Genomic DNA, 55,749 nt, shown 5'->3' on the forward strand with positions numbered 1-55,749 from the left:
AGGCGCGGACCAGGGCGGCGCAGCTCGCTGGCGTGTCCTCGGGACCCTTCAGGATCACCGTGCAGCCGGTGCAGAGCGCCGCCGAGATCTTGCGCACCGCCTGGTTGATCGGGAAGTTCCAGGGGGTGAAGCAGGCCACCGGTCCGACCGGCTCGCGCACCGCCACCTGCAGCACGCCGTCGGCGCGGGCCGGGATGACGCGGCCGTAGGCGCGCTTACCCTCCTCGGCGAACCAATCGATGATGTCGGCCGCCGCCAGGGTCTCGACCCGCGACTCGGCCAGCGGCTTGCCCTGCTCCAGGGTCATGGTCCGGGCGATCTCGTCGACCCGCGCGCGCAGGAGGTCGGCGGCTTTCCGCATCACCTTGGCGCGCTCGAAGGGCGCGACGCTGCGCCAGGCCGGGAAAGCGCGGGACGCGGCCGCCAGGGCCTCGTCGAGATCCGCCGTGGTGGCGACGGCGCATCGGCCGATCGTCTCACCCGAAGCCGGGTTCAGGACTCCCAGGGTCTCCCGTTCGGCACCCGCGCGCCAGCGCCCGGCGATGTGAAGCTCGGTATCCGGATACATCGGTCGATTCCCGCTCGGCCGCACCATCGGCCGCAGGCGGACTGTGCCGATGTGGCGCGCCTGGGCAATCCCCGCGGCGGCATAGCTGGAACCGTCTGTATTCAGGCGGCGGCGCGGGCGGGCTCCGGTGCCTGGACAAGGGTCGCGGTCCCGTGGCGGGCGCGGAGGGTCGCGCCTTTCGGGACCACCTGCCATCCCTCGCGACAGCCATCGATCGGCTCCGACACCACCACGATGCCCCCCGGCCCCTCGCGGAAATACAGGCTCGGCGGCCGGCCATCGCAGGCCCAGCGGTAGGCGGTGAGCGTCTCGCCATCCGTAAGCAGCGCGGTGAAGCGCAGCGGCTCGCTGACGCTGGCGGCTTCCATCAGCTCGCGCACGGTCTTGAGCGTCCGCGCCATCGCGCCGACGGGATCCTCCTCGAGGCCGTTGGCGAGTGCCAGCAGGAAAATCGCCTCCGAATCCGTGCTGCCCCGACGGTGGTCGTAATAGGTATCCGGGATCAGCGCTTCGAGCCGCCGCTTGATCCGGTGGTAGCCGCCGATCTGACCGTTATGCATGAACAGGTGCCGGCCGTAGACGAACGGGTGGCAGTTCGCCCGGGCCGTGGCGGTCCCGGTCGACGCACGCACATGCGCGAAGAAGGTGCGCGCCCGCACCTGCCCACACAGGTTCACCAGATTTTCGTCCGACCAGGCCGGGGAAATGTCGCGATAGACCCCCGGCTCGGGCCGCTCGGCGTACCAGCCGATGCCGAAGCCGTCGCCGTTGGTTTCGGTCTTCCCCTCGTCGGCGTGCAGGGACTGATGCACCAGCGAGTGGGTCGGCGCGCAGACGAGGTCGGAGAGGAAAACCGGCTCACCGCTATAGGCGAGGAAACGGCACATGACGGACGATGATCCTTCAGCTCAGGTCCACGTACGATCCCGCGCAACGCCCCTCGGAGGGTGGAGACGTTCCGCCGCAGGACGTTAACAGTCGGTCCACTCCGGTGAACAGTTTCTTAACCGGTCGGAAACTGCGCCATTTTCGTGCGTTCCGCATGAAATCGGTGCCGCTTGATCGCAGGGCAGGCATTCGCCGGCGCGGCGACGCGACTCTTGTGAGCCGTCTCATGAAGGGTCAGCATGGCCAAATCGGGGAATCAGAACGCCGCCCAGGAGGCGGTCGCCCGAAGCGGGGCAAGGCACCAACAGCAGGAGACTTTTATGGATTGCGCAGTGCCCGACGGATCCGCCCCCGTGGCTCTCGTCGTGGAGGACGATGCGGCCGTGCGCGATCTCGCCACCGCGGTGCTTGAAGAAACCGACCTCGGAGTCATTGCCTGCGAAAGCGCGGAGGCGGCCCTGTCCGTGCTGGAGCGCCCCGACGTGACGGTGGCGTTGCTCTTCGCCGACGTGCGGTTGCCCGGTGCGATGGACGGGGTGACCCTGGCCCAAGCCGTCAAGCGGCGCTGGCCGGACGTGCGCGTGGTCGTGACCTCCGGCGCGGGCCGGGATGCGCGGCTCCCCGACCAGGCGGTCTACATGCAGAAGCCGTGGCGGGCCCTCGACGTGCTGGTCCAGGCCGAGCACGCGACCATGGCCGCCAAGGCTGCCTGAGCCCGGCGCGCCGACGCGATCCCTTCACGTCTTCGCGCGTTCAGCGACGCGACCCGGGGCTGCGTGACGTCTCCTGACGTGGCGCAGCCCCGGTTCTCGTGGCGCACGCAAGGACGGCGGCATCGCCGGAACGTGCCCGTCCGACGTTTTCGCTGGCCCGCTGTCTCGCCCGGCCGCTGCGCGCCGCAAAGAAAGAGCCCGGCCGCTCGCGCGGGCCGGGCTCTTTCACAACCGATGTGACGTCGCTCAGGCGGCGGGAGCCGGGCTGACCGGGGTCTGACCCGAGGCGTTGCCGCCCTGAGCCGGCGCAGCGGACGGCGACGGGAAGCCGGGACGACGGCTGCCGGCGGGGAAACGGGGCTTCGGCTTCGGCGCGGCGATCAGGCCCTCGCGGATAGCGGTCTTGCGAGCCTGCTTGCGGGCGCGGCGCACGGCCTCCGCCTTCTCGCGGGCCTTGCGCACGGACGGCTTCTCATAAGCCTTGCGCTGCTTCATCTCGCGGAAGATGCCCTCGCGCTGCATCTTCTTCTTGAGGACGCGGAGCGCTTGATCGACGTTGTTGTCGCGAACGAGTACCTGCAACGGACTTGATCCTCTGGACCTGAAGTTCTGGGTTCACGCGGCCCGCCGCCGATCTGGAAACCGGCAACGTCCCTCGCCCGGGATGAACCCGAGGGGGACGGGAACGTCGGTTTCCGAATCGGCGTGGAGCTCACGCCTTGACGGGGCTATTACACCAAGCGCGCACCAGTTCCAACCTGCCCGCGCGATCCATCTGCGTCTGCGTCGTGCTAGGTTGCGCGGATGAGACACGACGACTCGCAGCAATTCGCCAGCGACAACTATTCCGGCATCTGCCCGGAAGCCTGGGGAGCCATGGAGGCGGCCAATCGCGGCCACGCCCCGGCCTATGGCGAGGATGCCTGGACGGCCAGGGCGGCGGACGCGTTCCGGGACCTGTTCGAGACCGAATGCGAGGTGTTCTTCGCCTTCAACGGCACCGCCGCCAACGCCTTGGCCCTGGCCGCGCTGTGCCAATCCTACCACAGCGTGATCTGCGCCGATTCGGCCCATGTGGAGACCGACGAGTGCGGCGCGCCGGAATTCTTCTCCAACGGCTCCAAACTGCTCACCGTCCGAACCGAGGGCGGCAAGCTCACGCCGGAGGCGATCCGCGGGCTCGCCCAGAACCGCAGCGACATCCACTTTCCGCGGCCACGGGTGGTGACGATCACGCAGCCCACCGAGACGGGACAGGTCTACAGCCTCGCCGAGCTGCGGGCGCTGTCGGCGACCTGCCGCGAGCTGGGGCTCGCCCTGCACATGGATGGGTCTCGCTTCGCCAATGCCTGCGCGAGTCTGGGCTGCAGCCCGGCCGACATGACGTGGCGGTCGGGTGTCGATGTCCTGTGCTTCGGCGGGACCAAGAACGGCATGCATGCCGGCGAGGCGGTGGTGTTCTTCGACCGCAAGCTCGCCGAGGATTTCGGCTACCGGTGCAAGCAGGCCGGCCAGCTCGCGTCGAAGATGCGCTTCCTCGCCGCCCCCTGGGTCGGCATGCTGGAGAGCGGCGCGTGGCTGAGGAATGCGGCCCACGGCAATGCCTGCGCCCGGCACTTCGCCGACTCCGTCGCCGGGCTGCCGGGGGTGCGGGCGCTGTTTCCCGTGGAGGCGAACGCCGTCTTCCTGACGATGCCGGCCGCCACCATGGAGGGCCTGCGCGCCCGGGGCTGGCGGTTCTACACCTTCATCGGCGGCGGGGCGCGCTTCATGTTCGCCTGGGATGCCCGCCCCGAGCGGGTGGACGAGCTGGTCCGGGACCTGCGCACGCTGGCCGCCGCGGCGGCCTGACGGGGTGGACATGGGAGTGCGGAGCCGCCCCACCGACGGTGTTTCGCACGCTGGTGTCGGGTTTTCCTGAGGAGCATCAAGACGCTGGCGCGGCCCGCGCACGGTCGTCCTCGCGAGCGCAGCGAAGCAACCCCGTCTCGCGCGACGCCTGCCGATGTCGTGCAGCCCTGGGTCGCTTCGCTGCGCTCGCGATGACGGCGGCCCCGAATACCCAGTCTCAAGTGGGCCGGGTGCGACGCCTCAGTCTTCTGCTTGCCCCCTACAGCAGCGCGAGATCCGCCGGCTCCGCGCTCGGGAAGATCCGGCGCAGACTCGCCTGATCGAGCCCGTAGAGGCGCTGGAACAGCCCGCCGAGCAGCCCCCGATAATCGGTGAGCACCGGATAGTCCCGGTTCTGGAACAGGTGCGCCTCGTCGGCCCGCACCTGCGGTCCGGCGATTCGCCCACCCCGGACGCCGCCGCCCAGGATCCAGTAGACGCTGCCATGGCCATGGTCGGTGCCGCGGCTGCCGTTCTCCCGGAAGGTGCGCCCGAACTCCGACAGCACGACCACCACCGTGTCGGACCAACCGGGCCCGATCTCCTCGACGAAGCCGGACAGGCCCCGCCCCAGCTCGCCGAGCCGGTCGGCGAGGTAGCCGGTGCCGGCACCCTGGTTCACGTGCGTGTCCCAGCCGCCGACATCCACGAAGCCGAGATTGAAGTTCTCGCGCATCAGGCGGCCGATCCGCCGCGCCGACAGCTCGAAGCCCTTGGGCGAGACCGCTCCGCGGTCGGCCTGACCGGCATGGTCGGAAATCGTCTGGTAGACCGCGTCGCGCACCCGGAACCCCTCGGTCACGGCGGCGGCCAGCTTGGTGTCGCTGTACATGGCGGCGATGAGGCGCGCCTGCCGGTCGTCGATGCCGGGCTTGCCGACGCCGTTGATGGCGATGTTGGGCACCGTCTCGCCGCCCCGGAAGATCAGCGGCATCTGATCCGTGAAAGCGATCGGCCGGACCCGGGTCAGCTCCGCGGCCAGCCGGGCCATGAAGCCGGAATTGTAGTCGCGGCCGGACCCGACCGTCTGGCCCATCTCGATCGTGTCCTGGGTCTCGAAATGGCTCCGGGTCAGGTCGTCGGTGCCGGCGAAGGGCACGAAGGCGGCCTGACCCTTGGCGTAGAGCGGCAGGAGCGTCTCGCGCAACGCCGGGTGCAGGCTCCAGTCGGCGTCGAGCGCCAGGGCGGCCTTCGGGTCGGCGGCGTCCGGCTTGGCGATCGCGAGGTTCGGCCGCGACCGGTAGTAGAAATCGCTGCCGGTGGGGATCACCACGTTGGCGGCATCGTAGGCGCCGCGCAGGAACACCACGAGGAGGCGCGCATCGGTCTTGGGGGCCGCCCAGACGCGGCCGGCCACCGTGGACAGGCCGAAAGCCGCGGCGGCGCGGATCAGGTCGCGACGGTTCATCGCATGAACTCCGGCGAGGCGAGGTAGAGGGTGTTCCAGTCCTGCGGCGACACCGCCTGGGCGAGCGCCGCCCGCGTCGCCGCCGACAGGGTGCCGGACAGCGTCGAGAAGTAGAGTCCGTTGGCGAGCACCGGGAAGGCCGGCTCCTCGGCCTGATCGGGCAGCGTCGGCTTGAACAGGCCGGCCGAGCCCGACCCGATCTGCCGGGCGATCTCGAACCGCGTCGCGAGCTGCCCGGGGCCGCTCCAGGCGGCGGCATCGAGGGGGTAGCCGTCCGGCGTCGACCGGTTGAACAGGCCCTCGCCGAGGCGGTTCAGCCAGCCGAGCACCGGGCCGGCGTTGCGGATCACCCTTGTGTCGTAGGCCATGCGCAGGGCGGAGAAGACGTAGCGCACCGGGTCCTTGAAGGCGCCGCCGCGCTCGGCCGTGAAGGCCGGCTCGCGCACCAGCGCCTCCATCACCGCGGCGATGTCGCCGTCGCTGCGAGTGAAGACGGCGGCGAGCCGCGCCACCAGGGCGTCGTCGGGCGGCTGACCCAGGAAGTAGGTGGCGAGCGCCCGGGAGACGTTGGTGGCGGTGGCGGGATGGCGGGCGATCAGATCCACCGCCTCCTCGATCTCCGGCCAGCCGCGGCCCTGGATGCGGGTCCCGAGGAAGACCTTGTCGCCGTAATCGTGCCGGTTCGGGTTGAACGCGAACAGGCCGTCCCGGCGGAAATCGGCGGCATGCTCGGGGCGCAGCTTCGGGGTCTCGGCCTTCATGTCGATGCCGACACCACTCAGGATCCGGGCCAGCGCCTCGACATCGCCCTGCGTGTAGCCGGAGCCGACACCCATCGTGTGCAGCTCCATGATCTCGCGGGCGTAGTTCTCGTTCGGCCGGCCGGCCGCGTTGGCGTCGTTGTCGAGGTAGCGCAGCATCGCCGGGTGGCGCAGGCTCGCCATCAGCAGGTCGCGGAAGCGCCCGAGCACGTGCGGACGGATCGCGGTGTCGAGGTAGTCGCCCACCGCGGCGCGCAGGGTGGACTTGCCCTGATGCACGTTGAACCGGTTAAACCAGAACCACGTCAGCCGCTCGCGCAGCTGATCGGGGCTGTAGAGCGCCCGCAGGACCCAGACGGAGGCGGCGTTCCGCGCGGCCATGTTCAGCGCGGCCTGGAAGGCCTGCTGGGCGGCCTTCTTGGCGTCGGGGTCCTGGATGTCCTTGAACGCCTTGGCCTGCGCATCCAGCGCCTGGGCCCGTTCGAACAGGCTGCCCGGCGGGGTCAGCGCGTCGACCTGCGCCTGGGCGGCGGGCGGCAGGCGCGATTCGGCCGGCGGATGGAGCTGGGCCTGCAGCCACCGTGCCCGCCCCTCCGCGGTGAGCTGCGCGAAGGCAGACGGGGTGGCGCCCCAGGTCAGGGCATCCAGGAAGGCGGCATCGGCCGCGGCGGCCTGCGGCAACGCGTCGGCCGCACGGGGCCCCGGGCCCGCCCAGGCCACCAACAGACCAGCAACCAGACAACAGCGTGTTGCGGCGCGCGACATCGCAGCCTCGCGGTGCGTGGATCGGTCGGGGCAGCGTGGTGTCGTGTCCCTGTACCGTGCCTGAAAGGCAGCCCCATCATGCCGGCGTCTTTGCCAATATCGGGGCTTGCCGCTACACGATCCCGAGACCGCGCGAATGCCGCGCCGCGCACCACCACGTTCCGCCGATCCAGAGCGTTCGCTCCATGCTGATGCAGACCAAGACCGAGGCGAGGCCGGCCGATCCGGTGTCGCGGCGGCGCACCTTCGCGATCATCTCCCACCCGGACGCGGGCAAGACCACGCTCACCGAGAAGCTGCTCCTGTTCGGGGGCGCGATCCAGCTCGCCGGCGAGGTGAAGGCCAAGCGCAACCGGGTCTCGACCCGGTCCGACTGGATGGGGATCGAGAAGGAGCGCGGCATCTCGGTGGTCACCTCGGTGATGACCTTCGAGTACGGCGATTGCGTCTTCAACCTCCTCGATACGCCCGGCCACGAGGACTTCTCGGAGGACACCTACCGGACGCTCACGGCGGTCGATTCGGCCGTCATGGTGATCGATGCGGCGAAGGGGATCGAGGCGCGCACCCGCAAGCTGTTCGAGGTCTGCCGCCTCCGCGACATCCCGATCGTCACCTTCATCAACAAGCTCGACCGCGAGGCCCGGGACCCGTTCGAGCTGCTCGACGAGATCGAGAAGACGCTGGCGCTGGACGTCGCCCCGGTGACGTGGCCGATCGGCACCGGCCGCAACTTCTCGGGAACTTACGAACTCGGCGGCAACCGCGTGCGCCGGCTCGACGCCGCCGAGGATGCCGGGATGGTGGCGGTGTCCGGCCCGGACGACCCGCTGTTCGACGAGCTGCTCACTGAGGACGGAGCGGCGGACGCGTGGCGCGAGGAGGTGGAGCTGGCCGAGGGCGGCCTGAAGCCCTTCGACCTCGACGCGTTCCGCGAGGGACACCTGACGCCGGTGTTCTTCGGCTCGGCGCTGCGCAATTTCGGCGTGCGCGACCTCATCGACGGTCTCGCCAAGGTGGCCCCGCCGCCCCGCGGCCAGGATGCCGACAAGCGCCTCGTCGAGCCCACGGAGCCGCGCATGACCGGCTTCGTGTTCAAGATCCAGGCGAACATGGACCCGAACCACCGGGACCGGATCGCCTTCATGCGGGTCTGCTCGGGCAAGCTCAACCGGGGCATGAAGGCCCGGCTGGTGCGCACCGGCAAGCCGATCTCGCTCTCGGCGCCGCAATTCTTCTTCGCCCAGGACCGAGCCATCGCCGACGAGGCCTATGCCGGCGACGTGGTCGGCATCCCGAACCACGGCACGCTGCGGATCGGCGACACGCTCACCGAGGGCGAGGACCTCGTGTTCCGCGGCGTGCCGAGCTTCGCCCCCGAGATCCTGCGCCGGATCAAGCTCACCGACGCCATGAAGGCCAAGAAGCTCCGCGAGGCGCTGCAGCAGATGGGCGAGGAAGGCGTCGTTCAGGTCTTCGTGCCGCAGGACGGCAGCCAGGCGATCGTCGGCGTGGTCGGGGCGCTCCAGCTCGACGTGCTCAAGGAACGGCTCCAGGCCGAGTACGGCCTGCCGGTGGATTACGAGACCTCGCGGTTCTCGGTCTGCCGCTGGGTGTCGTCCGACTCGGAGGCGGAACTCGACAAGTTCGTCGATTCGCACGGCTCGGCCATGGCCAAGGACCTCGACGGGGCCCCGGTCTTCATGGCGACCACGGCGTTCTCGCTCCGCTACGAAGAGGAGCGCTACCCGGCGGTGCGCTTCACCGATGTGAAGGACTATCAGAAGCGGGCGGTGTGAGCCGGTCCGGAGCCCCGCTCCGACGGCGGGCGCCGCGCGTCGTCGCGCGCGGCGTGACAATCCGGCGGCGCCACGCTCATCGCGGCGGCGCTGCCCGGACCGCTGTGCCGCCCCCGCGACGCCAGGGCCGCGTCAGAACTTGCCGAGCATCGGGAATTCGACGCTCAGACTCGACTCCGAGGCGATCGGCATTTCGCGTTTGCGCGGCTTGCGGTTGAGCACCTGCTTCAGCTTCGACTTCAACACCGCCATGTCGAAGGGCTTGAGGATGAAGGCGTCCGCGCCCGCCTGGTGGGCGAGGTTGATGTCCTCGAAGTCGAAGGACGATTCGGTGAGCATGAAGGGCGTGTTCATCAGCGCGTCGTCGGCCCGGATCTCGCGCAGCAGGCTGAGCCCGTCCATCGGCTCCATATCGAGGTCGGAGATCACCAGAGCGTAGCGGCGCTGCCGCATCCGCTCCAGGGCCTCCGTCGCGCTGGTGACGCCCTCGACATCCGGGAAGCCGATGCGTGTCATCAGCATCACGATCAGCCGGAGAAGCTTCTCCTGATCGTCGACGATGAGGATCGGGGGCGTATCGCTCTCGGACATCGGCGCGGCTCAGATGAAAAGATGGTCGATGCCCTGCCGGGACATCGCGTCGGATTGGAGCGACAGGCAAAGCCCGTGGATCGCGGATGCCTTCGGCGTGCCGCGCTGGAGCATCGGCAGAAGGTTGGCCTTCGCAAACAGCGTGTCGTTGCCGGCGGTACGCTGCGCGCTCTTGAACGAGTGGACGAACTCGCGCTTGGCGATTTCGCGCCACTCGCTGATCTGGACATCCCGGTGGCGGCTGTCCGCGCTCACCCGGTCGAAGGTCTCGTGCACCGACGAGCGCTCGCCTTCGATCACCTGGCAGGCGAAATTTCCCTCGATGACCAGGAAGCTTGTGATCACCGCAAACTCGTTCTTCTTCTGGGCGGTCCGGCCGATTTCATTGATCTGCTCGGACCTCTTCGCCGGTTCGGACGACAGGTTCAGGCGTGAGAAGTAGATGATGTGGACGAGGCTCGTCCGTTTCGCCCGCATGATCCCGAGATCCGAAATCCGTATCCGTTCAGTGCTTCCGGTCAGGACGCACCGCGCGTGGCCCTGGCCCGGCCGTATCTTCGCGCGTGTGGAATAACACCGCGTAAACGCGACCCGATCGCGTCTGACCGGGCGTGGATCCCACCCGGCAGGATCTGCCGGGACCGCCGCCGCGCCCGGCGAACCCTGCCGGGTTCGGAACGCCGCGGCTCCGAAATATCAAAGACTTAGCCCTGGCATGCCGGTTGCGGCGCATCGAGCCTGCGGGCCAGAGCGGCGCGTATTGGGATCGTTCGCCATGGATCTTTTTTCCGCCCTGCAGACCTCGGTCTCCGGTCTCCAGGCGCAGTCCTATGCCATCAGCAACATCTCCGGGAACATCGCGAACTCGCAGACGACCGGCTACAAGCGCATCGACACCAGCTTCGTCGATCTGATGGCCGAGACGACGCCGAAACGCGAGGTCGCCGGATCCGTCCTGGCCCAGTCGCAGCTGACGAACACGATTGCCGGCAACGTGGTCTCGTCCAGCGTACCGACCAACATGTCGATCAGCGGCACCGGTTTCTTCACCGTGGTGCAGAAGACCGGTGACGCGAACAATTCGCCAACCTTCAGCGGCGCGAATGTCTACACGCGTCGCGGCGACTTCTCGCAGGACAAGGACGGTTATCTGGTCAACGGCGCGGGTGGGTACCTGACCGGGACCAACCTCGATCCCACGACCGGTCAGGTCACCAGCACGGGCCCCGTCAACATCGGCAACCTGACTCTTCCGGCGCAAGAGACGAAGACGATCACGTATTCGGCCAACCTGCCGGCCACGCCCACGGTGAGCGCCTCGGCTCAGCCACCCAACAGCATCGCCGGTCCCTCGATCACGGGCTACACCACGACCGGGGCACCGGTGACGATCAGCATGCGCTGGGTTCAGACGACGACGGCCGGCACCTCGCCCTCGTCGTGGGACTTGTACTACAACAGCAGCACCACCGACACGCCGTCTTGGACGCAGACCGGGCCGGCCTTCACGTTCGACTCAACCGGTAAGCTCACGAGCCCGGCCTCCACCACGCCGGTACCGCTGACCGGCGTGCAGATCGGCGACTATACCTTCTCGTCGCTCAGCCTGGATATCAGCGGCGGCCTGACCCAATACGCGGATGCCAGCGGTGCCGTGACCACCAAGGCGCTAAGCCAGAGCGGCAACAGTGCCGGCACCCTGATGAGCGTCGCCGTGGGTGAGGACGGCAAGATCAACGGCACATTCTCGAACGGTTCGGTGATTCCCGTCGCGACCGTGGGCATCTCGCAATTCGCCGATCCCGACGGGCTGAAGGCCGACGGGAAGGGGAATTATCTGCAGACGGCCGATTCCGGGCCGCCGCTCACCGGTCTCAACGGCAGCACGATCAATGGTGCCAGCATCGAGCAATCCAATACCGACATTGCCAGCGAATTTTCTAAGATGATCGTAACCCAGCAGGCGTACTCTGCGAACACGCGGGTCATGTCGACGGCGCAGACGATGATGTCTGACCTGCTGAACGTGATTCGCTGATTGAGGCCGGGGCTCGCGACGCGGAGGCCGTGATATGTCGCTGAACGCGATTTCGACCGCGACCGCGGGTTTGGCCGCCACGCAGGCGGCCATCAACATCGTCTCGCAGAACGTCGCCAATGCGGGGACTGCGGGCTACGTCAAGCGGACGGTCTCGACGGTCGCCACCGGCACCAACAATTCGGGTGTCGCCGTCGGGACGATCACCCGCAGCTTCGACGCTGCGGCCCTGAACCAGCTGCGGCTGGAGACATCGGGGGCTGCCTACACCAGCACCAAGGCCGGCATCGCCACCAAGCTCGATGCCCTCTACGGGACGCCGGGCAGTTCGACCTCCCTCGACGGCACGCTGAACACCTTCACGCAGTCGCTTCAGGAACTCGCGGCGAATCCGACCTCGGCGGCCGCCCGCACGACGGTGCTGGGCAACGCCTCCGCGCTCGCGAGCCTGATCAATAGTTCCGCCGGCACGGTTCAGAACCTGCGTACCGGCATCGAATCGCAACTGGGCAGCGATACGAGCGCCGCCAGCACGCTGCTCGCCAACATCGCGACCCTGAACGGCAAGATCCAGAACAACACCGACAGCACCACGCTGACCGCCCTTCAGGACCAGCGCGACCAAGCGATCAACAGCCTGTCCAGTTACATGGATGTCCAGACGTCCGATCAGAGGGACGGAACGGTCTCGGTGATGACCCGGTCGGGGGTCACACTGGTGGATCACGGAAACGCGGCGACGCTCAGCTTCGACGGACGCGGGATCCTCGACGCCAATTCCGCCTATTCCACCGATCCGACGCAGCGCACGGTCGGCACCATCACGGCCACGCTGCCGGGCGGCGGCAAGATCGATCTCGGCGCCCCCGGCGTGCTGCGCTCCGGGAGCTTGGCCGCCGGGATCGAACTGCGCGACCAGACCCTGCCGCAGGCGCAACGTCAGCTTGACGACCTCGCGGCCGGCCTGGCCAGCGCGCTCAGCGACAAGACCGTCACCGGCACGTCCAACGGCACGCAGACGTCCATCGACCTGACCGGCATCCAGCCGGGCAACACCCTGACCTTCCCGGTGACGGTGAACGGCACGGTGCGCAACGTCATCCTGGTCGCGTCCAACGATGACGCCACGTCAGTCCCCGCGAGCCAGACCAAGGATTCCACGGCCCTCGTCCAGACGTTCAAGATTCCGAGCAGCGGATCGGACTACGCCGGCGCGATCAACACGGCCCTCGGGAATCTCGGTCTCTCCGCTAAAGTTGCGGCTTCGGGCACCGGCGCCGCTCTGGTGATCGGGCCGGCGGCCGGGAGTTCCGACACGGTGACGTCGGCGACGGCCAACATCACCCCGATGTCGTCGGTCAGTGACCTGACCTCGGGCAACCCGTCGCTCGCCCTGTTCGTCGACGGTACGCCCAACAAGCTCTACACCGGCTCGCTCGACAATGGCTCGCAGCTCACCGGATTCGCCCAGCGCATCACGGTCAATGCCGCCCTGTCCGGAAACACGGCGGCGCTCACCCAGACGAGCGCCACCGATCCCAGCGCCTCCGGGTCACGCGCCCAGAAGCTGTTCTCGGCGCTGACCTCCACCCAGCAGACCTTCTCGTCGTCCAGTGGCATCGGCGGTGTCTCGGCGCCCTACAATGCCACCGTGATCGGCTTCGCGCAGGACATCGTCTCGACCCAGGGGGCGGCCTCCGCGAACGCGTCGGCGATCGACGACACCCAGCAGACGGCGCTCTCCACCGCCCAAAGCCGGTTCTCCGCCGGGGCGGGCGTCAATATCGACCAGGAGATGTCGAATCTGATCGCTTTGCAGACCGCCTACGGCGCCAACGCCCGGGTGCTGACGGCGGCCCGCGACATGCTCAACCAGCTGCTGCAGATCTGATCATGACGACGATCACCCCCTTCGCGGCCGGCTCGTACATCACGAATCGCAACGCCTCGCAGCTCCTGACGCTGAAGAACCAGCTCAACGACCTGTCGAACCAGCTCTCCAGCGGTCAGGTCTCGCAGACCTATGGCGGGCTCGGCTCCGGTCGCTCCACAGCGCTGGCGGCTCAGGCCACCTTGAGCGCCCTCAACGGCTATGCCAGCGGCATCACCGCGGCCCAGACCCGGACCAACCTGGCGGTGACGAGCCTGACACAGGTGGCGAGTATCGGGACGAGCACCGCGTCGACCTTGCAGAACGGCCTGCAGAGCGTGGCGGCGAACTCCGTGTCCGGCCGCGCGACGGCGCTGGCCAACCTCCAGACGGTGCTCGACACGCTCAATCAGTCGGCGGCGGGCAATTACCTGTTCGGCGGGACCAACACCGAGACCCAGCCGGTGCTCGATGCGAACACGATCCTCAACGGATCGACCGACTCGACCGGCCAAACGCTCGACGGCCTCACGGATGTCATCAACGAGCGGGTCAGCGCACAGCTGGGCACCCAGGGGAACGGCCGGCTGACGCAGAGCGCGTCGACGGCGATCCCGATCCAGGTCACGGAGGAATCGAACCCCGGGACGCGCGGCAATTTCGGCTTCACCCTCGGCAGCACCGCGACGGCCACGGGGGCTCTGACCGCCTCCGTCTCGAGCACGGTCCCGGCGACCCTGACCGTCAATCTGACGAGCGCGAGCGCTCAGCCGGCCCCCGGCGACAGCATCAGCTTCTCGCTGGTGACACCCGAGGGGACGTCCACGACCATCACGCTGACCGCAGCGACCAGCGTGGTTGCGGGCTCGAACTCCACCTTCGCGATCGGCGCCAACTCCGCCGAAACGATGAAGAACCTCTCCGATACCCTCACGAAGGCGCTGACGGGCGCGGCGAGCAGCACGCTCGCGGTGAAGGCCACAGCCGACGCGGCGACGCAGTTCTTCAGCGGGTCCGTGAACGGGGGGCCGGGCGGAAACGGCGTGATCCCCCAGCGGGTCGTCTATTCCGGAACCAACCCGGTCGGATATGCAAGCCCCGACCCGAACACGACGGTGCTCTGGTACCAGGGCGAGAACACCTACGACACGTCCAAGACGCCGCCGGAGCCGACCTCTGCGATCGATACCCAGTCGGTCCAGGTCAGCGCGACCGGCACCGTCGGCACGGGAGCGCGGGCCAACACGCCCGAGATCCAGAACGTGCTGGCGGGCTTGGCGACCATGGCCTACGCCCTGCCGACCACGAACGATGCCAGCACCTACAACACCTATCAGGCCGTCGCGACCAAGGCCGGCGGGCTGCTGGCTTCCGCCAGCCAGACCCCCAGCGTCCAGGACACGGTCACGCAACTGACCATCGCGTCGGCGCGCCTCTCGAACGCCAGTACGACCAACAAGGCCACCCAGAACACCGTCCAGAACACCCTGGACGGAATCGAGCAGGCCTCCCCCGAGGAGGTGATCACCAAGCTGCTCGACGTGCAGAACCGGCTCCAGGCCAGCTATCAGGTCACCTCGACGCTCTCCAAGCTGTCACTGGTGAACTACATCAGCTGATCGTTCACGGAGATTGGTCCCCGACCGAGCGCGGCCGGTATCCGAAAGATCCGTCTCGGCCCGAGCGACCATAGTCCTGCCGTTTTCCGGGATTGAACCGCGGCGTGCGGACGCGCCCACGCGCCGTGATTCGATCGAGGAGAGGTCGGCATGTCGCTGCCCGGACCCATCGAACTCGTCCTTCGCCTCGGGATCGCGCCGCGGATCGGCGCGATCGGGATGGTGGAACAGGCCGTCGAGGCGTATCTTGCGGGCTATGCCCATCCCGGCGAGCGCGCCATCGCCCTCGACATCCTGTTGCGCGACCTCGCCCGTCTGCGCATCCACGAGCCGGATCTCGATCCGTTCATCGGCGAGGTCGAGCAGTACATCGACCAGCTTCACCGGAATCTCGCGCGCCAGGCCGCCTGAGATGCGCGGCCGGCTCCGCATGCTGGCGGTTATGGCGGCTCTCATCGCGGCGGGCCTGTCCGGCGCCGGGACGGCCGCCGCCCTCGATCTCCGGGACCTGCCCAAGACGCCCGGACCTGAGCCGTGCCCCTCCAAGGGGCCGGGCTTCGTGCGCCTGCCGGGGAGCGGCGGCTGCATCCGCATCTCGGGCCGCGTCACGGCGGGAGCGGATCTGGGCGCGGGGCATGGCGTGGCGGCGGCGCCGGCCGTCGCCGGCCGCCTCGCGATCGACAACCGCGCGGACACGGATCTCGGCGAGGTGCGGACCTACCTTCGGATCGGCACCGGCCGCCGTTGAGGCGCGGCTCAGAGGTTGCGCGAGAGGACCAGCGGTCCGCTGCGCACACCGCGGCCGTACGGGGAGGGGGCCGGAATCTGCCGGCCGTAGCCGGACGGCAGCTGAGCCCGGCCGATCTCCTCCGCCAGGGTCTTGATCAGCCCTTCCGATACGGTCTTGGCGCTGGCGAGCACCGTCTGGTTGGCCTCCACGGCCGCGGTGAAACGGCGATGGGCCGTGCGCAGGGCCTCGACCCCGTCGGGATGGAAGCGCTTCAGCGCGACGGCGTTCGCCTTCGCGACCTCGAGGCCCTGCATGTAGGCGGCGGCCAGCGCGGCCTTCGGCTCGGCCGCGGCGACGCCCTCCTGCAGGCGGCCCTCCCGGACGAAGGCAGCCTCCTCGGCGAGCACGGCCTCCAGGGCGGCCATGTTGCCGAGCACGCCGGCCACCAGGGCCTCGGCGGTGACCCGGTCCGCGACGCGCAGCGGTTCAGCCCTTTGCATTGGTCGCTCCCTCGCTCGCCGCACCCTGCATCTTCATGATCTCACGGAAAATCGAATCGGCGATGCCGACGCCGCCGCTCTTCACGATCTGGGTCGCGTATTCCTTGGTCAGCATCGAGCGGTAGACACCGCCGCCGGTGCCGTTCTCGCCCAACGGTCCCTCGGTCCCGTCCGATTGGGTCAGCCGATCCAGGCTGTTCTCCAAAAACATCGATTCGAACTCGGTGGCGGTCTTCCAAGCCTTGGCCTTGCTGGCCGACTTGATGACCCCATCGACGGCGCTCCCGGCGACCGAGGTCCCGATGCCGGCGGCATTGGCCGCGAGACTGGCGAGTTGCAGCATGGTTCGACCCTCCAGGTCCGGTTGATCACATCAGCTCGATGTCGGCCTGAAGCGCGCCGGCGGCCTTGATCGCCTGCAGGATCGAGATCAGATCCCGCGGGCCGACACCCAGCGCGTTGAGGCCATCGACCAGCTCGCGCAGGCTGACACCCTCCTTGACCAGGGCGAGCTTGTTGCCGTCGCCGGTATCGACCTTCACGCCGGTGCGCGGCACCACCACGGTGCGGCCGTTGGACAGCGGCGCCGGCTGGCTCACCTGCGGCTGTTCCGTGATGGTCACGGTGAGGTTGCCCTGCGCGATCGCCACCGTGGAGACGCGCACGTCCCGGCCCATGACGATGATGCCGGAGCGCTCGTCGACGACGACCCGGGCGGTCTGGTCCGGCTCGACCTTCAGCTGCTCCACCTCGGTGATCAGCCGGATCATGTTGCCGTTGTAGCGGGTCGGGATCTGGATCGTGACGGTTGCCGGGTCGGTGGGCTCGGCGGTGTCGGCGCCCATGAAATCGTTGATCGCGGCGGCGATCCGCTTCGAGGTCGTGAAGTCGGGATTGCGCAGGGAGAGCCGCAGCGCGCGTGCGTCGTTCAGCTTGAAGGCGATCTCGCGCTCGATATTGGCGCCGTTGGAGATCCTGCCATTCGTCGGCACCCCCCGGGTGATCTTGGCGGCATCGCCCTCGGCCGAGAATCCCGCGATCGCCACCGATCCCTGCGCCAGGGCGTAGACCTCGCCGTCGGCGCCGAGGAGCGGCGTCACCAGCAGGGTGCCGCCCTGGAGGGACTTGGCGTCGCCCAGAGACGAGACCGTCACGTCGATCCGCGTGCCCTGCGCGGCGAAGGGCGGCAGGCTCGCCGTCACCATCACGGCGGCGAGGTTCTGCGTCCGCATCGTGGCGCCGCGGGTGTTGACGCCGAGGCGCTCCAGCATCGCCTGCAGCGACTGCTTGGTGAACGGGATGTTGTTGAGCGTGTCGCCGGTGCCGTTGAGGCCGACCACGATCCCGTAGCCGACGAGCTGGTTCTGGCGGACGCCCTCGATGGAGGCGAGGTCCTTGACGCGCGACAGGGCCAGCGCCGGCCCGGGCAGGGCGGCGAGCAGCAGGGCGCCCGCGACGACACCGAGCAGAAACCGGAGGGGACAGAACGCGTGACGCGGGCGCATGCCGGATTTTCGACCAAGAACGGACCTGCCGCCATCCTGCCAGGGCCGTGCCAGTCGAGGCGGTGCGGCAAGGCTTTGAAGGAATGGTATTTTTCGCTCCGGGTCCCCGGCGGCGCGTTCCGGCGCACCGGGACCGAACCTGCCGACCCGGCAGCTTCTGCCGCCTCGTTTACCCGCGCTTAACCCTAGGGGCCGAGTTTCGGGTCCTGCGCGGGGGCGCTTGGAGCAACGCGAACCGGATCATGCGTGTCGAGACTCGCCAGCCGATCCAGAGTGCCGGCGGCGTCGCGGCTCCCCGGAAGCCCGAGGGGGGCGCCGGCTTCAGCCTCGGTGCGGCCCCGGCTCCCGGGACGGGGGCCGGTGCGCCGGCAGCCGCCGCGACGCTGGCCGGGCTGGACGCGGTCCTGCTTCTCCAGTCCGAGGCCGATACACCCCAGGAGCGGCGGCGGCGCTCGGCCCAGCGCGGCCACGACCTTCTCGATGGTCTCGACCGACTGAAGGCGGCGCTTCTCGGTGGCCGCGTCGCACCGCAGGAGCTGCGCGCCATCGCCGGCCGGCTGAACGAGCGTGCGGGCCTGTCGGGAGATCCGCGGCTGGACGGCCTGATGGCCGAGATCGAGCTGCGGGCCGCGGTGGAACTCGCCAAGCTGGAGATGGCCCGGGGCGTCTGACCGGGCGTCCGCGACGGTCGGCGCGAGCAGAGGCACACCGTCCGGCGGCACCGCGCGCCGTTTCGCCCCGTCGCGGCGCGCGCGATAGCTTTTGCGTCGGACGCGAGCCCGGCCCGGCTAAACCACCCGCCGCTTCGGTCCCGCCGGCAGCATCTGCGGCTCGCCCGGTCCGGTCTCGACGCCGAGATCCGGCACCGCGATGATCGGCGCACCGCGCAGGTCCTTGCGGGTGACGATGGCGCCGCGCTCCTCGAGATAGGCCAGCATCCGCCGCGCCCGGCCGCCCGAACTGGTGCCGTAGGCCTCGGCCAGCATGGTGTCGGTCGGGCAGGGGGCACCCTCGATGGCGGCCCGGGCGACCACCAGGAACAGGCCGGCGAGATCGTCCGGCAGGCTCGCCGCGATCGCCTGGGCCTGCTCCCAGCCGGAATTGTCCGCCACCGCGCCCCCGGCCTCGGCCCGCGCCACGGCGAGTCGCCGCTTGAACTCGGGCAGGCCCATCGTGTCGCCCCGCAGTCGGCGGATGCGGCAGCGGACGGTGAAGTCCTGATAGAGCGTCGCGGGCGTGCAGGCGGCGGCGTCGGCATCCGCCAGCACGGAGGCCAGAACCTCGGCGAGGGCCGCCTCGCGAGCCTCCGGGTCCATGGGCTCCTCTTCCGGCTCCTCGGCGGGCACCGGCGGCCGGTAATTGGCGAGCTGGACGAGCACGTCCGGCGCCGGGGTGGGGCGCGGCTTCGGGCGCGGGGCCAACGGCGCCACGATCTCCTCCGGGCTTGCCGTGAGGATCAGCGCGCGGGCGTCTTCCAGGGCGTCGGGCAGGGGGACGAGGACCGGCGAGGAGCTCCGGCTCACGGTCTGGGTCGGTCCGACCGCGATGGTCAGCGGGCGCCGCGACAGGGCCGGGCCGAGGGCCACGAAATGCCCGCGCGGTAGATCGCGGAACGTCTCGGCCTGCCGGCGCTCCAGGCCGAGCAGGTCGGCGGCGCGGGCCATGTCGATGTCGAGGAAGGTCCGGCCCATCAGGAAGTTCGAGGCCTCGGCCGCCACGTTCTTGGCGAGCTTGGCGAGGCGCTGCGTCGCGATGATGCCGGCGAGGCCGCGCTTGCGGCCGCGGCACATGAGGTTGGTCATCGCGCCGAGCGAGAGGCGCCGGGCCTCGTCCGAGACCTCGCCGGCCGCCGCTGGGGCGAAGAGCTGCGCCTCGTCGACGGCCACCAGCATCGGGTACCAATGGTCGCGGTCGGCATCGAACAGGCCGCCCAGGAAGGCCGCAGCGGCCCGCATCTGCCCGTCGGCGTCGAGATTTTCCAACGACAGCACCACCGAGACCCGGTGGGTCCGCACCCGGGCAGCGATGCGCTGCAGGGCGACGTCGTCGCCGTCCGCCTCGACCACCACGTGACCGTAGCGGTCGGCGAGGCTGGCGAAATCGCCTTCGGGGTCGATGATCGCCTGCTGCACGAGGCCGGCGCTCTGCTCCAGCAGCCGCCGCAGCAAATGCGATTTGCCGGACCCCGAATTGCCCTGGACCAGAAGCCGCGTGGCGAGCAGTTCGGTGAGGTCGAGGAGCGCGGGGCGCTCGCCGGTCAGGCCGAGATCGATGTCGGAACGCATAAGGCCTCATAGCACGGCCCGACGGATCCGGGTGCGCCGCCGTCGCGCTGTCCACGCTTCCCGCCATACCAGCCGTGCCGCGCCCGGCCTGGACCCGGACGCCGCGGCCCTGTACGGCCACCGGCCTCCCAGAACGAACCCGGATCTACGACACGATGGCGGCCTGCGGCCTCGACTTCGGCACGTCGAACACCACCCTCGGGCATAACGGCCCGGACGGACCGACGCTGCTGCCCCTGGAAGGCGCGCACCGGACGATCCCCAGCGCGATCTTCTTCGAACTCGGCCGGGAGCCCATCATCGGCCGGGCCGCGACGGCGGCCTATGTCGAGGGCCGGTCCGGCCGGATGATGCGCGGCCTGAAATCCGTCCTCGGCACCCCGCTCATGGATGAGGCCACACCGGTCGGCCGCCAGCGGCTGCGCCTGCGCGACGTCATCGCCCGCTATCTCACGGCCGTGAAGGAGCGCGCCGAGGCCGCCTGCGGCCAGAGCCTCGACAGCGTGGTCCATGGCCGCCCGGTCCACTTCGTCGATGGCGATCCGGAGGCGGACCGCCGGGCCGAAGACACGCTGCGGGACATTGCCCGCGACGTCGGCTTCCGGGAGGTCTCGTTCCAGTACGAGCCGATCGCGGCCGCCCTCGACTACGAGCGGCAGGTCCGGTCCGAGGAGATCGCGCTGGTCGCCGATATCGGCGGCGGCACCTCGGATTTCTCCATCGTGCGCCTCGCGCCGGAGCGTCGGGGCCGGCCGGACCGGGCCGGCGACATCCTGGCCAATGACGGCGTGCGGATCGGCGGCACCGATTTCGACCGTCAGCTCAGCCTCGGCACGGTGATGCCGCTCCTTGGCCTCGGAAGCCCGATGCGCCGGGGCGATCTCGCGGTGCCGAACGCCTATTACCACGACCTCGCCACGTGGTCGGCGATCAACCGTCTCTACAATCAGAAGACCCTGCGGGAGATCGACGAGGTGATCCGCGACGGCGCCCGGCCCGACCTGCTCGCGCGGCTGCGCGAGGCGGTGGAGGGGGAGCGCGGACACGCCCTGGCCGGGGCGGTGGAAGGCGCCAAGATCGCGGCCTCCGAGCAGGATGCGACGGTGCTCGATCTCGGCCTTCTGGAGCGCGGCCTCTCCGTGCCGGTGGATCGCGCGACCCTGTCGGCCCAGACCGGTGACCTCGCGCGGGCCGTGGCGGCCCGGATCGCGCGCTGCCTCGCGCAGGCGGAATTGCCGGCCGACCGGGTCGACGCCCTGTTCCTGACCGGCGGGTCCACCGGCCTGCCGCATCTGCGCGCCGCGCTCACGGCCGCGCTGCCCGCCGCCCGGGTGGTGGAGGGGGACACGTTCGGTTCGGTGGGGCTGGGCCTGACCATCGAGGCGGCCCGTCGCGGAGCGTGAAGCCGCACCCGGGTGACGTCGCCCGGCCCTCAGGCACTCGGCGTCGCCCGGATGACCTAGAGGGCTGCATCAACCGGGACGCTTGTACCTGAGACGGGGTCGCTGCGGCGCCGCGCTGCTGAATGGCCGCGATCGCGCGGCTGCGATTGACGGGCCGGCCCCGATCCCCGACAAGGCAGTCCCTTCCGCTCGGAGACAACGGCGGCCCATCCGGGCTCCTCCGCGCCGCCTCGCCCGATGCTGTTCAACTCCTTCGTCTTCCTCCTCGCCTTCCTGCCGGCCGCGCTGATCCTGCACGGGCTGGTGGCGCGCGCCGCGCCCGGGTGGCGGCTGCCGCTCCTCGTCGGCCTGTCCTTCGTGTTCTACGGCTGGTGGGATGTCCGGTTCGTGCCGCTGCTCGCCGGCTCGATCCTGGCGAACTGGTGCGTGGCCCGTCTCTATCGGCACAGGCCCGGCCGATGGCTGATCCCGGTCGCCATCGCCGCCAACCTCGCCCTCCTGGGGGTGTTCAAGTACCTCGATTTCGCGGCCGATCTCGCCAACCTGATCCCCGGCCTGGAGGCGCAGCGGCTCGGCCTCGCCCTGCCGCTCGGCATCTCGTTCTTCACCTTCCACCACATCATGTATCTCGCCGACCTGCGGGCCGGCCGGGCGCCGAGCTTCGGGCTCGTGAAATACGCCCTCTACATCGCCTTCTTCCCGCAGGTTCTCGCCGGCCCGCTCGTGCGCTGGAGCGAGATCATGCACCAGTTCGACGAGGCGCCCTACGCGCGGCCCGACGCCGCCGAGCGCTTCGCCCGCGGGCTGATGCTGCTCACGGTGGGGCTGGCCAAGAAGGTGTTCCTCGGCGATCCGCTCGCGGAATACGTGAATCCGGTCTTTCAGGCCGCCGCCGCCGGCAAGGCCGTCACGGTGGTGGAGGCGTGGCAGGCGACGCTGGGCTTCACCTTCCAGATCTATTTCGACTTCTCCGGCTACACCGACATGGCGCTGGGCATCGCGCTGCTGTTCGGCCTCGTCCTGCCCCAGAATTTCGACGCGCCCTACCGCGCCACCTCCCTGCGCGACTTCTGGCGGCGTTGGCACATGACCCTGTCGCGCTTCCTGCGCGACTACCTCTACGTGCCGATGGGCGGGAACCGCCGCGGGCTGCCGCGGCAGGTCGGGGCGCTCGCCGCCACCATGACGCTGGGCGGCCTCTGGCACGGGGCGGGCCTGACCTTCCTCGCCTGGGGGGCGCTCCACGGGATCGGCCTCGGGGCCGGGGTGCTGGCGCGCCGCGCCCGGATCGCGATCCCCGCGCCCCTCGGCTGGGCGCTCACCAGCCTGTTCGTCGTGCTCACCTGGGTGCTGTTCCGGGCGACGAGCTTTGAGGCGGCCCTCGTGATCTTCAAGGGCCTGTTCGGGCTGGCGCCCAGAGGCTCGGGCTTCAAGTGGCGCACCATCGCCATCGCCGCCCTGGTGGCCACGGTCGGGCCCACCGCCTGGACTGCGGTGCACCGCCTGCCGCCGCGGCGGCTCCTCGCCTGCGGCTTCGCGCTGCTGTTCGTGCTCGTCCTGCTGAAGATCGGCGACGATGCGAACTACGAGTTCATCTACTTCCAGTTTTGAGGATGGCGCCCGCTCCCCCCACCACCGACCGGGACTGGCGTGCCTTCGCCCGCACCCTGGCCCTGTCGATGGTCGGCCTGTTCGCAGGCTATCTGGCCCTCGCGATCCTGGTCGACCCCTACGATACCGGACGCTCGACGCTGCTGTCCCGGGGCGCCGTGCGGCCGCAGGGACCCCGCACCGCCTCGGCCATGCGCGGGCGCGATCCGGCCTATTCAGGCGTGGTGATCGGCAATTCGCATATCCAGCTGATCGAGCCGGCAGCCCTGACGCGGCTCACCGGCATTCCGTTCCTGCAGCTCTCGGTGCCGGCCACCGGTCCCTCCGAGCAGTTCGCCCTGCTCGGCTGGTATCTGAAGCACCATGCGAGGCCCGACGCGATCGTGCTCTCGGCCGACGCATTCTGGTGCGCGGACGACCCCGCCTTTCCGAGCGAGCATGGATTCCCCTACTGGCTCGTGGGCGACTGGCCCGCCTATCTGAGGGGGCTCATCCGCTTCTCGGCCGCGCAGGAGACGGTCAACCGCCTCGGCTGGCTCCTGAATCCGCGCCACAAGACCGCCGCGGCCGACGGCTGGTGGGATTACGAGCGCAACTACCTGAGCCAGGGCTTCGGCGTCGATCCGGCCAAGAAGGCGGCCCTGGAAAAGCCGGTCGGACCCGAGCCGGAACCGCATCATGGCGGCCCGTTCCCGATCGCAGCGCGGCTGCGCACCGAGCTGGCCCGTATCCCGGCGGCGACGCCGGTCGTGGTGGTCTTTCCCCCGGTCTACGCGCGGGCCGAGCCGCCGCCCGGCAGCCCTCGGGCGCGGGCCGAGGCCGCCTGCCGGGCCGAAGTGCGCGCGGTGCTCGCGCAGCACGCCATGAGCACGGTGGTCGACTGGCGCGACGGCCGGTCCGCGGCGGCGGATCCGGACCAGTTCTTCGATCAGACCCATTACAGGCTGCCGCTCGCCCGAAGCCTCACCGCTGAAATCGCCGCCGCGATCGTACGGCTGCGGACCCGATGACAGCGTAAAAGATCTGTACCGTGGCCTGTTTGCCGCACGCGGCGATGCAGTGACAGCCGGTTACAACCCCTGCATCTGTGTGCGTTGTAGCGCTGAGGCACCTCGACTATACGGCACCTCACGTTATCGCCGCACACCGGCCATCCCCTGGTGGGCGGTTTACCATCCAGCGAGGGTGACGCATGGCGAAGGTGCAGCTGGAGGACGGCTACGTCCCGTCCGACGACGAGCCCTTCATGAATGACCGGCAGCGCGAATACTTTCGGCGCAAGCTGCTGAGCTGGAAGAACGACATCCTGCGCGAGGCGCAGGATACGCTGGTGGCGCTCCAGAGCGAGAACGAGAATCATCCCGACCTCGCCGACCGCGCCTCGTCCGAGACGGACCGGGCGATCGAGCTCCGGGCGCGGGACCGGCAGCGGAAGCTCACCGGCAAGATCGACGCGGCTCTCGCCCGGATCGAGGACGGGTCCTACGGCTTCTGCGAGGAGACCGGCGAGCCGATCTCCCTGCGCCGGCTCGACGCGCGGCCGATCGCCACCCTGTCGCTCGAGGCCCAGGAGCGTCACGAGCGCCGCGAGCGGGTCTACCGCGACGACTGAGCGCGGTCCGGCTCAACGCCGGGGCGCCGCTTTCTCCGATCGCGTGGTCTACTGCGTCAGGCGCAGCGCGCCGATGCTCGCCTGGATCGTCTGGAAGGCCTTGATCAGGTCGTCCGACGTGTTGGCGAGGAAGTATTGGTCGGCCGACGAGGCGCAGTTCTTCAGCAGGGTCTGACCCGCTGCGTCGATCGGGTCGGACGGAATGCTGAATCCGATCGTGTAGATCGAGATGTTCACCGCCTTGGCGTTGCTGCACGCCTCCGCCGTCAGGGCGTCGAGGGCGGAGCGGGCCGTGTTCGCATCCGCGATGTTCTGGTATTTCGGCGGCATGCGCGGATTGGGTGTCGTGCCGTTGGCGTTCTTGAAGTAGGCGGCCGCAAAATAGAGCGATCCGGTGGGCGCGTACGGATTGGCGCTCCAGCTGTTGGTGCCGTCCGTCATCAGGATGATGACCTTGTTGATCGTCGACGCGTTCGAGCTGTTCGCGCTCGACGCGTAGGGCTGTCCGTCGGCGAAGACGCTGTTGGGCGAGAGCGTGCGCCAGCCCCACATGAACCCTTCATGGATATTGGTCGATCCCAGCGGCGCCATGTTGTTGATGAGGGTCTTCAGGGTCGATGTGTTGTTGGTCAGCCGTTGAAGCGGCTGAGTCGTGCAGCCGAAATTCGGGCCGTTCGGGATGCCGAGGGGAGAGGCGGACATGGCGTCCGTCGGGTTGACGTACTTGCACGCCTGTCCGAGCGCCGTCGTGTAGGAATTGCTGTTCTGGCAGCTGCCGCCGGTGCGGTCGTCGAGGTAGCTGTTGTAGCTGTAGGCCGTCGGATTCTGGCTGCCGACGGGGAAGGGAGCGACCTGCGCACTGGCATCCCCCGGCTCGTCCGGTGCCAGGAGGGGCACGTAGTAGGAATCCTTGTTCGAGGCGGTTGGCGCGCCGTCCTGCACGTTAAGCGGGTACGACAGCGTTTCGAGGCACCCGGCCCAGCCCCAGGCGCGGTTGACGGCCTGCAGTTTGGCGAAGACGTCGAAGCGGCTCTTGAACGGCGCGGGGGGTGACTGGACAATATTGGTCCAGTGGTAGCTCGATATGCCGTTCAGATCGATCCAGGAGGCGTAGCGGTAGGCCGTCGGATCGACCGCCACGGCGCCGGCGAAGGGCACGATCGCGATCTTGGTCGCGCTGGAGAAGGCCGCGCTGGTGTAGACGTAGTCCACGAAGTTCGCCGCAGCCGACTGCACGGCCTTGAGCTTCGACTGGCCGCCGCTCGATTCCGCCATCGAACCGGTATTGTCCAGCACCAGGGCGATCTCGAAGGTCTTCGGAAGCGGGGTGGCGCATTGCGCCACGGCGCCCGGATTGATCCGCTTGGTGCCGGTGAGCGCGCCGAAGAAGGTTGTCGACAGCTTGTGCGTGGTCAGGGTGATCTTGCGGGGGTTGTTGGTGATGGCCAGAGGATCGACCACGAGGTTCGCGGTCCCCATGGCGCCGGTCATGGTCGTCACGGCGAGGGTGTTGAGGTCGGCCTGCGGCGTGGCGAGCGGCGTCTGGCAGAGGAGCAGGGCGGTGGCATCGGTCGCGGCCTGCAGCTTCGTCTCCAGCCGTGTGGCGAACCCGTAATCGATCGCCGCGCCGCCGAGCATCAGCATCGGCACGCTGAGGAACGCGAACAGCAGCGCGACGTTGCCGCCGCGATCGTGGAAGAACCGGGGTCGCCGCGGCTTGGGGGCGCTGTCAGGACGCACGATTGACCACTGTGCCATCGCAATTCGCGTGTTTGGTGTCCGGAAGGACGACCTCGGTGTACGTGTTGGCGCCGTAGGCCTTTCCGCCGCGGGTCGGCCAAGGCGCACTGCTCTTGAATGTGATCGTGCCGCTGACGCCCTTGGCGAGCTTGACCAGGGTGCTGCCGATCATCGGCGCGTAGCTGATGGTGACTTCCGCCTGGACGTAGCGCATCCCCGGCGTCAGGTAGCCGTCCGGGACGGTGAGGTCGGCCGCGGATCCGGGGCTGCGCGCGGTGGCGTTGGCGTTGGCGACGCTGGAGCAGACCAGCGGAACCGGGCTCGGATTCTTCAGGTCGACGCCCATGGCGCTGACCACAATCGCGACCTTCGACGTATCGAACGGGCGCATCACCGCCGTGGCGGAGGCGATGATGTCGTTCATCAAGGTGGGGCTGATCGGGTTCTGCGTGTCGCCCTGCGCCGTCAGATCCGCCACGGTGCGGGCGAGCTGCGTGAGCTTGCGCCACTCGTCGATGGCGTGCGCCACCTCGGTCATGCCGGCCCAGATCGCGAGCAGGAGCGGCAGGATGACGGCGAATTCGACCATCGCGCCGCCACGCCCGTCGCGCCGCAGCCGCGCTGCCTTGCGGGCTAGGACGGAGACGACGGGCATGGGCTCCCTCCGACGATCTGGTAGGGCTCGGTCCGGAACACCGCGGTAGAGGTCAGAAGGCTCGATCCCGCTGCGGAGCCGCTGGTGAATTGCCGCGTGTTCAGACCCATCAGGTTGAAGAAGGTCGGGAACGGCACCGCCGCGGTGACGATCACGATCGTCCCCGGCGAAGCGCATTTGTAGTTGCTGCCGAAGCTGGTGTTCCACGTACCCGTCGCGGTATCGATCGGCTTGGCAGCGGTGGCGTTCGCGAAGCTGCTCGCCGTCGCGACGTCGATCTTGACGTTCTGGCAATTGAAGACCGTGGCGACGGGCGTGCTGGCCGGACCGCACATCCGGGTCTTCAGGGCCGCGAGCAGGATCGCCGGATCGGTCTGACCCGCCGTGTCGAGCTGGAACTGGCCGGTGAAGATCGTCCGGACCGCGTTCTGCAGGGCGCGATCGAAGTTCTGCGTCGCCCAGATCTGGAAGGCGATCTGGATGACCGCGCCGCACAGCGCGAGAAAGGGCAGCGCCACGAGGGCGAATTCCACCGCGGCCGCGCCGCTGGCGTCACGCCCCAGGCTCTTCAGCAGACAACCTGACGTCGCTTTGCTCCGCGCGCTGAAGTGTCTTCGGGCGTTCATGAGCAAGCAGATCAGTCAGACATGGCCATACAAGTCGATGTGAGGCCAAGATTTTGCAAAACTCTTAATTCGATCGGCGAGAGCTGGTTTATCCAGGGACTACTACTTTTGGTTGTATCGATGCGGGCGATCGATGAGGCGCCGTTGACCCGATTGGGTTGCGCACCAAGTTCCCTCTGCGCAAGCCCCACCGGAGACCCGCATGAGAGGCCCACCGATCGCGCTCCTGCTCGGCGCGATGGCGCTCGCGCTCGGCGCCTGTGACGCGCCGAAGCCGGGGCCGGCAGGACCTCCCGGTGCGACGGGTGACCGGGGGCCTCCGGGGCCAGCGGGGCCTGCGGGCCTGAACGGAGCGACCGGGGCACGCGGTCCCACGGGCGAGACGGGTCCGGCCGGGCCGCCCGGTCCGCCGGGGCCGTCGATGAGCAGCCAAGTGCGCCTGGATGTGGCCTGTCGTCGTGACGAGGAATTGATCGGTGCCTATTGCCGGGGCATGGCGGTTTTGCCGTCCGTGACACAGACGGACGGTATATCCACCGTCGGCTGCCTCGACATGACCGCCAAGGCGGCCAAGGATGCCGAGCCCGTCGCGGTCTGCATGAAGAAGCCATGAGATTCGTCGTTCCCGCTCTCCTGGCCGCGCTGGTGTCCGGTACCGCCTGTGCACAGCCCTTCGTCCCGACGGAGCGCGCGGCGATCGACCTCGTGCGTGACCGGCGCACCGCCGGCTTCACCACGGTGGCGCGGACGCTGGCCTATGCCGAGCGCGTGACCGGAGGTGCCTTCCGGTTCGGCGGGTACCGGGTCGATTATCGCCCTGACGTGCCCTTCGCCCGGGTGCGGATCTGCTATCGGCTCGGGATCGACCCGCCGAATTGCGGCCTCGCGTACCGCGTCGCGGTGAATCCCCCCCATGTCGAGCCCGCCGACCGCTACAACGGCTTGGCGCGGGATCTGGAGCATGGCCCGCAGGCGTTCCTCCGGGCTTTGGCCCGGGAGGCCGATCTCCAGCGGCAGCCGGACGTCCTGCGGAAGGTTCAGGCTGCGCTCGAGCCCTACAACCCCTACGACTGGCGCTGAGAGCGGGAGCGCCGTCAGAGCAGGCGCGGCCAGCGCAGAAGCCGCTCCGGCGCGAAGGCAGCCACCGGCACCGCGGGCGTGCGGCCGGTGGCGAGATCGGCGACGATCTCGCCGGTGATCGGCCCGGTGGACAGCCCGATATGGCCGTGGCCGAAGGCGAAGAGCAGGCCGGTGTGACGCGGGGCCCGGCCGATGACCGGCATCCCGTCGGGCGTCGATGGGCGGGAGCCGAGCCACGGCGCGTTGTCCAGGGGCCCGCCGAGCCGGAGCGTTCCGGCCGCTTCCCGGGATGCCGCCTCGATCTGGGTGTGATCGGGTGCGGCGCGGCGGGCGTTGAGTTCTACGCCGGACAGGACCCGCACCCGGTGGTCGCCCATCGGCGACAGGATGGAGCCGGCCCCCGTGTCGAGGACTGGCCGGGTCAGCGGCGGGCTGTCCGGATGCAGGGCGTAGTGACGATGGTAGCCGCGCTCGGCCGCCACCGCGAAGCGATAGCCGAGGGATCGGGCGATCGCCCCCGAGGCGGCGCCGGCCGCCAGGACGACCTGGCGGGCCTGCACCGTGCCGCTGTCGTGATCGATGCGCCACTCGCCCGCCTCAGGCGCCAAGCGGGCGACGTGGCTGCGCAGGCGGCGACCGCCGAGAGCGTCGAACAGGGCTTCGCAGGCCTCGATGAGACGGCCGGGCTCGCGCACCGAGCCGGTCTCGGTCAGCAGCATCCCCCGCGCGTAGGGCCGCACCAGGGCCGGCTCGAGGGCGCGCAGGGCCGCCGTATCGAGGATCTCGAAGGCGACGCCGTGGCTCGCCAGGATCTCCCGCTCCAAGGCCGCGGCCGCGAAGGCCGCTTCCGTGCGATAGGCCTTGATCCAGCCGGTCCGCTGGAGCCGGTCGCCGGTCCCCGCCCGGGCGGCCAGCCGCTCATGGGCCGGATAGGCGGCGGTCGTCAGGGGGAGCAGCGCCGCTGCCGCGCGGCGCCACCGGGATGCGCGGGCGGCCGCCAGGAAATGCGCCGTGTAGGGGATGATCCGCGGGAGATGCGCGTAGTGCAGGCGCAGGCCGCAATCGGCGTTGCGCAGGTAGGCCGGAAGCTTGCCCCAAAGGGCGGGGCTCGACATCGGCAGGATCGAGCCGCGGCTGACCACGCCGGCATTGCCGTAGGAGGTCCGGGCTCGGGCCTCGCCGGGATCGCACAGGACCACGTCGAGGCCGCGATCCTTCAGCGCGATGGCGCTGGCGAGGCCGACCATCCCGCCGCCGACCACCACGATGTCGGCCGTCCCGTCCGTCGCCATGCCGCTCATATCCCGCACCGCACCACGCGCGCCCTTCTGACGGGTTTTCCGCCTCCTGGGTAGCGGGACTCCGCAGAGCGGTGCATCGGTCCGGGGCCGTCATGAAGTCCCGCGCACATTCCCGCAGAGATCGGCTACAGAGCGGTCCATGACTCTCGTCCGCTTCGCACCGTCACCGACCGGCTACCTCCATATCGGCAACGCCCGGCCGGCCCTGCTCAACGCCCTGTACGCCCGCCGGACCGGGGGGCGCTTCCTGCTGCGGCTCGACGACACCGACGCGGAGCGCTCCACGGAAGCCTTCGCCGCGGCGATCGCCGAGGATCTCGCGTGGCTCGGCATCGTGCCCGATCTGTTCGCGAAGCAGAGCGCCCGCAAGGCGCAGCATGACGCCGCCGCCGACCGCCTCCGCGCAGCGGGCCGGCTCTATCCCTGCTACGAGACGCCGGAGGAGCTGGAGCGCCGCCGCAAACGCCAGCTCGGACGCGGCCAGCCGCCGATCTACGACCGGGCGGCTCTGCGGCTCACCGCCGAGGAGCGCGCGGCGTTCGAGGCCGAGGGCCGCCGCCCGCATTGGCGCTTCCTCCTGGAGGCGCGGACCGTCACCTGGGACGATCTCGTCCGCGGTCCGGCCCATGTCGACTGCGCGTCCCTGTCGGACCCGGTCCTGATCCGCGCCGATGGCAGCTATCTCTACACGCTGCCGTCGGTGGTGGACGACGCCGATCTGGGCGTCACCCACGTCATCCGCGGCGAGGATCACGTCACCAACACCGGCGTGCAGGTGCAGATCTTCGAGGCCCTGGGCGCTACCGTCCCGGTCTTCGGCCACCACAACCTGCTGACGACCGCCGACGGGGAGGGGCTGTCGAAGCGCCTCGGCCACCTGTCGCTGCGGGGCCTGCGCGAGGCCGGCTACGAGCCCGCGGCGGTCCGCTCGCTGGCCGTGCTCACCGGCTCGGCCGAATCCGTGCGGGCTGTCCCGGATCTCGACACCCTCGCGCGCCTCGTCGACCTCGGCGAGATCTCGCGGGCGCCCGCCCGGTTCGATCCGGCGGAACTCGACGGCCTCAACGCCCGACTGATCCATGCCATGCCGTACGCGGAGGCGGCCGCGCGCCTCGCCGATCTCGGGATTCCGGCGGATCGGGCCGAAGCCTTCTGGCTGGCGGTCCGGGCCAATCTCGGCCGTGTCCCCGAGGCGGCCGATTGGTGGCGCGTCGTCGCCGGCCCGGTCGAGCCTGTCCTCACCGAGCCGGCCGTGATCTCGGCCGCTCGCGAGACCCTGCCCCCGGAGCCATACGGCCCGGAGACCTGGAAAGCGTGGACGACGGAGATCCGCAGCCGGACCGGCGCGAAGGGGAGGGGCCTGTTCATGCCGCTCCGCCTCGCGCTGACCGGGCTGGAGCACGGCCCGGACCTCGCGGGTCTGCTGCCGCTGATCGGACGGGCACGCGCGGCGCGGCGTCTGTCCGGCGAGACCGCTTGAGCTACGACGCCTCGGTTTCGGCGAGACGGCTCGCGAGCAACTTGTCGACGCGCCGGCCGTCGAGATCCACGACCTCGAACCGCCAGCCGGCGATGTCGCAGGTCTCGCCCGTCTCCGGTAGGTGCTGGAGCACCGCGATGACCAGGCCGGCGACCGTCGCATAGTCGCGCGAGGGCGGGAGACGCAGGCCCAGCCGGTCGGTCAGTTCATCGACCGGCATCGAACCCGCGATCAGCCAGGATCCGTCCGGGCGGGGTACCGCGTCCGGCTCCGTATCCTCCGACAGGAACGCCCCGGCGATGGCATCGAGGATGTCGGCCGGGGTCACGAGCCCGTCGAAATGCCCATACTCGTCGTGCACCAGGGCCATGGGCACCGAGGCCCGGCGCAGCGTATCCAGGGCGTCGAGGGCATCGAGCGTGTCCGGAAGCACCGGCGCCGCGCGGACCTGCGCGCGCAGGTCGAGGGGCTCCCCCCGCGACAAGGGGCCGATCAGGTCGCGCAGCTGAAGCACGCCGATCATCGCGTCGGGGCCGCCATCGGCGACGGGCAGACGGGCATAGGGGCTGGCGAAAATGCGTGCCCGGACGGTCTCCGGATCATCGGTGAGATCGATCCAGGTCACGTCGGTGCGCGGAGTCATGACGCCGCGCACCAGACGGTCGCCGAGGCGCAGGACCCCGGAGATCATCGCCCGCTCGTCGCCCTCGATGACGCCCGCGGTCTCGGCCTCGGCCACGAGACTACGGATCTCCTCCTCGGTCACCGCGCTGGCGCTTTCTGTCTCCTGGCCGATCAGCCGGAACACCGCCCGCGTCGAAGCGTCGAGGAGCCACACGGCCGGCAGAGCCGCGCGCGAGACCACCCGCATGCCGGGCGCCACCATGCAGGCGATCCGTTCGGGGTTGCGCAAGGCGAGGTGCTTGGGGACCAGTTCGCCGATGATCACCGACAGGTAGGTGATCACGCCGATCACCAGGGTGTAGCCCAATGTGTCGGCCCAGCCCTTGCCCAAGCCCAGATCGATCAGAATCAGGGCGAGGCGGTCGCCCAGAGCCGCGCCCGAGACCACGCCGGAGAGGATGCCGATCAGCGTGATGCCGATCTGAACGGTGGACAGGAACCGCCCCGGCTCCTCGGCCAGCGCGAGGGCGGCCTTCGCGCCGGCACGGCGCTCCTCGGCCAAGGCGCGCAGCCGGCTCTTGCGAGCCGAGACCAGGGCCAGCTCCGACAGCGAGAAGACGCCGTTGAGCGCGATCAGCAGGACGACGACGAGGAGCTCGATCAGACCGGATCATTGAGCCGGGAACCCGCTGGGCGGGGACGGCTTCCTCTGGTGGCGCGGTCCTGCAACATGGGGATGTGTCCGCGACCGTTCAACGGCCAAGCCTCGGGGTCGCCTCGATCAGTGCGGCGTCGAGCAGGAAACTGCCATCGGCCTCGATGCCGAAATGGGCGGTGACTTCGGCGGGCGCCGCAGCCTGGAGGGCGCGGATCGCCGCGACATGGATCTCCGGCGTGCGCATCCGGGCGATCCAGCTGGCGAAGTCCATGCGCGGCCGGCTCGCCATCACGGCGCCGGGCTCGAACCCGGCCGCTTCCAAAAGGGCGCGCCATTCCGAAACCCGGTAGTCGCGCACGTGCGAGGGGTCGCGCAGCAGCTCCACGGCCTGCAGGTGCGTGTCGAGCAGCGGATCCTCCGGAGCGACGATATCGCTGACGACGAGCAGTCCGTCCGGCCGCAGCACCCGCCGCGCCTCGGCCAGCGCCGCCGGGACGTCGCGCCAGTGGTGGGCGCTGTAGCGGGTCAGCACCGCGTCGAAGATCGCGTCCGGGAAGGGCAGGGTCTCGGCGCCGCCCTGCCGGGTTTCGATCCGGTCGAGACCCCGCCGGGACGCCTCGGCGGAGACCGCTGCCAGCATCTCGGCCGAAAGATCGTAGGCCGTGACGGCGGCGCCGGCGGCGGCGGCCGTGAAGGCGACATGGCCGCCGCCGCAGCCGAGGTCGAGGACCTGGGCACCCGGCCGCGCGCGCAGCAGAACGCCGATCCGGTCGAGGTCGGCGCCCGCCGCGTGGACGGCGCTGGTCACGTAGGCGGAGGCCTGCGCGCCGAACTGGTCGACGACATGTCGGGCGTGGCTGCGCGCGCTCATGGGCGGATCTCCTGGTTCGGATCGCGCGCGGCGGGCGGTGGCACAGCCGCAAGGCGACGATCAGAGGCGACCGTACAGGCTGCCCAGGATCAGCACCACGCCGTTCCGTCCGACCGGGTCGCCTCCCGTCCACCTCTGCCACCTGCCCCGAGGCAGGGCAGCGCCCCGGACCGTAAAGCGCCGCGCAGGGCAAATCTGCGCGGCGACCGATTCAGCGCGGCGGCTGCGCCGGCGGAGGCGGAGGCGCTGCCTGTCCCTGATCCGGACCCTGCTGCAGCAGCGGCGTGATCCGCTGGACCACGACCCGGCGGTTCTCCCGCGATGGGCCCTGCGTGTTCACCTTGAGATACTGCTCGCCGTAGCCCTGGGTGGTGAGATTGCCCGGCGGCACCCGGAATTGCTCCGTGAGCACGCTCGCCACCGATTGGGCACGCCGATCCGACAGCGAGAGATTGTCGATGTCGGAGCCGACCGCGTCGGTGAAGCCCTCGATCAGGAAGACCTCCCGGGGATTGGCCTGGATCGCGCGGTTCATGGCTGCGGCGATCACCGACAGCTTGGCTGCCTGATCCGGCGTCACGGTGAACGAGCCGGTATCGAAGGTGATCGTGTTGATGTCGACCGAGCGCAGACGGGCGCGGAGGTCCGGGCTGTAGCGGATCTGATCGAGGGTGTAGCGGCGTTCGACAGGGACAACCGGCGGTGCCGTCAGCGCCTCGTAGACCTCCGCCTCGTCGGCCTGGGCGTAGTCCACGATGTAGCGGTCCCGCGGGATTCGGATGTCGGGCGGCGGCAGCGCCACCACGTCCTCGTAGATCGGGCGCAGCGGGCCGGAATAGCTGTTGTCGATCAGGACGACCTCCCGGCCGTCGGGGTAGCGGCTGTAGCGGCGCAGCAGCCGGCCGTCATCGTCGGTGACGGTGACGATCTGCCCGCCGCCGGACCACGCGACGTAGCTGTAGAATTCGGCGCCCCGACGCTCGAACCGGTAGCCGCGTGGGTCGAGGTCGCGGAAGCGCTCGTTCTCGTCGTGGCGGATCAGGTAGCTGTCGCGATCCCGCACGATGATGCGGCCCGGCTCCCGGTAGTAGGTCCGGCCATCCTCGACGAATTCGCGGCGGTCGCTGCGGACCTGCTCGAAGTCGCGCACCGTATCGTTCTGCCGGAAGCCGCCGGGGACGTAGCCCGGCTGGCCCGGCCGGTTGAAGGCACCGGGGCCGGGATCGGCCGGCCGGCCGGGGCCACCCACCGGCGGCTGTCCCGGCGGCACGCCTCCGGGAAGCGGAGCCTGTCCTGGCGCCGCGCCCTGTCCCGGCGGCACGAACGGGCGGCCCGGGACGCCCGGGGCCATGTTGGGCGGGAGCGGTCGCCCCGGCTCGGTGCCGGGCGCGCCGTTCGGCTGGGGCTGCCCGCGCCCTTCGGGTTGGCCTCCCTGAGGCTGGAACGGCCGCCCCGGGACCCCCGGAGCCGTGTTGAGCGAGCCCGGCCGGCCGGGCTCTGCGCCTGGGCCGGCATTCGGCTGCGGACGGTTCTCGGGCTGGGCATCCAGACGCTGGGACGGTCTGCCGGGCCCGTCCGGCGTCGCATTGGGCGCCTGCGGGCGCGCATCGGGGCCGCCTTGACCGGCCGGTCGCTGGCCGGGAGGCCCACGGTCGGGTGTGGCGTCGCGCTGTGCGGGACGGTTCGGGGGCGTCTCCGGGGCCGCGCGATCCCGGTCCGGTGCCTGAGGCTGCTGCGGCGGTGCCGGCGGCCGCTCCGGCTTCGGCTGAGGAGCAGGACCCTGGTCCCGATCCGGCGCCTGTTGCCGCTCCGGGCCGGGCCGCCCGGGCGCTGCGCGGTCCTGAGGCCCGCGATCCGGACGATCCGGCTGCTGCTCCCGGCGCTCCTGCTGGCGCTGATCCGGCTGGCGCTGCTCCTGCTGCCGCTCTTGGCGCTCCTGCTGCCGCTCTTGGCGCTCCTGCTGCCGATCCTGGCGCTCCTGCTGCCGATCCTGGCGCTCCTGCTGCCGATCCTGGCGCTTCTGCTGCCGGTCCTGTGCCGGAGGGCGCGATGCCGGCGGCTCGGGACGGCGCTCAGGCCCGCGCTCCCGCTGAGGCTGCTCAGCCTGCGGTGCACGCTGGGCCGGCGGTTCCGGCCGCTCGCGCGGCGGCGGCGCGGCGCGCTCCGGCCGGGGCTCCGGTCGGGGCTCGGGGCGTTCACGTCCAGCCGGCGGACCCGGCTGCGGGCCGGGCCGCTCCTGCGGCGGCCGCTCCGGGCGCGGTCCGCCGTGTGGCGGCTCGCCGCCGCGGGGGCCGCGCTCCTCCGGTCCACCTTGTGCGAGGTGGAACCGGCCCGGCTCGGCTCCGGCGGGCTGCATGAGCGTGAGGGCCGGCAGCACCGTGCCGGTGAGGAGGATCAGGCGGAGCAGACGCATCGCGGTCCCATGTCGGTTCAGGCCGACCCGAACCCGGAACGCGGCATTTGGTTCCCCCACGCGCGGGCGGGGGAAGTCTCAGGGCGTGAGGCGCTTGGGGACAGCGACGACGTCCGGCGCGATGATGCGCACGGCAACGTGATCGGGTTTCGCCGCCGCCGGCTCGGCCTTTCCGGGTTCCTCCGGTGTCAGGCCAGCCTTCGTGTCGACCCCGGCGCGACCGGCCACATCGGCGGCGAGTTCGGCCGCGGTCCGGTCGGCCCGTCCCACCAGGGTGAGGCGCACCTTCGGCCGGGACAGCGCCTCGGCCTGCATCGGCGTGACGAAGATGTCGCCCTTGTGCCGGACCAGCATGCTCTCGGCCTTCACCAGGGACTGGGCCCAGCTCTTGCCCTCCGGCTTGCACGAGCAGTTCGGAACGAATTCCTTGCGAAACTTGAAGGCGTTGGCGAGGCTCGCATAGGCGCGGCTGCCTTTCACCGTGGCGGCGTGCTTCAGGGCATCGTCGCCATACGGCATCGAATAGGCCTGCGCCTCGGTCCCCGGGCACAGGGCCTGGCACATCTCGTCGGCACCGCCGCGTCCCTCGGGCAGGTTCTTTAGGGGGAAGAAACCGCCGTCGCAGGTGCGCACGCAGACCGTCTGCGGGCCGCCCCGGGCATAGGCCTCGCCGGAGCCGGCATAGGTCTCGCGCGGCGGGCAGGTGGAGGCCACGAGCCCCTGGAGCTCACGCTTCCGGGCGCCGCTGTCGTCGATCACGGCGCCGCCATAGGTGGCCTTGAGGGCGCGGATCCGCTGCTCCACCGCCCCGCATTGCGGCGGTCGCGTGTCGAAGAACAGGAACTTGCCGCCCTCGCAGTTGAGGCCGCGGAAATAGGCCTCGAGCCGCCCGATCTCGTCGTTCAGGGCGCGCGTCGTGCTGGCGCCGGTCTGGAGCGAGGCCAGCTCCGCCCGGTACCGCCGGCACTGGGGCGACGGCAGTTGCGGCGCCGGCCGTGCCTCGGTCGGCGGCGGGCTGGGAGCCGCGTCCTGCGCGCGCGCGGCGGTGGCGAGGGGATAGGACAGTCCGAGGGCTATGGCCGCGCTCAGGACGAGGCGGCCGAACGTACGGACGATCGGGCGGTGAGGCATAGGCTGCATCGCGTTGATCGGGTGCGCGGCGATCCGGAGAATCCAGGCCCGCGCGCATCCGCGCTTCGGAACCGAAGCGGAGCCATTCTACGCCCCCTCGCAAGACCGCGACACCCCTCCTACATCCGGCCGGCAAGCGAGAGGGGGAATTGGCCAGTGATGTTGTTTCGGAGTCTCACCTATGTCGGGCTGTTGGCCGTGGGCTTGGCCGCAGCCGGTCCGGCCTCGGCGCAGGAGCCGGATCGCATTTTCGACAAGTCGACGGTCTGGCGGCCGCTGACCCCCAACGACAAGCTCGTGGTCTACGGCGTGGACGATCCGGCGGTCTCGGGGGTAGCCTGCTGGTACACCCAGCCCGAGAAGGGCGGGATCAAGGGCACGCTGGGCCTCGCCGAGGACGTCTCGGACATCTCGCTGGCCTGCCGCCAGACCGGGCCGATCGCCTTCAAGGGCAAGCTCAGCCAGGGTGAAGTCGTGTTCAGCGAGCGTCGGTCGCTGATCTTCAAGTCGATGCAGATCGTCCGCGGCTGCGACGCGAAGCGCAATACGCTGATCTACATGGTCTATTCGGACAAGGTCATCCAGGGCTCGCCCAAGAACTCGACCTCGGCCGTGCCGCTGGCGCCCTGGGGCACCGAACCGGCGCAGAAATGCGCCGACTTCATGAAGTGAGCGGAGCGCCCTGCCGACTGGGCCGGCCGTGGCCGGCTCAGTCCTGGCCGGCTCAGTCCTGGCAGGTGATCCGGATCGGGCGCTCGGACGGCGCCGGGACCGGCTGGCTGATCGCGCCGGTATATTCGTCGGCGGCGGCCACGCCGTAGGAATTGGCGGCCGCGTAGCCCTGCGCCTCGCACCACGCGTTGGCGACGACTTGGCCGCAGGCGCTGCCCGGCGTGGTCAGGCATTCGCCGACGCCGTAGCCGTCGCTCGACGGGATCAGGAAGGTCTTCTCGACACGCGCGGGCGCCTTCGCAGGCGTCTCGCCGTCGGTGCCGGCCAGCGCGACATGCGTCAGGCCTGCGCAGGCAAGAACGGTGACGAGGGCGAGGGAACCGGCGGCCGAGCGTCGCATGAATTGTCCTTGGGCACAGGATCTGTGGCGTGAGGATCGTGCCCCGGACGGTCCGACGGCGCGGTTAAGGAAGCCTTACGTGCAGGGCGCGCAGGCCATCTCGAATTCCTCACGCTTTTGGGTTAGCCCCATCGCGCGGGCCGCGCCGTCGCCGCGATGCAACAGGGTGCCGTGGCGGGCCTTCCGGATCCGCCACGTTTCGGCCGTTCTTCGCCGCGCGGGGCCCGCAGGTCGTTGACGGCAGGGCCGGTTTTCCGGCGCCGGCGCGGCGCCGGGTTCAGGCCGCGGCGCCGGAATGGGGATGGGTTTCATGGCGCCGATGTTGCGGCTCTACAACACGCTGACCGGCGCCAAGGAAGCCTTTGCGCCGATCGATCCGCAGCATGTCCGCCTCTACGCCTGCGGCCCGACCGTCTACGACGCCGCCCATATCGGCAATGCCCGGCCGATCATCGTCTTCGACCTGTTGTTCCGGCTGCTGCGCCACCTCTACGGGCCGGGGCACGTCACCTACGCGCGCAACGTCACCGACGTGGACGACAAGATCAACGCCCGGGCGGCCGAGCGCGGCATCAGCATCCGCGAACTCACCGACGGGACGCTGGCGCAGTTCCACCGCGACGTGCGCGATCTCGGCGTGCTCATGCCGGAGGACGTCAACGTGCCGGGCGAGCGGCCCCGCTTCGTTGAGCCCCGCGCCACCGATCACATCGCCGAGATGGTGACGATGATCGAGGCGCTGGTCCGGGCCGGCCACGCCTACGTGGCGGAGGACCACGTGCTGTTCGACGTCCCGTCGATGCCGGATTACGGCGGCCTGTCGAAGCGGCCCCTCGACGAGATGGAGGCGGGCGCCCGGGTCGAGGTCGCCCCCTACAAGCGCTCGCCCCTCGATTTCGTCCTGTGGAAGCCCGCCAAGCCCGGCGAGCCGTCCTGGCCGTCGCCCGCGGGGATCGCGGCGGCGGGGCGGCCAGGCTGGCACATCGAGTGCTCGGCCATGTCGGCCAAGCATCTCGGCCGGACCTTCGACATCCACGCGGGCGGCATCGACCTGATCTTCCCCCATCACGAGAACGAGGTGGCGCAGTCGCGCTGCTGCTTCGGCACGCCGGTCATGGCCAACGTCTGGCTGCACAACGGCTTCCTCCAGGTGGAGGGGGAGAAGATGTCGAAGTCGCTCGGCAACTTCATCACCATCCGCGACGTGCTGAACGACTGGCCGAGCGAGGTCTTGCGCCTCACCATGCTCAAGACCCAGTACCGGCAGCCGATCGACTGGACCTTGCGCGGCCTGGAGGAATCGAGCCGCGTGCTCGACCGCTGGTACAACGCCGCCGGCGATGCGCCCGCCGCGTCCGACGTCCCCGCCGGGGTGGTCGAGGCCCTCTGCGACGACCTCAACACGCCGGCGGCGATCAATGAGCTGCACCGGCTTGCGAGCAGCGCGGAGACGCAGCCCGGCGCGTTGCGCGCCGGTGCGAACCTCCTCGGTTTCCTCGCCAGCACCCGCAGCGACCGCGAGCAGGCGCAGGTTGCGGCGTCCGGCGTGGACGTCGCGGCGGTCGAGGCGCTGATCGCCGAGCGCCGCGCCGCGCGGGCCGCGAAGGACTGGGCCGCCTCCGACCGGGCGCGCGATGCCCTCGCCGCGATGGGCGTCGCCGTGAAGGACAACAAGGACGGCACCACCACCTGGACGGTGGCGCGCTGATTGCTGAGCCGGCCGCCGACGTCACGGATGTCACGGCGGCCGCGTCCTCGCGCCCGCTTGCGCGATGCGGCGTGCGCGGCATCTGTGGTCCGGGGGCTCGCGCCGGGGAAGAGCAGCACGTGACCATCTTCGCGACCATCGGGGCGCGCTGCGCCGCCGCCGCATCGGCCCTGGCATTCGGATTGGGGCTGTCGGGGCCGGCTTTCGCCATCGACGGCGGGGCGGCCGCGGGGCGGGATGCCCTGGCGCAGGCCACCGTCGCGATCGGCACGATCACCCAGCCCGAGGAGGCGCTGCGCCTGACCCGCTGTAGCGGAGTGCTCATCGCCCCGGATCTCGTGCTGACGGCGGCCCATTGCGTGAACGGCGATCCGCTCGGCGCGCTGGTGGTCTTCTTCCGCGGCAGCGAGCCGGCGCGGCCGGTCTACGGGGCGCGGGTCGCCGCCCGCTACAGTCCCGATCCGGGGGAGATGCTGCCGAACGAGGCGTCGGGCGTCAGCCTCTCCGACCTCTCCCTCGATCTCGCGGTGCTCCGCCTGACCGAGCCGGTGCGCGACCGGCGGCCCGTGCCGCTGGCGGCGGATCCCGGGCGGGTCCCGAAGAGCCTGCGGATCGCCGGCGCCGGCCTGTCCGGCCGCACCGTCGGACGCCTGCGCACCGCCACGCTGACGCCGATCGCGGCCAGCAATACCGGGCTCACCATCGCCCGGGCCAACGGCGCCCGGGTCTGCTTCGGTGATTCCGGTGGTCCGGTCGTCGCGCAGGATCGTCGCGGCACCTACATCTGGGGCGTGGCCAGTGCGGTAATCAGCCGGGCCGCGCCCTGCGGCGGCTACGTGGTGATCGCGCCGGCCGCACAGGTCTTCTCCGCGACCGGGATGCGGTGAGCGTAGCGTCCATCGCGAGCCGGAAGCTCCGGCCTGCGCCACGTCCGCCACGGTCGAGCGGGGCCCGATGTCCCTGCGCTGCGTCGGCGATGCCGTCGCGGAGGGGCCCCTTCGAACCGCGAAAACCCCGCGCGGCCTGGCCGCACGGGGTTTTTCGGAAGACGATGCGCCGGGCGGATCAGACCGCCATGCGCTCCTCGCCGTCCATCGGCTCGCGCAGCACGTAGCCGCGGCCCCAGACGGTCTCGATGTAGTTCTTGCCCTGGCTGGCATTGGCGAGCTTCTTGCGCAGCTTGCAGATGAACACGTCGATGATCTTGAGCTCGGGCTCGTCCATGCCGCCGTAGAGATGGTTGAGGAACATCTCCTTGGTGAGCGTCGTGCCCTTCCGCAGAGAAAGGAGTTCCAGCATCTGGTACTCCTTGCCGGTCAGATGCACCCGGGCGCCGCCGACCTCGACGGTCTTCTGATCGAGGTTCACGATCAGGTCGCCGGTGGTGATGACCGACTGGGCGTGGCCCTTCGAGCGGCGCACGATGGCGTGGATGCGCGCCACCAGCTCGTCCTTGTGGAATGGCTTGGTGAGGTAGTCGTCGGCGCCGAAGCCCAGACCCTTCACCTTGTCCTCGATGCCGGCCATGCCGGAGAGGATCAGGATCGGCGTCTTCACCTTCGCTACGCGCAGCGAGCGCAGCACCTCGTAACCCGACATGTCGGGCAGGTTCAGATCGAGGAGGATGATGTCGTAGTCGTAGAGCTTACCGAGATCGACACCTTCTTCCCCGAGGTCGGTGGTGTAGGTGTTGAAATTCTCGGACTTGAGCATCAGCTCGATGCTCTGCGCGGTCGCGCTGTCGTCCTCGATCAAAAGTACCCGCATCGTCGGTCCCCAGCCCCGCCGGCCGCATCAGCGCGCAGACACGTCCCTATCGTTCGCCCGCCACCGGCCTGTGGACGGGCGCTCCGTCGCTCTTGACGTGGAACGCTATGGATTAATCGTTAACAAAACCTGATTCCTGCCCGCAAGCGTCTCGTTCGAAGTTCCGCGAGCTTGACAGGAGAAACAGCGTTTCCCCGGTCTCGCCCCGACCCCGATTCCGATCCGCCCGCGTCCAGGCCGCTCGCCCCCTTCGGCGTAAGTACTTCCTCCGCAACGATCCGATCCCCGCTGTTGTCCATGGGACACACCGGTACGACTTCGTCGGGCGCGGCCGAAGCCGCCACCCGGATCGAGCCGCTACGAGCCCGTGACCCGCAGTGTTAAGGAGGCCGGTAAACGAAGCGTTGAGAGCCAGGCCGATGACACAGGATCCGGCAAGATCCGTAGCTTCCCTCGCGTCGGCGCAGGCCGCCCTGGAGCGGATCGAGGTGCTGGAGACGTTCGGCCGGGTCGTGGCGATCCGCGGCCTGCTGGTCGAGGTCGCCGGGCCGGTGGCGGCGATGCGGCTCGGGGGACGGGTCGATGTCGAGGGCGCCAACGGCCACGGGCTGGTGCCCTGCGAGGTCATCGGCTTCCAGGGCGACCGGGCGCTCGCCATGCCGTTCGGCTCGCTCGAGGGCGTGCGGCGCGGCTGCCCCGCCTACGTCCGCGACGAATCGGCCGGCGCGATCCGGCCGTCCGACGCATGGCTCGGCCGGGTGATCGACGCCCTCGGGCGGCCGGTCGACGGGCTCGGCCCCCTGGCGCACGGGCCCGACGTCTATCCCCTGCGCGCGGACCCGCCGCCCGCCCACGCCCGCACGCGGGTGGGCGGGCCGCTGGATCTCGGCGTCCGGTGCATCAACACCTTCCTGACGATGTGCGCCGGCCAGCGGATGGGCATCTTCGCCGGGTCCGGCGTCGGCAAGTCGGTGCTGCTGTCGATGCTGGCCCGCTACACCGCCGCCGACGTGGCGGTGATCGGCCTCGTGGGCGAGCGCGGCCGCGAGGTCCAGGAATTTCTTCAGGACGACCTCGGAGCCGCCGGCCTCGCCCGCTCGATCGTGGTGGTGGCGACATCCGACGAGCCGGCGCTGATGCGCCGGAACGCGGCTTACATGACCCTATCGGTGGCCGAGTATTTCCGCGACCGTGGCGCCAAGGTCCTGTGCATGATCGACTCGATCACACGATTCGCCATGGCCCAGCGCGACATCGGCCTTGCCGCCGGCGAGCCGCCGACCGCCAAGGGCTATACGCCGACCGTCTTCTCGGAGCTGCCGCGCCTGCTCGAGCGGGCCGGCCCCGGCGTGGGGCAGGGGACGATCTCGGCCCTGTTCACCGTCCTGGTCGAGGGCGACGACCACAACGAGCCCGTGGCCGACGCGGTGCGCGGCATCCTCGACGGTCACATCGTCATGGAGCGCGCCATCGCGGAGCGCGGGCGCTATCCGGCGATCAACGTGTTGCGCTCGGTCTCGCGGACCATGCCGCGCTCGTGCGATCCGGCCTATCTGCCGGTGGTCCGGCGGGCGCGGCGGGTGCTGTCCACCTATGCCGATATGGAGGAGTTGATCCGCCTCGGCGCCTACCGGGCCGGCTCCTCCCAGGAGGTCGACGAGGCCGTGGCGCTCATGCCGTATCTTGAGGCTTTTCTGGGGCAGGGTAAGGAAGAAGCAACGTCCATCGGCGATGGTTACGCACGGCTCACCGAGATCATCGGCGGGGCCTAGGCACCATGCCTCGGGGCGGCGACGCTTCGGCGAACCACATGGTGCAGGTGGGGGATCCGGGCGAGGCTGCCGTGGGCAGGCTCGCACATGGGCACTGTCCGGGCGTGATCCCGGGCGCGGCCTCAAGCGTTGCGTGGAGTGAGCGTCCTAATGAAATCGCGTGACACGCTGATCCGCCTGCGCCGCTTCCAGGTCGATGAGAAGCGCCGGCGCGTGACCCAGATCGAGATGATGATGGCCGACTTCCAGCGCATGGCGGTGGAGCTCGATCGCGAGGTCGCCGTCGAGGAGGCCCGGGCCGGAATCACCGATGTCGGTCACTTCGCCTACCCGACCTATGCCCGCGCGGCGGCGACGCGCCGGGACAACATGATTCAGTCCGCCCAGGCTCTCGAGGGTCAGCTCGCCGAGGCGAAGGCCGAGCTGGGCGAGGCTTTCGAGGAACTGAAGAAGGTCGAGATCCTGAACGACCGCGAGCGGACCGCCGAGCGCGCGGCCGAATCGGCTCGGGACCAAGCCGCCATGGACGGGATCGGCCTGAACCGCGCCCGGGGCTGAGCCCGGCCGACGGACCGATCGGCAGGCTCCCGCGGCACGAAACCGTCACGATCACCTGACAAGGGGGATCGCGGCGGTGACATGCCGCTTGCAGCGCGTCGCGTGCCGGCGCATCAGGGGCTCTCCCCAGGGCGTCGGTGTTCATGAAGAAGATCAGCGAGTTTATCTGGCCCATGATTGGCCTCGCGGCCGTCGTGGTATCGGGCTACTTCCTCTATCAGGAATTGAAGACCACCTCGCTCTCGGCGATCTGGGCCGCGGTGCTCGCGATCCCGCCGCACCGGATCCTGCTGGCGGCCTTCTCGACCCTGGTCGCCTATGCGGCGCTCGCCTGGTACGACCGGATCGCGCTCCTGCATCTGGGCGTGCGCCACATCTCGTGGCTGTTCGTCTCGCTCTGCTCCTTCACGACCTACGCCCTCTCGCACAATATCGGCGCCTCGGTCTTCTCCGGCGCCCTGGTCCGCTATCGCGCCTACACAGCCAAGGGCCTGTCGGCGGCGCAGGTCGCCGTGCTGGTGGCGCTCTGCTCCTTCACGTTCTTCCTCGGGACGGTGCTGCTCGGCGGCTTCACGCTGGTTTACGATCCGCATCTGCTGGCCCGCCTGCAGGACAAGCTCCCGGCGATCCTGACCAATCCGAGTACGGCCGTCGCCGTCGGCATCGGGATGCTGGCTTTCGTCGCCCTCTACGTCGCCGGTTCGCTTCTGCGGCTGCCGCCGATCAGCCTGCGGAAATTCAAGCTCGAATACCCGCGCCCGGGGATCATGCTGCGCCAGCTCGCGGCTGCACCGCTGGAGCTTCTGGGGGCGGCCGGGATCATCTATTTTGCCCTGCCGGACGCGGTCAATCCGGGCTTCATCCCCGTCCTGGCGATCTTCCTGGCCTCCTTCTCGGTGGCGCTCGCCTCGCACGCGCCCGGTGGCCTCGGCGTCTTCGAGATCGTCTTCCTCACCGCCATGAATATCGCGGAGACCGACGAGGCGCGTAAGAACGCCGTCGTCGCCGCGCTGCTGGTGTTCCGCGTCTTCTATTTCTGGCTTCCGGCGCTGATCTCGGTGATCGTGGTGATCGCATTCGAACGCTCGCGTCTGGCCGCGGCGATCGGCACCCCAGCGAACGGACCGAAGGCGACCGTCGTGCCGGAACCGCCGGTCACCGCTCCTGGCCTCGACGCCCATGAGATGGAGCGGGAGCTCAAGCAGAAGGCGATCTGACCCGCCCTTGAGAATTCCTTCAGGGGGCGCCGTCGCGGCTCGCGTCCGGTCTGGGAAGTCAGCGCACGAAGCCCTGTCGTGCGGGCCTCACCCTTCTGAGGCCGGTCTCCGCGCGGGGTGCAACGGGCTCCCGCGTTCGGCCTGAGGCGATGAGCCGCCGGGCGTTCCGGAGCCCGACGCCGACATCCAGGGGCCGCGATCCGTCCGGTCGCGAGGGAGCGTCTGCGCTCAGATCGAATTCACCGTCCGCAGACGCGCCCGCGGATGGATCTCGGCCTGGCTCATCACCGGTGTCTCCCGGCGGAAGCGCTCGATGATCGAGCGGACGAACGGCCGCGTCTGCGCCGAGGTCACGAGGACCGGCATCTCGCCCTGGCGCGCCGCCATCTCGAAGCGGTCGCGCACCGCATTGACGAACTCGCTGAGCTTCGAGGGCTGCATCGCGAGGTAGCGCTCGTCGCGCTCGCCCACGATCGATTCCATGAACGCCTGCTCCCAGGCCGGCGAGAGGGTGATGATCGGCAGCATCCCGTTCTGGTCCTGGTACTGCGCGCAGATCTGCCGGCCGAGCCTGGCGCGGACGTGCTCGACCACGTCCCGGGGGTTCTTCACCCCGCCCGCCACTTCGGCGATCGCCTCCACGATCGCGCCGAGATCGCGGATCGAGACCCGTTCGGCGAGCAGGAACTGCAGCACGCGCTGGATGCCGGTGGTCGAGATCTGCGAGGGGACGATCTCCTTCAGCAGGTCGGCGTGCTCCTTGGACAGCTCGCGCAGCAGCTTCGAGACCTCGACGTGGTTGAGGAGCTCGGAGACGTGGGCCTTGATGACCTCGGTGAGATGGGTCGACACCACGGTTGCGGCATCCACCACGGTGTAGCCCTTCAATTGGGCTTGGTCGCGCAGGGCCGCGTCGATCCAGGTGGCCGGCAGGCCGAAGGTCGGCTCCAGCATGTGTTGGCCCGGCAGCTGGACCTGGCCGCCCATCGGATCCATCGCCATGAACTGACCGGGGAAGATCCGGCCGGTGCCGGCCTCGATCTCCTTCACCCGCACCACGTAGGCGTTGGCGTCGAGCTGGACGTTGTCGAGGATGCGCACCGACGGCATCACGAAGCCCAGTTCCGCCGCGAGCTGGCGGCGCAGGGCCTTGATCTGGTCGGTGAGCCGGTCCTGACCTTCGCCGTTGACGAGCGCCAGGAGCGCGTAGCCCATCTCCAGCTTGAGGTCGTCGAGCTTCAGGAGGTCGGTGACCGTCTCCTCCTTGGGGGCGGCCGCGGCCGCCACCGCGGCCGCATCCATCGGTACGCCCTGGGCGTCGAGGGGCGGGGCCAGCTTGGCGGTCTTGTTGATGCGCCACGCGGCGTAGCCGGCGCCGCCGCCGAGCAGCACGAAGGGCAGCATCGGCATGCCGGGCAGGAGCGCGATCAGCAGCATCACGGCCGCCGACATGCCCAGCGCCTTGGGGTAATGGGCGAGCTGCTTGCCGAGGGCCTTGTCAGCCGCGCCCCGCACACCGGCCTTGGAGACCAGCAGGCCCGCCGCCGTCGAGACGATCAGGGCCGGGACCTGACTCGCGAGACCGTCGCCGATGGTCAGCAGCGTGTAGCTCTTGGCGGCGTCGCCGAAGCTCATGCCCTGCTGCGCCACCCCGATGATGATGCCGCCGACGACGTTGATGAAGGTGATCAGCAGGGCCGCCACGGCGTCGCCGCGCACGAATTTCGAGGCACCGTCCATGGCGCCGAAGAACGACGATTCCTCTTCCAGCGCCGCCCGCCGGGCCTTCGCGGCCTTCTCGTCGATGAGGCCGGCCGAGAGATCGGCGTCGATGGCCATCTGCTTTCCGGGCATCGCGTCGAGGGTGAAGCGGGCCGCGACCTCGGCGATGCGGCCCGAGCCCTTCGTGATCACCACGAAGTTCACGATGATTAGGATCGCGAACACGATGATCCCGATCACGAAGTTGCCGCCCATGACGAAATGGCCGAACGCCTCGATGACGTGACCCGCGGCGGCGGTGCCCTCGTGTCCGTGCCCGAGGATCAGGCGGGTCGAGGCGAGATTCAGGGCGAGCCGCAGCATCGTGGCGATGAGCAGCAACGTCGGGAAAACGGTAAATTCCAGCGGGTTGTCGATGGACAGGCCGGTCATCATGATCAGCACCGACATGATGATCGACACCGCCAGGAGCAGGTCGAGCAGGACCGCCGGCAGCGGGAAGATGAGGACCGCCAGGATCCCCAGCACGCCTGTGGCGAACAGCAGGTCCGACCGCTTGGACAGCGCGTGGAGGTCGCCGCGCGTCGGCAATGTGAGCTGGCCGAGGACCGTCGTGACGCCCGCCTGTGCCGGCGCGCTCGCCGCTTCTGCCATCGATTCCATCCGTCGCCGTTCCCCTCGGACGGGCCGGGGAGCACTCGGCAAGATCTGCCGGGTGGATGGTTAGCGCGGCGTTAAGATGTGGCGGGCGGTGCCGGGAACCGGGGCTGCCGCAAGCGCTTGATGAGAACCCGTCCGAGCCCTTTGCGGGCTTTCCGCGATGTCGCCACGTCTCCGGGCTCCGACCCGGGTATGTCCGGGAGGATCCGATGGCCGTCCGCATCTTGACCGCCCTGTTCGACCGATACGAGGCCGCTGCAGACGCGGTGGACCGGCTGGAAGCTGCCGGCATCCCCCATGCCGAGATCAGCATTGTCGCGAACCGCCCCGACTCACCCGCTGAACCGCACGCGCCCGGTTCCGCCGTGCCCCACCCGTCGGACGCGGCGGAGTCGGCGGGCACCGGGGCGACGGTCGGGACGGTGTTGGGCGGTGGCGCGGGGCTGCTCGCCGGCCTCGGGTTGCTGGCCATCCCCGGGCTCGGACCGGTGGTCGCGGCGGGCTGGCTCGTGGCCGCCGTCACGGGCGCCGGGGTCGGCGCCGCGGCCGGAGGCCTGATCGGCGGCCTGACGGCGGCGGGTCTCAGCGCCGACGAAGCCGAGACCTATGCGGAAGGCGTGCGACGGGGCGGCACTCTGGTCACCGTTCGGGCCGACGAGTCGCGGGGCGAACGCGTCCTCGCCATTCTGGATCAAGCCGGTTCGATCGACATCGACGAGCGCGCCGAGGATTGGCGGGCACAGGGCTGGACCGGCGGTACGATCGGCCCGGCCGCCCGGTCCACCCGCTGAGGCGAGGATACGTATCCGCTCCGGGCAACTCCGCGGGGCGGGCGTAGGTCAGGTCATCATCTTACGAGCGAACATCGAGGCTCCGAACAGGATTCCGGCGCCCGCCATGATCAGGCCGATCATCAGGAGCCGCCGCGGTTCGGTCGACGATTCCGCTTTCACGGGCTCGACGATCGGGCTGAAGAACTCGATCTGCCGGGCCGAGATGATGCGGGCGCGCTCGTAGGCGGTCAGCACTTGCTGGTAATATTTCTCGGCATTCTTCCGGTCGTTCTCCAGGATCTCGAACCGCGTCAACGCGTCGGACAGCAGCCGCTTCTGATCGGGATCCTGGCTGGCGGATTGCCGCTCGATCCGGGCGATGTTGTCGTCGATATCCTTGATCTGCTGCTTGAGATCCATGATCCGGCGCGAATCGGGACCGAGGTCGCGCTGGCCGATCGCGAGCTGGACCGCGAGGTTGATGCGGGATGCCCGCAGCTCCGCGATCATCTTGATATTGATGTCATTCGTCTTCTGGGCGTCCAGCACACCTTCGCGGTTGCGCAGGTCGCGCATGGCGAGGCGGATCTTGGTCATGCGCTCTTCGGCAAGACGGAGTTCGCGCGCGCTCTCCGCCACGGCGTCCTCGCGCGACTTGACGCTGAGGTCGTTCACCTTGCGCTCGGCCTCCTTCATGACGGCCTTGGCAATGGCAAGCGATTCGTCCGGATCGAAGGCCTCGACCGTGACGGACATGATCCCGGAGCCGCCTTCGACCTCGACGCCGACGCGCCGCTTCCAATAGCGGACGAACTTCTCGATCGGCTTTTCGGGATCGAACCGTGAAAAGTAATCGATCGAATCGCTGCTGAACCACTGGCGCAGCGGTAACTGCCCTTCGAGGATCTCCAGCATCGGCCGGCTGAGGATGAACTCGCGCGTGATCTGTGTATCCTGCGCCACCATCTGGTTCGACGTGCCGGAAGCGGTTCCCCCGGTTTCGGAGGATGTCTTGTCGGACGAGCCGAGAGCCGGTCGGATCGCGAAGCGTGCTTCGGTGACGTAGCGATTCGACGCGATCAAGCCGTAATAGACGGCACCGGCCAAGGCCGGCAGGATGAAACAGATCACGAACAGGGCCGGGATCCAGGGGTCGTTCTTGGTCTGGACCTGATAGGATCGGATCCCCTTCTTGCGATCGGCGAAGCGCGACATGCGCGCGATCTGCCGAAGCGACTCAGTGACCGCCTGTTGACGGTCGGCAGACGTAACCGGCTGTCCCTCTGCCTTCCGGATCTCCATATTCATGGTCTGATTCCCGGCCCTCCCGGCCTAGAAGGTCGACCCGTCACCGGGATCATGACCGCGCCGCAATCCGCACGCCGATCGTCTGTCGCACGGGGAGACGGCAAAAGCATGTCGTTATGGATGCCTCGGCGTCGCCGCCGCGCGCGTCGCGGCGCGGCCTGGTCCGATGGAATCCGCGCGTGCCATCGATGACCACATCGCTGTTGGGCCGGAGGCAGTCTGCCGGATCCAGCCGCCCGGTCGTCCTCGCGGAATGCGTGGCCATGGTGGTGCCCGCGTTCTGTCGGAGTCACACGAAGCCGCGCTTAAGCCGATCTCGCTACGGAAAACCTGCGCTAAGGCGCCGGATCTATGACGCGTCGGCGGAGATCCCGTCACTTATGATCAGCTTCCGATAAAAGCCGATACGGAAATCATTCGGCGTGACGATCCATCAATCGTTGCGGTCCGAGATTAAAGTCGTAATCGAGGCGACCAGAGTGAGACGCGGCGCACTCATTCAGGAAATACTGTCGATACCCGTAGACATACCTGATCGTCGAGCCCGGAGCCCGAAATCCTGAGCGGCGATCATCGGCGTGTCGAAAGCGATCGCGTTCGGAAGGCCCAGGGCGAAATGCCGGGCTGCTCGGCCCGTGTCGAGACCGCCCGCCGGCACTCCGTCAGGGGCCGCGTCTCGCGGTATCGAGTTGAAGAAAAGTTCCACCTGTCACCGCGGGCGTTGACGGAATTCCCCATTTGGCATACCAAATACCAAAGAAAGGGCTGGTCACGGTTCCTTAGCAAGACCGGACTGGAATTTTAACGCCGCTCTTTCGGGCGACGTTCAGGGAGGGTGGCCGCGGATGACGCAGCTTCAGACTTCTGCAATCCGCCTCATCCCTGGCCCGTTGGCCGGATGTCGCCGGTGACGGGCTTGGCGCAGGCGGAGCGTAACGGTTCCGATCTCGCCGACTTCGTCAGGGCTATCGGAGACGCCGTGGTGGTGTCCGATCCGGACGGCGCCATCACCGTCTGGAACGCCGCCGCCGAGCGCATCTTCGGCTTCAGCGCCGCCGAGGCGCTGGGGCAGAGTCTCGATCTGATCACCCCCGAGCGGCACCGGCGCCGCCACTGGGACGGCTATGCCAAGACCATGCGCACCGGCGTCACCCGCTACGGGGCGGAGACCCTGAGGGTGCCGGCGCTCCACAAGGACGGCCGCCAGCTCTCCATCGCCTTCACGGTGGGGATGGTGCGGGACGCCTCCGACCGGGTGACCGGGATCGTCGCCGTGATCCGCGACGAGACCGAGCGCTGGGCCGAAGAGAAGCGCCTGCGCCAACGCGTGGCCGAACTCGAAGCTTCCTCGGATCCGGCCCGCCGGGCGCCATGAGCCCGCCGGACGATCCGAAGGTCCCGATCACCAAACCGCACAGGGAGAACGCCCCATGAGCAAGCCGCTGGAAGGCATCAAGATCATCGACTTCACGCACGTCCAGGCCGGCCCGGCCTGCACGCAGCTGCTCGCCTGGTTCGGCGCCGACGTGATCAAGGTCGAGCGCCCCGGCGCCGGCGACGTGACCCGGACGCAGCTGCGCCACGTCGAGGACGCGGACGCGCTCTACTTCACGATGCTGAATTCCAACAAGCGCTCGCTCACCCTCGACACCAAGACCCAGGCCGGCAAGGAAGTCCTTGAGAAGCTCATCCAAGACTCCGACGTCATGGTCGAGAATTTCGGCCCCGGCGCCCTCGACCGGATGGGCTTTTCCTGGGCCCGTATCCAGGAGCTGAACCCGGGCATGATCCTCGCCTCGGTGAAGGGCTTCTCGGACGGCCACCACTATGAGGACCTGAAGGTCTACGAGAACGTCGCCCAGTGCGCGGGCGGTGCCGCCTCGACCACGGGCTTCTGGGACGGTCCGCCCACCGTCAGCGCCGCCGCGCTGGGTGACTCCAACACCGGCATGCACCTCGCCATCGGCATCCTCACGGCGCTTCACCAGAAGAACAAGACCGGCAAGGGCCAGAAGGTCGCCGTGTCGATGCAGGACTCGGTGATCAACCTCTGCCGCGTGAAGCTGCGCGACCAGCAGCGCCTCGACGCCCTCGGCTACCTCGAGGAGTACCCGCAGTACCCCCACGGCGAGTTCTCCGATGTGGTGCCGCGGGGCGGCAACGCCGGCGGCGGCGGCCAGCCGGGCTGGGTGCTGAAGTGCAAGGGCTGGGAGACCGACCCGAACGCCTACATCTACTTCACGATCCAAGGTCATGCCTGGGCGCCGATCTGCAAGGCGCTCGGCAAGGAGGAGTGGATCACCGATCCGGGCTACAACACCGCCCGGGCGCGCCAGGACAAGATCTTCGACATCTTCAAGACGATCGAGGAGTGGCTCGCCGACAAGACCAAGTTCGAGGCGGTGGACATCCTGCGCACCTACGACATCCCCTGCGCGCCGGTGCTGTCGATGAAGGAGATCGCCGAGGACAAGTCCCTGCGCGAGAGCGGCACCGTCGTCGAGGTGGCGCACCCGAAGCTCGGCAAGTACCTGACCGTCGGGAGCCCGATCAAGTTCTCCGACATGAAGGTCGAGGTGAAGGCGTCGCCGCTGCTCGGCGAGCACACCGATGAGGTGCTCGCAGACCTCGGTTACTCGCCGGAGCAGATCCGGGCGATGCACGAGGCTCGCGCGGTCTGATAGACAGCGCCCGACCTCAGCGTTCCTGAGACAGGACGGCGCTCCCCCAGCGCCGTCCTTTTCATGTGCGAGCCCCGGATCCGATGCGCGCATTCCTGAGCCGTTTCCTGCCGGAGCTGACCCCGATCAGCAAGCGTGAGCGCCTGCGCTCCGCCGCCGGTGCCCTGGCGGGCATCCTGGCGACCGGCCTCGTCTGCCGCGCCGCCCTGGGCTCCGAGGCGCTGCCTGTCCTGATCGCCCCGATGGGCGCCTCGGCGGTGCTGCTCTTCGCCGTGCCCGCGAGCCCCCTGGCGCAGCCGTGGTCGATCCTCGGCGGCAACATCGTGGCGGCACTCGTGGGCGTCACGGCGGGGGCGTGGATCGCCGATCCGTTCGTGGCGGCATCCTGCGCCATCGGGGTTGCGATCGCCCTGATGATGGCCCTGCGCTGCCTGCACCCGCCGAGCGGAGCCGTAGCGCTAACGGCCGTTCTCGGCGGCCCGGCGATCCGCGAGCTGGGCTACGGCTTCGTGCTCTGGCCGGTCGCGGCCAATTCGCTGCTGCTGCTGACGACCGCCCTGCTGTTCAACAACCTGACGGGGCGCACCTACCCGCATCTGCGCCCGGCGGGTCCCAGAACGGCCGATCCGCCCTCCGGCGCCCGGGTGGGCTTCCGGGCCTCGGACCTCGACGCCGCGCTGGAGGATTTCGACCAGCTCCTCGACGTCGACCGCAGCGACCTGGAGCAGATCCTGCGGCGCGTGCAGATGCGGGTCTACGGCCGCCTCTCGAGTCCGATCACCTGCGCGGCGATCATGTCGCGCGACGTGATCGCGGTGGCGCCGGACGCGCCGCTGGCTGAGGCGTTGCGGCTGCTGCGCAGGCACCGGATCAAGGCGCTTCCGGTGACCGACGAGGGGGCACGCGTCCTCGGCATCGTCACGCAGACGGATCTTCTCGACAAGGCCGCCTGGGACCGGTCCGGGCCGCGCCTCGGCCTCGGCCGCCGCCTGCGGCTCACGGCCGAGCGGGGCCGCGCACCCCATGGCTGCGCCGCCGACATCATGAGCGCGGTCGAGCCCGTCGGTCCCGACACACCCATCGCCGTGCTGGTGCCGCGGATGTCGGAGGCGGGGCTGCACCACCTGCCGGTGGTCGACGCCGACGGCCGTCTGGTCGGGATCGTCTCGCAGACGGACCTCATCCCGGCGCTGTTGTCCGAAGCCGACGCGCCCGAGGCGCCGATCTGCGCCCGCGCCTCGGCCCGTACCGCTCTGGCCTGACGCTCACACGCCGTCGGGCGGATCGCTCAAGAAGAAGTCCACTGCCTGGGCCACCACGGCCGGCTGATGGGCGTGCGGCCCGTCATACTCGACATAGGTGACCGGATATCCGGCCTCGCGCAGCGTCGGCACGTGGATCCGGGCGCTCCGGTCGATCGGGATCTGCTCATCCTGCGTCCCGTGCGACAGGAAGATGCGCGGTGCGCCGACCTGCAGATGGACCGACAGGAACCCGGCCGCCGAGACGATCAGGTGGCTCGCCACATCGCCGTTCGCGAGCCCCAGCGAGAGGGTGTAGCTTCCACCGTCGGAATGGCCGGCGAAGCAGAGCCGCCCCGGATCGAGCAGGAACCGGTCCGCCACGTGCGCCAGTGCCGCCGCGACCCTCTCGCGGTCCGGCCCGTGGCCGGCGATGACGATGTCCCAGGTCGGGAAGAGGGATTGCGGCACGAGGAGCAGGAAGCGCGCGGCGCGGGCATGCGCCTCCAGCATCGGCAGGATGCGCTCGGCACTGCCGCCGCCGCCGTGGAACAGAACCACGAGCGGGCAGGGCCGGCGCGGATCGAGGCCCTCGGGAACCACCAGCACCGCGTCGCGCTCGGCGAAGAGGCCGAGGTCATGCCTGCCCGGCGGAAGGGGTTCGCGGCCGGGCAGTCGGTGGCGAAAGTGCAGGCGGCCGGCGAGGTCGGGATCGATCATCGCAGGAACTCGTCGGATCGGTGTTGGATTCGCGTTGTGTGGCTTGCCAGCGGCGCCAGACTCCCTCTCCCGTGCGGGAGTGGGCCGGGGTGAGGGGCGAGGACTCCCAGGACGAGCACGCCATTGAGGCGCGTCCCGGTCGCGCCCTTTCCGGACGGACCTGTTCCCTCACCCTGTCCCTCTCCCGCACGGGAGAGGGGACCCGCGGCTCGGCCTCGAAGCGTGCCGCGCAGTCATGAACGGCCGGACCGCTGAGCGATCCGGCCGGCGTGCAGACATCCCGGTTGCGGGCTTCAGGGGCCCGCCGCCCTCACTTCTTCTTCTTGATGCCGCTCTGCGGGTTGAGGCTGCCGATGTTGCCGCTCTCGCTGCCGGCCGCCGGGTCGATGACGGCGTTGACCAGGGCCGGGCGGCCCGAGTTCATCGCCTCGTTGACCGCGCGGGTCAGCTCGTCCGGCGTGGTGACGTGGTAGCCGACGCCACCGAAGGCTTCCATCATCTTGTCGTAGCGGGAATCCGGCACGAACACCGTCGTGGCGGGATCGCGGCCGGTCGGATCCGTGTCGGTGCCGCGGTAGATGCCGTTGTTGTTGAACACGACGATGCAGACCGGCAGCCCGTACCGGCAGATGGTCTCGACCTCCATGCCGGAGAAGCCGAAGGCGCTGTCGCCTTCGACGCACAGGACCGGCTTGCCGGTCTCGACGGCCGCCGCGACCGCGAAGCCCATGCCGATGCCCATGATGCCCCAGGTGCCGACATCCAGGCGCTTGCGCGGCTGGTACATGTCGATGATGCCCCGGGCGAGGTCGAGGGTGTTGGCGCCCTCGTTGACCAGGATCGCGTCCGGCCGCTCCTTGACGATGGTGCGGAGCGCACCGAGCGCCGCGTGGAAGTTCATCGGCGAGGCGTTGCTCATGAGCTTCGGCGCCATCTTGGCGACGTTCGCCTCGCGCTTGGTCCTGAGCGTCTCGATCCAGTCGGAGGGAGGCTGCTGCCAGCCCTGGCCCATGCCGTCGAGCAGCGCCTGCACGCAGGACGCGATGTCGCCGACCACCGGCGCGACGATCTCGACGTTCGAATCCATCTCGCGGGGTTCGATGTCGATCTGGATGAACTTGGTCGAACCGGGCTCGCCCCAGCTCTTGCCCTTGCCGTGCGACAGCAGCCAGTTCAGCCGGGCGCCGATCAGCAGCACCACGTCCGAGTCCTTCAGCGCCGTCGAGCGCGCCGCGCCGGCCGAGAGCGGGTGGGTGTCGGGCAGGAGGCCCTTGGCCATGCTCATCGGCACGTAGGGGATGCCGCTGGTCTCCACGAGGCTGCGGATCGCCGCGTCGGCCTGGGCGTAGGCGGCGCCCTTGCCGAGCACGATCAGCGGCCGCTTGGCGGATTTCAGGACGTCGAGCGCCCGGGCG

At 69.6% G+C, this 55,749-nt stretch carries 51 protein-coding genes (2 of these 51 running past the window's edge); 26 read left to right on the forward strand and 25 right to left on the reverse strand.

Translation table 11 applies throughout. The annotated features are described in order from the left end of the window. Positions 1–568, reverse strand: the 5' end (the start) of a protein-coding gene (locus MCBMB27_RS23605) for an NAD-dependent succinate-semialdehyde dehydrogenase (RefSeq protein WP_075381408.1). Its footprint begins 866 nt before the window's first position; only the first 568 of its 1,434 coding nucleotides appear in the window; it begins with the start codon at positions 566–568; its stop codon lies beyond the left edge, outside the window. A gap of 101 nt (positions 569–669) precedes the next feature. Continuing rightward, positions 670–1,455 carry a class II glutamine amidotransferase gene (locus MCBMB27_RS23610; protein WP_043353480.1) on the reverse strand — a complete coding sequence of 262 codons (786 nt, stop codon included), beginning with the start codon at positions 1,453–1,455 and terminating at the stop codon, positions 670–672. 321 nt (positions 1,456–1,776) lie between these two features. Between MCBMB27_RS23610 and MCBMB27_RS23615 the strand changes: the two genes are divergently transcribed. Further along, positions 1,777–2,169, forward strand: a complete 393-nt coding sequence (locus MCBMB27_RS23615; protein ID WP_075381409.1) for a response regulator — start codon at positions 1,777–1,779, stop codon at positions 2,167–2,169. 246 nt (positions 2,170–2,415) lie between these two features. Here the strand turns inward: MCBMB27_RS23615 and rpsU are convergent, their stop codons facing one another. Next, on the reverse strand, positions 2,416–2,751 hold the full coding sequence (rpsU, locus tag MCBMB27_RS23620; RefSeq protein WP_043381746.1) for a 30S ribosomal protein S21: 336 nt from the start codon (positions 2,749–2,751) through the stop codon (positions 2,416–2,418). Positions 2,752–2,973: 222 nt separating this feature from the next. On the opposite strand from rpsU, the gene MCBMB27_RS23625 reads away from it, so the two are divergent. Continuing rightward, positions 2,974–4,020 carry a threonine aldolase family protein gene (locus tag MCBMB27_RS23625; RefSeq protein WP_075381410.1) on the forward strand — a complete coding sequence of 349 codons (1,047 nt, stop codon included), beginning with the start codon at positions 2,974–2,976 and terminating at the stop codon, positions 4,018–4,020. Between the two features lie 259 nt (positions 4,021–4,279). On the opposite strand, the gene MCBMB27_RS23630 is transcribed toward MCBMB27_RS23625, so the two are convergent. Next, positions 4,280–5,467, reverse strand: coding sequence for a DUF1501 domain-containing protein (locus MCBMB27_RS23630; protein WP_075381411.1), 1,188 nt, complete (start codon positions 5,465–5,467; stop codon positions 4,280–4,282). Further along, positions 5,464–6,993: a DUF1800 domain-containing protein gene (locus MCBMB27_RS23635; RefSeq protein ID WP_075381412.1), complete on the reverse strand. Its 1,530-nt coding sequence runs from the start codon at positions 6,991–6,993 to the stop codon at positions 5,464–5,466. The genes MCBMB27_RS23630 and MCBMB27_RS23635 overlap by 4 nt, the downstream gene beginning before the upstream one ends. A 185-nt stretch (positions 6,994–7,178) precedes the next feature. Between MCBMB27_RS23635 and MCBMB27_RS23640 the strand changes: the two genes are divergently transcribed. Next, complete coding sequence (locus MCBMB27_RS23640; protein WP_043381739.1) at positions 7,179–8,792, forward strand: peptide chain release factor 3; 1,614 nt, start codon at positions 7,179–7,181, stop codon at positions 8,790–8,792. Between the two features lie 132 nt (positions 8,793–8,924). Here the strand turns inward: MCBMB27_RS23640 and MCBMB27_RS23645 are convergent, their stop codons facing one another. Continuing rightward, on the reverse strand, positions 8,925–9,383 hold the full coding sequence (locus MCBMB27_RS23645) for a response regulator (RefSeq protein ID WP_043352244.1): 459 nt from the start codon (positions 9,381–9,383) through the stop codon (positions 8,925–8,927). A gap of 9 nt (positions 9,384–9,392) precedes the next feature. Further along, positions 9,393–9,860: a BLUF domain-containing protein gene (locus MCBMB27_RS23650; RefSeq protein ID WP_043352241.1), complete on the reverse strand. Its 468-nt coding sequence runs from the start codon at positions 9,858–9,860 to the stop codon at positions 9,393–9,395. Between the two features lie 298 nt (positions 9,861–10,158). Between MCBMB27_RS23650 and MCBMB27_RS23655 the strand changes: the two genes are divergently transcribed. The 5 genes from MCBMB27_RS23655 to MCBMB27_RS23675 all read left to right on the forward strand — a co-directional run bounded on the left by MCBMB27_RS23655 (position 10,159) and on the right by MCBMB27_RS23675 (position 15,658). Continuing rightward, entirely contained in the window at positions 10,159–11,421 is a 1,263-nt protein-coding gene (locus MCBMB27_RS23655) for a flagellar hook protein FlgE (RefSeq protein ID WP_043352240.1), read from the forward strand. Positions 11,422–11,455: 34 nt separating this feature from the next. Then, positions 11,456–13,312: a flagellar hook-associated protein FlgK gene (flgK, locus tag MCBMB27_RS23660; RefSeq protein WP_075381413.1), complete on the forward strand. Its 1,857-nt coding sequence runs from the start codon at positions 11,456–11,458 to the stop codon at positions 13,310–13,312. A 2-nt stretch (positions 13,313–13,314) separates the two neighbouring features. Continuing rightward, entirely contained in the window at positions 13,315–14,910 is a 1,596-nt protein-coding gene (locus MCBMB27_RS23665) for a flagellin (protein WP_075381414.1), read from the forward strand. A 150-nt stretch (positions 14,911–15,060) separates the two neighbouring features. After that, the gene (locus MCBMB27_RS23670; protein WP_043381729.1) at positions 15,061–15,321 is read left to right on the forward strand and encodes a hypothetical protein; all 261 of its coding nucleotides are present in this window, start codon (positions 15,061–15,063) and stop codon (positions 15,319–15,321) included. A gap of 1 nt (position 15,322) precedes the next feature. Next, complete coding sequence (locus tag MCBMB27_RS23675) at positions 15,323–15,658, forward strand: porin family protein (protein ID WP_075381415.1); 336 nt, start codon at positions 15,323–15,325, stop codon at positions 15,656–15,658. An 8-nt stretch (positions 15,659–15,666) separates the two neighbouring features. Here the strand turns inward: MCBMB27_RS23675 and MCBMB27_RS23680 are convergent, their stop codons facing one another. From MCBMB27_RS23680 to MCBMB27_RS23690, 3 genes are read right to left on the reverse strand one after another with little or no spacing between them, the layout of a single operon-like run. Beyond that, the gene (locus tag MCBMB27_RS23680) at positions 15,667–16,140 is read right to left on the reverse strand and encodes a hypothetical protein (protein ID WP_043352231.1); all 474 of its coding nucleotides are present in this window, start codon (positions 16,138–16,140) and stop codon (positions 15,667–15,669) included. Next, entirely contained in the window at positions 16,127–16,483 is a 357-nt protein-coding gene (locus MCBMB27_RS23685; protein ID WP_043352229.1) for a rod-binding protein, read from the reverse strand. Before MCBMB27_RS23685 ends, MCBMB27_RS23680 begins: the two co-directional genes overlap by 14 nt. A gap of 25 nt (positions 16,484–16,508) precedes the next feature. After that, complete coding sequence (locus MCBMB27_RS23690) at positions 16,509–17,645, reverse strand: flagellar basal body P-ring protein FlgI (protein WP_043352227.1); 1,137 nt, start codon at positions 17,643–17,645, stop codon at positions 16,509–16,511. 242 nt (positions 17,646–17,887) lie between these two features. Here MCBMB27_RS23690 and MCBMB27_RS23695 point away from each other — a divergent pair, with 242 nt between their 5' ends. After that, positions 17,888–18,316, forward strand: coding sequence for a flagellar assembly protein FliX (locus MCBMB27_RS23695; protein WP_043760456.1), 429 nt, complete (start codon positions 17,888–17,890; stop codon positions 18,314–18,316). A 117-nt stretch (positions 18,317–18,433) separates the two neighbouring features. On the opposite strand, the gene MCBMB27_RS23700 is transcribed toward MCBMB27_RS23695, so the two are convergent. Then, positions 18,434–19,930 (reverse strand): helicase HerA domain-containing protein, encoded by a 1,497-nt coding sequence (locus tag MCBMB27_RS23700; RefSeq protein ID WP_043381719.1) that lies wholly within the window; start codon positions 19,928–19,930, stop codon positions 18,434–18,436. Between the two features lie 155 nt (positions 19,931–20,085). Between MCBMB27_RS23700 and MCBMB27_RS23705 the strand changes: the two genes are divergently transcribed. The 4 genes from MCBMB27_RS23705 to dksA all read left to right on the forward strand — a co-directional run bounded on the left by MCBMB27_RS23705 (position 20,086) and on the right by dksA (position 24,556). After that, positions 20,086–21,333: an Hsp70 family protein gene (locus tag MCBMB27_RS23705; protein ID WP_043381716.1), complete on the forward strand. Its 1,248-nt coding sequence runs from the start codon at positions 20,086–20,088 to the stop codon at positions 21,331–21,333. A gap of 237 nt (positions 21,334–21,570) precedes the next feature. Further along, positions 21,571–22,944 carry an MBOAT family O-acyltransferase gene (locus MCBMB27_RS23710; protein ID WP_043381714.1) on the forward strand — a complete coding sequence of 458 codons (1,374 nt, stop codon included), beginning with the start codon at positions 21,571–21,573 and terminating at the stop codon, positions 22,942–22,944. Positions 22,945–22,946: 2 nt separating this feature from the next. After that, positions 22,947–23,954, forward strand: coding sequence for a hypothetical protein (locus tag MCBMB27_RS23715; RefSeq protein WP_075381416.1), 1,008 nt, complete (start codon positions 22,947–22,949; stop codon positions 23,952–23,954). 182 nt (positions 23,955–24,136) lie between these two features. Beyond that, positions 24,137–24,556 carry an RNA polymerase-binding protein DksA gene (gene dksA / locus MCBMB27_RS23720; protein ID WP_012322444.1) on the forward strand — a complete coding sequence of 140 codons (420 nt, stop codon included), beginning with the start codon at positions 24,137–24,139 and terminating at the stop codon, positions 24,554–24,556. 48 nt (positions 24,557–24,604) lie between these two features. Here dksA and MCBMB27_RS23725 read toward each other — a convergent pair whose 3' ends face one another. Genes MCBMB27_RS23725 through MCBMB27_RS23735 form a run of 3 tightly spaced genes read right to left on the reverse strand, consistent with a single transcriptional unit; the run spans position 24,605 to position 27,577 of the window. Next, positions 24,605–26,314 (reverse strand): TadE/TadG family type IV pilus assembly protein, encoded by a 1,710-nt coding sequence (locus tag MCBMB27_RS23725; protein WP_075381417.1) that lies wholly within the window; start codon positions 26,312–26,314, stop codon positions 24,605–24,607. Continuing rightward, on the reverse strand, positions 26,286–26,951 hold the full coding sequence (locus tag MCBMB27_RS23730) for a TadE/TadG family type IV pilus assembly protein (RefSeq protein ID WP_075381418.1): 666 nt from the start codon (positions 26,949–26,951) through the stop codon (positions 26,286–26,288). Before MCBMB27_RS23730 ends, MCBMB27_RS23725 begins: the two co-directional genes overlap by 29 nt. Further along, positions 26,930–27,577 (reverse strand): TadE/TadG family type IV pilus assembly protein, encoded by a 648-nt coding sequence (locus MCBMB27_RS23735; protein WP_078947025.1) that lies wholly within the window; start codon positions 27,575–27,577, stop codon positions 26,930–26,932. The genes MCBMB27_RS23730 and MCBMB27_RS23735 overlap by 22 nt, the downstream gene beginning before the upstream one ends. Positions 27,578–27,998: 421 nt before the next feature. Here MCBMB27_RS23735 and MCBMB27_RS30645 point away from each other — a divergent pair, with 421 nt between their 5' ends. Together MCBMB27_RS30645 and MCBMB27_RS23745 are read left to right on the forward strand one after the other, a co-directional pair. Next, positions 27,999–28,190, forward strand: coding sequence for a hypothetical protein (locus MCBMB27_RS30645; RefSeq protein ID WP_236953027.1), 192 nt, complete (start codon positions 27,999–28,001; stop codon positions 28,188–28,190). Then, the gene (locus MCBMB27_RS23745) at positions 28,187–28,657 is read left to right on the forward strand and encodes a hypothetical protein (RefSeq protein ID WP_043346216.1); all 471 of its coding nucleotides are present in this window, start codon (positions 28,187–28,189) and stop codon (positions 28,655–28,657) included. The genes MCBMB27_RS30645 and MCBMB27_RS23745 overlap by 4 nt, the downstream gene beginning before the upstream one ends. A 14-nt stretch (positions 28,658–28,671) precedes the next feature. Here the strand turns inward: MCBMB27_RS23745 and MCBMB27_RS23750 are convergent, their stop codons facing one another. Continuing rightward, positions 28,672–29,949, reverse strand: coding sequence for an NAD(P)/FAD-dependent oxidoreductase (locus tag MCBMB27_RS23750; protein WP_075381420.1), 1,278 nt, complete (start codon positions 29,947–29,949; stop codon positions 28,672–28,674). A gap of 148 nt (positions 29,950–30,097) precedes the next feature. Between MCBMB27_RS23750 and MCBMB27_RS23755 the strand changes: the two genes are divergently transcribed. Continuing rightward, entirely contained in the window at positions 30,098–31,438 is a 1,341-nt protein-coding gene (locus MCBMB27_RS23755) for a glutamate--tRNA ligase (RefSeq protein ID WP_075381421.1), read from the forward strand. A gap of 1 nt (position 31,439) precedes the next feature. Here the strand turns inward: MCBMB27_RS23755 and MCBMB27_RS23760 are convergent, their stop codons facing one another. The 4 genes from MCBMB27_RS23760 to MCBMB27_RS23775 all read right to left on the reverse strand — a co-directional run bounded on the left by MCBMB27_RS23760 (position 31,440) and on the right by MCBMB27_RS23775 (position 37,135). Further along, a complete protein-coding gene (locus tag MCBMB27_RS23760) occupies positions 31,440–32,726 on the reverse strand; it encodes a hemolysin family protein (RefSeq protein ID WP_053608866.1) in 1,287 nt (428 codons plus the stop codon). An 88-nt stretch (positions 32,727–32,814) separates the two neighbouring features. Continuing rightward, the gene (locus MCBMB27_RS23765; RefSeq protein WP_075381422.1) at positions 32,815–33,591 is read right to left on the reverse strand and encodes a class I SAM-dependent methyltransferase; all 777 of its coding nucleotides are present in this window, start codon (positions 33,589–33,591) and stop codon (positions 32,815–32,817) included. 211 nt (positions 33,592–33,802) lie between these two features. Further along, complete coding sequence (locus MCBMB27_RS23770) at positions 33,803–36,004, reverse strand: OmpA family protein (protein WP_075381423.1); 2,202 nt, start codon at positions 36,002–36,004, stop codon at positions 33,803–33,805. Between the two features lie 78 nt (positions 36,005–36,082). Then, positions 36,083–37,135 carry a DUF2865 domain-containing protein gene (locus tag MCBMB27_RS23775; protein ID WP_043350524.1) on the reverse strand — a complete coding sequence of 351 codons (1,053 nt, stop codon included), beginning with the start codon at positions 37,133–37,135 and terminating at the stop codon, positions 36,083–36,085. A 159-nt stretch (positions 37,136–37,294) separates the two neighbouring features. On the opposite strand from MCBMB27_RS23775, the gene MCBMB27_RS23780 reads away from it, so the two are divergent. Beyond that, the gene (locus tag MCBMB27_RS23780; protein ID WP_043350523.1) at positions 37,295–37,807 is read left to right on the forward strand and encodes a CreA family protein; all 513 of its coding nucleotides are present in this window, start codon (positions 37,295–37,297) and stop codon (positions 37,805–37,807) included. 52 nt (positions 37,808–37,859) lie between these two features. Here MCBMB27_RS23780 and MCBMB27_RS23785 read toward each other — a convergent pair whose 3' ends face one another. Next, entirely contained in the window at positions 37,860–38,207 is a 348-nt protein-coding gene (locus MCBMB27_RS23785; RefSeq protein WP_043760477.1) for a hypothetical protein, read from the reverse strand. 310 nt (positions 38,208–38,517) lie between these two features. Here MCBMB27_RS23785 and cysS point away from each other — a divergent pair, with 310 nt between their 5' ends. Both cysS and MCBMB27_RS23795 read left to right on the forward strand, forming a co-directional pair. Beyond that, entirely contained in the window at positions 38,518–39,915 is a 1,398-nt protein-coding gene (gene cysS / locus MCBMB27_RS23790) for a cysteine--tRNA ligase (protein WP_075382085.1), read from the forward strand. A gap of 119 nt (positions 39,916–40,034) precedes the next feature. After that, positions 40,035–40,802, forward strand: a complete 768-nt coding sequence (locus MCBMB27_RS23795) for a trypsin-like serine protease (RefSeq protein ID WP_051044778.1) — start codon at positions 40,035–40,037, stop codon at positions 40,800–40,802. A gap of 178 nt (positions 40,803–40,980) precedes the next feature. Here MCBMB27_RS23795 and ctrA read toward each other — a convergent pair whose 3' ends face one another. Then, positions 40,981–41,682 (reverse strand): response regulator transcription factor CtrA, encoded by a 702-nt coding sequence (gene ctrA / locus MCBMB27_RS23800; protein WP_010683835.1) that lies wholly within the window; start codon positions 41,680–41,682, stop codon positions 40,981–40,983. A 419-nt stretch (positions 41,683–42,101) separates the two neighbouring features. On the opposite strand from ctrA, the gene fliI reads away from it, so the two are divergent. The 3 genes from fliI to MCBMB27_RS23815 all read left to right on the forward strand — a co-directional run bounded on the left by fliI (position 42,102) and on the right by MCBMB27_RS23815 (position 45,229). Then, entirely contained in the window at positions 42,102–43,454 is a 1,353-nt protein-coding gene (gene fliI / locus MCBMB27_RS23805) for a flagellar protein export ATPase FliI (RefSeq protein ID WP_043381683.1), read from the forward strand. Positions 43,455–43,604: 150 nt separating this feature from the next. Beyond that, positions 43,605–44,012 (forward strand): flagellar export protein FliJ, encoded by a 408-nt coding sequence (gene fliJ / locus MCBMB27_RS23810; RefSeq protein ID WP_012322462.1) that lies wholly within the window; start codon positions 43,605–43,607, stop codon positions 44,010–44,012. A 143-nt stretch (positions 44,013–44,155) separates the two neighbouring features. Continuing rightward, on the forward strand, positions 44,156–45,229 hold the full coding sequence (locus MCBMB27_RS23815) for a lysylphosphatidylglycerol synthase domain-containing protein (protein ID WP_043350518.1): 1,074 nt from the start codon (positions 44,156–44,158) through the stop codon (positions 45,227–45,229). A 228-nt stretch (positions 45,230–45,457) separates the two neighbouring features. On the opposite strand, the gene flhA is transcribed toward MCBMB27_RS23815, so the two are convergent. Then, positions 45,458–47,605 carry a flagellar biosynthesis protein FlhA gene (flhA, locus tag MCBMB27_RS23820; RefSeq protein ID WP_043350527.1) on the reverse strand — a complete coding sequence of 716 codons (2,148 nt, stop codon included), beginning with the start codon at positions 47,603–47,605 and terminating at the stop codon, positions 45,458–45,460. A gap of 215 nt (positions 47,606–47,820) precedes the next feature. On the opposite strand from flhA, the gene MCBMB27_RS23825 reads away from it, so the two are divergent. Beyond that, positions 47,821–48,402: a hypothetical protein gene (locus tag MCBMB27_RS23825; RefSeq protein ID WP_043381681.1), complete on the forward strand. Its 582-nt coding sequence runs from the start codon at positions 47,821–47,823 to the stop codon at positions 48,400–48,402. A 48-nt stretch (positions 48,403–48,450) separates the two neighbouring features. On the opposite strand, the gene MCBMB27_RS23830 is transcribed toward MCBMB27_RS23825, so the two are convergent. Further along, positions 48,451–49,692, reverse strand: a complete 1,242-nt coding sequence (locus MCBMB27_RS23830; RefSeq protein WP_075381424.1) for a KpsE/RkpR family capsule polysaccharide export protein — start codon at positions 49,690–49,692, stop codon at positions 48,451–48,453. Between the two features lie 907 nt (positions 49,693–50,599). On the opposite strand from MCBMB27_RS23830, the gene MCBMB27_RS23835 reads away from it, so the two are divergent. The 3 genes from MCBMB27_RS23835 to MCBMB27_RS23845 all read left to right on the forward strand — a co-directional run bounded on the left by MCBMB27_RS23835 (position 50,600) and on the right by MCBMB27_RS23845 (position 53,635). After that, complete coding sequence (locus MCBMB27_RS23835) at positions 50,600–51,067, forward strand: PAS domain-containing protein (protein WP_374701349.1); 468 nt, start codon at positions 50,600–50,602, stop codon at positions 51,065–51,067. A gap of 55 nt (positions 51,068–51,122) precedes the next feature. Beyond that, positions 51,123–52,373 carry a formyl-CoA transferase gene (gene frc, locus MCBMB27_RS23840; protein WP_043353710.1) on the forward strand — a complete coding sequence of 417 codons (1,251 nt, stop codon included), beginning with the start codon at positions 51,123–51,125 and terminating at the stop codon, positions 52,371–52,373. Between the two features lie 83 nt (positions 52,374–52,456). Further along, on the forward strand, positions 52,457–53,635 hold the full coding sequence (locus tag MCBMB27_RS23845) for an HPP family protein (protein ID WP_075381425.1): 1,179 nt from the start codon (positions 52,457–52,459) through the stop codon (positions 53,633–53,635). A gap of 3 nt (positions 53,636–53,638) precedes the next feature. Here MCBMB27_RS23845 and MCBMB27_RS23850 read toward each other — a convergent pair whose 3' ends face one another. Continuing rightward, positions 53,639–54,334 (reverse strand): alpha/beta hydrolase, encoded by a 696-nt coding sequence (locus MCBMB27_RS23850; RefSeq protein WP_075381426.1) that lies wholly within the window; start codon positions 54,332–54,334, stop codon positions 53,639–53,641. Positions 54,335–54,644: 310 nt separating this feature from the next. Continuing rightward, positions 54,645–55,749, reverse strand: partial view of an oxalyl-CoA decarboxylase gene (gene oxc / locus MCBMB27_RS23855; RefSeq protein ID WP_075381427.1) — the 3' portion only. The gene runs 641 nt beyond the window's last position; only the last 1,105 of its 1,746 coding nucleotides appear in the window; the start codon falls outside the window, past its right edge; the stop codon is at positions 54,645–54,647.

This window comes from Methylobacterium phyllosphaerae (assembly GCF_001936175.1).
GTDB lineage: Bacteria > Pseudomonadota > Alphaproteobacteria > Rhizobiales > Beijerinckiaceae > Methylobacterium > Methylobacterium fujisawaense.

Coding starts and splice junctions, on each gene's coding strand:
- MCBMB27_RS23610 (WP_043353480.1), bottom strand. CDS start 1,455: ATGTGCCGTTTCCTCGCCTATAGCGGTGAGCCGGTTTTCCTCTCCGAC.
- MCBMB27_RS23615 (WP_075381409.1), top strand. CDS start 1,777: ATGGATTGCGCAGTGCCCGACGGATCCGCCCCCGTGGCTCTCGTCGTG.
- MCBMB27_RS23625 (WP_075381410.1), top strand. CDS start 2,974: ATGAGACACGACGACTCGCAGCAATTCGCCAGCGACAACTATTCCGGC.
- MCBMB27_RS23630 (WP_075381411.1), bottom strand. CDS start 5,467: ATGAACCGTCGCGACCTGATCCGCGCCGCCGCGGCTTTCGGCCTGTCC.
- MCBMB27_RS23635 (WP_075381412.1), bottom strand. CDS start 6,993: ATGTCGCGCGCCGCAACACGCTGTTGTCTGGTTGCTGGTCTGTTGGTG.
- MCBMB27_RS23640 (WP_043381739.1), top strand. CDS start 7,179: ATGCTGATGCAGACCAAGACCGAGGCGAGGCCGGCCGATCCGGTGTCG.
- MCBMB27_RS23645 (WP_043352244.1), bottom strand. CDS start 9,383: ATGTCCGAGAGCGATACGCCCCCGATCCTCATCGTCGACGATCAGGAG.
- MCBMB27_RS23650 (WP_043352241.1), bottom strand. CDS start 9,860: ATGCGGGCGAAACGGACGAGCCTCGTCCACATCATCTACTTCTCACGC.
- MCBMB27_RS23655 (WP_043352240.1), top strand. CDS start 10,159: ATGGATCTTTTTTCCGCCCTGCAGACCTCGGTCTCCGGTCTCCAGGCG.
- flgK (WP_075381413.1), top strand. CDS start 11,456: ATGTCGCTGAACGCGATTTCGACCGCGACCGCGGGTTTGGCCGCCACG.
- MCBMB27_RS23665 (WP_075381414.1), top strand. CDS start 13,315: ATGACGACGATCACCCCCTTCGCGGCCGGCTCGTACATCACGAATCGC.
- MCBMB27_RS23670 (WP_043381729.1), top strand. CDS start 15,061: ATGTCGCTGCCCGGACCCATCGAACTCGTCCTTCGCCTCGGGATCGCG.
- MCBMB27_RS23675 (WP_075381415.1), top strand. CDS start 15,323: ATGCGCGGCCGGCTCCGCATGCTGGCGGTTATGGCGGCTCTCATCGCG.
- MCBMB27_RS23680 (WP_043352231.1), bottom strand. CDS start 16,140: ATGCAAAGGGCTGAACCGCTGCGCGTCGCGGACCGGGTCACCGCCGAG.
- MCBMB27_RS23685 (WP_043352229.1), bottom strand. CDS start 16,483: ATGCTGCAACTCGCCAGTCTCGCGGCCAATGCCGCCGGCATCGGGACC.
- MCBMB27_RS23690 (WP_043352227.1), bottom strand. CDS start 17,645: ATGCGCCCGCGTCACGCGTTCTGTCCCCTCCGGTTTCTGCTCGGTGTC.
- MCBMB27_RS23695 (WP_043760456.1), top strand. CDS start 17,888: ATGCGTGTCGAGACTCGCCAGCCGATCCAGAGTGCCGGCGGCGTCGCG.
- MCBMB27_RS23700 (WP_043381719.1), bottom strand. CDS start 19,930: ATGCGTTCCGACATCGATCTCGGCCTGACCGGCGAGCGCCCCGCGCTC.
- MCBMB27_RS23705 (WP_043381716.1), top strand. CDS start 20,086: ATGGCGGCCTGCGGCCTCGACTTCGGCACGTCGAACACCACCCTCGGG.
- MCBMB27_RS23710 (WP_043381714.1), top strand. CDS start 21,571: ATGCTGTTCAACTCCTTCGTCTTCCTCCTCGCCTTCCTGCCGGCCGCG.
- MCBMB27_RS23715 (WP_075381416.1), top strand. CDS start 22,947: ATGGCGCCCGCTCCCCCCACCACCGACCGGGACTGGCGTGCCTTCGCC.
- dksA (WP_012322444.1), top strand. CDS start 24,137: ATGGCGAAGGTGCAGCTGGAGGACGGCTACGTCCCGTCCGACGACGAG.
- MCBMB27_RS23725 (WP_075381417.1), bottom strand. CDS start 26,314: ATGGCACAGTGGTCAATCGTGCGTCCTGACAGCGCCCCCAAGCCGCGG.
- MCBMB27_RS23730 (WP_075381418.1), bottom strand. CDS start 26,951: ATGCCCGTCGTCTCCGTCCTAGCCCGCAAGGCAGCGCGGCTGCGGCGC.
- MCBMB27_RS23735 (WP_078947025.1), bottom strand. CDS start 27,577: ATGAACGCCCGAAGACACTTCAGCGCGCGGAGCAAAGCGACGTCAGGT.
- MCBMB27_RS30645 (WP_236953027.1), top strand. CDS start 27,999: ATGAGCAGCCAAGTGCGCCTGGATGTGGCCTGTCGTCGTGACGAGGAA.
- MCBMB27_RS23745 (WP_043346216.1), top strand. CDS start 28,187: ATGAGATTCGTCGTTCCCGCTCTCCTGGCCGCGCTGGTGTCCGGTACC.
- MCBMB27_RS23750 (WP_075381420.1), bottom strand. CDS start 29,949: ATGGCGACGGACGGGACGGCCGACATCGTGGTGGTCGGCGGCGGGATG.
- MCBMB27_RS23755 (WP_075381421.1), top strand. CDS start 30,098: ATGACTCTCGTCCGCTTCGCACCGTCACCGACCGGCTACCTCCATATC.
- MCBMB27_RS23765 (WP_075381422.1), bottom strand. CDS start 33,591: ATGAGCGCGCGCAGCCACGCCCGACATGTCGTCGACCAGTTCGGCGCG.
- MCBMB27_RS23770 (WP_075381423.1), bottom strand. CDS start 36,004: ATGCGTCTGCTCCGCCTGATCCTCCTCACCGGCACGGTGCTGCCGGCC.
- MCBMB27_RS23775 (WP_043350524.1), bottom strand. CDS start 37,135: ATGCCTCACCGCCCGATCGTCCGTACGTTCGGCCGCCTCGTCCTGAGC.
- MCBMB27_RS23780 (WP_043350523.1), top strand. CDS start 37,295: ATGTTGTTTCGGAGTCTCACCTATGTCGGGCTGTTGGCCGTGGGCTTG.
- MCBMB27_RS23785 (WP_043760477.1), bottom strand. CDS start 38,207: ATGCGACGCTCGGCCGCCGGTTCCCTCGCCCTCGTCACCGTTCTTGCC.
- cysS (WP_075382085.1), top strand. CDS start 38,518: ATGGCGCCGATGTTGCGGCTCTACAACACGCTGACCGGCGCCAAGGAA.
- ctrA (WP_010683835.1), bottom strand. CDS start 41,682: ATGCGGGTACTTTTGATCGAGGACGACAGCGCGACCGCGCAGAGCATC.
- fliI (WP_043381683.1), top strand. CDS start 42,102: ATGACACAGGATCCGGCAAGATCCGTAGCTTCCCTCGCGTCGGCGCAG.
- fliJ (WP_012322462.1), top strand. CDS start 43,605: ATGAAATCGCGTGACACGCTGATCCGCCTGCGCCGCTTCCAGGTCGAT.
- MCBMB27_RS23815 (WP_043350518.1), top strand. CDS start 44,156: ATGAAGAAGATCAGCGAGTTTATCTGGCCCATGATTGGCCTCGCGGCC.
- flhA (WP_043350527.1), bottom strand. CDS start 47,605: ATGGCAGAAGCGGCGAGCGCGCCGGCACAGGCGGGCGTCACGACGGTC.
- MCBMB27_RS23825 (WP_043381681.1), top strand. CDS start 47,821: ATGGCCGTCCGCATCTTGACCGCCCTGTTCGACCGATACGAGGCCGCT.
- MCBMB27_RS23830 (WP_075381424.1), bottom strand. CDS start 49,692: ATGAATATGGAGATCCGGAAGGCAGAGGGACAGCCGGTTACGTCTGCC.
- frc (WP_043353710.1), top strand. CDS start 51,123: ATGAGCAAGCCGCTGGAAGGCATCAAGATCATCGACTTCACGCACGTC.
- MCBMB27_RS23845 (WP_075381425.1), top strand. CDS start 52,457: ATGCGCGCATTCCTGAGCCGTTTCCTGCCGGAGCTGACCCCGATCAGC.
- MCBMB27_RS23850 (WP_075381426.1), bottom strand. CDS start 54,334: ATGATCGATCCCGACCTCGCCGGCCGCCTGCACTTTCGCCACCGACTG.